We start from the raw sequence: 56144 nt of genomic DNA on the forward strand, positions 1-56144 counted from the left end.
TTCAACGGCAAGAGCCACTTCGGCATCAACAGCCCGTTCGGCGGGACCAAGCAGAGCGGGCTGGGCTACCGCAACGGCGAAGAGGGCTACAAGGAGTACCTGGACGCGAAAACGATCGGTATGCCCGATACGGCGGCGTCATGACTCAACCGGCAGTGATGGATGCGCAGCGCCTCAGCGATCAACTCGAAATCAGGGCGCTACTCAACAGGTACGCACGCGCCGTCGACACCAAAGATTGGAACCTGTACCGCTCAGTGTTCACCGACGATGCCGTCCTCGACTACTCCTCGGCGGGAATCCCGGTCGGCTCGCGCGACCAGATCGCCGAGATGTTCAATCAGGCCTTCACCGCAATCCCGTGGACCATGCACTACATCACCAACATCGAAATCGAATTCGACGAGGGGCCGGGTGACACTGCGCGGGCGCGAGCGATGTTCTACAACCCGATGCTGTTGCCGGGCATGGTCGAGCAGAGTTCCTGCGGCGGTTACTACTTGCATGATCTGGTGCGCACGGATGTGGGCTGGCGTAGCCGACATCTGCGCGAGGACAACGTGTGGTTTATCAACCGCCCCGACGTCAATCCGCCAACGTCAGGACGTTGATGCAGATCTGGACCGGCACCGCGTTCATGCAGACCGCCGAAGCCGTACCTATAGCACGCATGCTCGACGAGGCCGGCTTCGACGGGATAGTCGTTTCCGACCACATGATCTACCCGCGGAACCTGTACTCGCCGTATCCGTCCCCCACAGGAAAGCCGATATGGACACCCGAGACAGCCTGGCCCGACTCCTGGGTCCTCATCGGTGCAATGGCCGCGGTGACCACTGCGATCAAGTTCACCAATGCTGTCTACATCGCCCCGGCCCGTCCCCTACTGGAGGTCGCCAAGCAGGTAGCGACCGCGGCGGTCATCTCCGGCGACAGAGTGGCCCTCACCGTCGGAGCCGGATGGATGCGCGAAGAATTCGAGCTGATGGGGCAAGACTTCGCTACCCGTGGCAAACGACTCGACGAGATGATCGTGGCGCTACCCGAACTATGGCGCGGAGGCTGGGTGGCATGGAGCGGAAAGCACTACCAGATACCGGAATTGATGCTGGAGCCACATCCGGCGAAGCCGGTACCGATCATGTGCGGTGGCGAATCCGAAGCGGCGTTGCGTCGCGCAGCGCGGCTGTGCGACGGCTGGGTGGGCAACGCCTACACCTGGGAGGACGCCGAAGACAAGGTCACCACCCTCAACACACTTCGGCGCACCTACGGGCGCAGCGACGAGCCGTTCGAGATCATGCTCACTCTACGCGACGTGCCCTCGGCGGACATGTTCCGACGGGCCGAGGACATCGGAGTGACGGCGGTGATGTGTAGCCCGTGGGCAATGGCCGACGATGTCGCGTCCGGGTCTCACGACGGGTTCAAGTTGACCGCCGACCGCTATCGCGCACCCATCGAACGGTTCGCCGACACCATCCTCGCCAAGATGTCGCGATGACCGAATCGATTGCCAGAAAACAAGACCCGAAGCCTCCGGAGGGGGATTGGCTGGGCACGAAGTTCTTGCGGTTCGAGCGAGGGGGCACCTTCGGCGTGTGCACGCTCGACCGGCCCGAGGCGCGCAATGCGATGACGCCGGCGATGTACTTCGGCATCAAGTACGCGGTCAACCACGTGGCGTCCGATCCGGACCTCGCAGGCCTGATCATCACCGGCACCGCCGAAGTTTTCGCGACCGGTGGCGACATGGGAGGTGGCGGCGAAGACAACTGGTTGACGTTCGGTTCCGCACAGGGCATGGATGCACTCCCGTTCGACACGTTGCGCCAGTCGGCCAAACCCGTCGTGGCCGCGGTCAACGGCCTCTGTCAGGGCGGCGGCATGCAGATTGCCCTGTGCGCCGATATGGCCGTGGTCAGCGGCCGAGCGAAGTTCCGGGTGCCCGAGCTGTACCGCGGGATCGCTGACACCTATTACAGCCACATGCTGGCCAAACTCATCGGACCGGTCCGAACCCGGGACCTGATGTTCACCGGCCGCACCCTGTCGGCCCAGGAGGCGCTGGACTGGGGCCTGATTGCCCGTGTCGTCCCGCACGACGACCTGCCCGACGCGGCGCGGGCGGTGCTGGCCCGGTGCTGTCGGACCGCGCCGCACGCACGCGGGACCATCAAATCGAGCCTGGACAACTACATCGGCCTGTACGACCGCATTGGCATGCAGGCCAGCCTCGGCGCACCTGAGTCGATCGAAGGCTTGGCGGCCTTCAAGGAGCGGCGCTCGCCTAACTGGGTCCACCCAGCCTTGCGGCTCAACGAGCGCCTCTGATGTCGGCCCACCAACTCCCACCGGCAGAAACGGAAGCATCATCAATGCCAGAAGGCCTCGACGACCTGTTCGGCCTCTCCGGAAAGATCGCGATCGTCACCGGTGCGGCCGCCGGCATCGGCCTAGGGATTGCCCGAGTGCTCGCCTCAGCCGGCGCAACGGTAGTTCTTGCCGCCCGTGACCACAGCGAAGCCGGGCGCCAAGCTGCCGCCATCACCGCCGCAGGACACCGCGCCGTCGCGGTCGCTGTGGACCTCGCCGACGAGACGTCGATCGTTGAAGCGTGCGCGCATATCAACCGAACCTTCGGCCCGCCGTGGTTATTGGTGAACAACGCAGCGCTGCAGGACCGTGAACCTCTCTTGGAGGCATCCGCCTCAGAATGGGATCGCATCCATGCCGTCAACGCGCGCGGCGCTTTCCTGATGACACGCGAAACGGCGCGGGTGATGGTGGCGGCCGGATTGGGCGGCAGGATCGTGAACATTGCCTCAAACGCGCTGCGTGGGGGCCTGATCAAAGGCCTCACTTCCTACGCATCGTCCAAGGGAGCGCTGGTCGCGCTGAGCCTCGCATCCGCGTTCGAACTGGCCGAGCACGCAATCACGGTCAACACGATCCTTCCCGGTGCGGTCATCACCCCAGGCGCAATCAACGCCAAAGGCCCGGCCAGCGACGGCCCTGCGACGCGCAAGACACCCTTCGGCTTCCAATCCCCAGACGAAATTGGCGCTGCCGTATTGTTTTTCGCGTCACCTGCGGCGCGTCCCATCACGAACCAGGTGCTCGCAGTAGACGGCGGATTCTCCATCAGCCAGTGAAGAGAATCGCCGGAGTGCCAGCTGTGATCCGACTAGTCGGTACTCATCGCGCCGAGCCGGGCCGGAGGGGACAAGGTGGGCGGTGCCTGATAAGTCGGGTTTTCGTAGCGCGGGTTCGCGGCAGCGCTATCTGGCTGTGTAGGGACTGCCCCGGGTTCAGTTGACTCGCGGGGTGTGAATTTCAGGCCGCGGTTGCGACCGGTGTGTGGAGCAGTTCGAACTCTACCGGGGTGAGCCTGCCAAGGGCGCGTTGGCGCCGGCGTCGGTGGTAGGTCCGCTCGATCCACGACACGATTGCCAGGCGTAGTTCGGCTCGGGTGGACCTGCGCCTGCGGTCGAGTACGTTGCGTTGCAGAAGGGCGAAGAACGACCCCATGGCGGCATTGTCTCCGCATGCACCGACGCGGCCCATCGATCCGTGTAACTCGTTGCGCGACAGTGCGTGGACGAACTTTCGGGATCGAAATTGACTACCCCTGTCGGAGTGAACGATAGCCGCGACCGGTGAGCGCAGCGCCACGGCGTGATCCAGGGCAGCCACGGCCAATGGACTTCATTCGGGAGTCGATGGAGTAGCCCACGATCCTGTTGGAGTAGACGGCTTTGATGGCGCAGAGGTAGAGCTTGCCTTCGTCGGTGCGGTGCTCGGTGATGTCGGCCAGCCAGACTTGGTCGGCAGCCTGGGCGCTGAACTGACGTTGCACGAGGTCGTCATGCACCGGTGGGCCGGATCGACGGTTCAGTCCCCGCTTTTTGGCGAAGATCGACCAGATCCGCTCCCGGGAGCACAGCCGTGCGACACGGTTCTCGCCGGCGGTGATGCCGCGACCGGGAAGTTCATCAGCGATGAACCGGTAGCCGAAGGCGGGGTCATCGGCGTGGATGTCGCGGGCGGCGTTGATGAGGTGGGCATCGTCCCAATCACGCTGTGACAGGGGTGCTTTGCGCCATTTGTAGAACGCCTGGGTGGAGAATCCCAGGACCCGGCAAGTCACCGTGACGGGAATCCCGTCGTCGGCAAGGTCGAGGACCTGCGGGTACATCTGTAATAGTGGCGGCTGGCCCGAGGCCGGCTGGCAGTGTTGACGCTTGGCTCGGCTCGTGTGACTCCGGGTATATCCGACCCGCGAAGTGCGGTGTCTTCAAAATGACCTGTCCGCGAGAGGAGCCGGCGTCGACACTGTCCGCACAGATGGCTTAATCAGAAGCTTGTCCGCCGCCACCAGTGGTGGTGTGACTCATTACAGATGTGTCTCTGCGCGAACAACATTCATCGGCGCCATCCAGAAAGGTAATACCCAACAGAGTTGGAGAACTCTCAATGGCAATCATCGCGGACACCTACGACCACATTGTCGGAGTGGACACCCACGCGCGAACACACACCTATTGCGTGTTGCGCGCCAAGACGGGAGCAGTGATCGACACGGCGACCTTCCCTGCGTCAGCGGCAGGAATCAACCGGGCGTTGACTTGGGTCACGCGCCGCACTTCTGGCACCGTCTTCGCCGCCGTCGAAGGCACCTCCTCCTACGGCGCGACCCTTGCCGCGGCGCTGGCAGCCCGAGGCATACCCATCGGCGACGTGCGCCCACAACCGCGATCCGCACATGCCAACGCCGGGAAATCCGATCCCCTCGACGCCGAGGCCGCCGGCCGCTGGGTGCTGGGCAAGGAATGCTCGCGAGTGCCCCAACCACGCGACGCCGGCGACCGCGCGGCCCTGCGTGTGCTCTTGAGTGCACGCTCACTCATTGACCACCAACGCACCGCCAACCGCAACGAAGCTGACCGCGCTGCGCCGTACGGTCGACTTCGGCATCGATGCCCGCTCACCCTTAACTGACAAGCAGATCGTGGTCATAGCAGCATGGCGAAACATGAAATGCGCCAACGCAGTCCATCTCACCGCCCGCGCCGAAGCGAAACGGCTGGCAATCGCCGTCGTCGAGCAGCCCCGCCAACTCTGAGACAATCACACCCAGCTCGCCGAGCTCGCTGAGCGTCTGGCTCCCGGCCTCCAAAAGGCGCCAGGGGTTGGACCGGTCACCGCCGCAATTCTGATCTGCGTCTACTCCCACCACGGACGGGTCCGCTTAGAAGCCGCATTCGCCGCCCTCGGTGGCATCGCACCCCTGCCCGCATCATCAGGGAACATCACACGACACCGCCTCAATCGATCCGGCGACCGACAACTCAACCGCGCCATCGACATCATCGTCCGAACCCGCATGAGCTTCGACCCAGCGAGGCGGGACTACCTACGCCGAGGACTGGCCACCGGCAAAACGAACCGAGAGATCCGGCGCAACCTCAAGCGCTACGTCTGCCGCTCAATGTTCCGGCAACTCCAGGCCACCATGGCTTGACATCACCCATAGAAGCGTCATTTTGGGTTGGCGTCCCGCGAGAGATAGCCGACCGCACGCCGCATCACCTCAGCTTCCTGCTCGAGGAGTTTGATCCGCTTGTGTGCTTCGCGCAGCTGAGCGGCCATGTCGTCGGCGGCCGGTGAGGCGGGTTGGCCGCGACCATCCTCACGGTCAGCGATCTTGAGCCAGCGATGCAGGCATGCGTCCGAGATGCCGAAGTCTTTGCGCGATCTGGCGCAACGGCGCCTCGCCCTTGCGGGCCACAGCGATGACATCGGCTCGGAACTCGGCAGGAAACGGTGTCGGCACGAGATTGATCCTTCCAGCAAGGACGAATCCTCACAGGTCAGGAGTCAACCAAACTGGGGGCAGTCCCTTGATCCGGGTCGCGCCGGTCGACTGACGAGCGGCCACTGACACATGAGGGCGCCCGCGGTGCGGGCGCCCTCATGTCCAGACCGCCGGTCAGCTGCGCACGAATGTGTCGACCTGCGACACCTTCGCCGACGGGAAAAGGTGTCCCAGCCAGGGATTGTTGCGCTGATCTCTCGATCCGACATCGACATGGCCAAAGGCGCGCCCATGGCGTTGCACGGCTGCGATCCGGATGAGGCATTCGGCAGGCTCGTGAGTGAATCCCAGAGGCGCAACATGAAAGTGCGCGACGTGGTCCGGGAAATGCTGGACCGCTTGCAGCAGCGCTCCAAGTGCACCGGCACGTAGTCTCGTTGGAGGACATCTGCACGGGCTCAGGGATCACACTGGTCGGTATTCCATGTCTGTCCGCCTTCTAGGTGAGAGATCATCCGTCGAATTTGATCGGAGCCATAGCTGTGACCGCGCCTTGCTTCACTGTCGAGACCGATGCGTTTGTTGTTCGGCTGGCCAATGACCTGCGCCATGTATGCGTGGCCGGCTCAACGCTTGAGATCGACACGGACGGCGACATGACTGCCACCGATCCGGACGGTCTGGCATGGGAAGTAGCGCGCGAAGGCTGGCTCGACATCGCTTTCGTTGGTGACCGAGCGATCACCAATCGAAGGCGCGCCCAGCGCCGTATCCGGTGAGCGCCATCCGCCCAACAACACTTTTTGCTGCCGTAGGCGGTTGTGCCCCGGCGACACGTTGATGCCGCCCGCAGCACGGAGTAGAAAATTGCTCTTCCCCCAGCCGAGTGCCCCGCACCCGCTCTCGTAAGGCGGCGATGATCTTCTGCGCGGCGACTCGCAAGGGGGGTGTTGCCGTTCTTCGATAGTCCTTGAGCATCACGAAGGCAGTGTCGGAGTCAATCCTGCAGTGATTGATGAGGATCTCCTTGGTCTGCCCGATAACGTCTCTGTTGGAAGCGCAGTGCGGAACTGGTCGTCGCTCGCAGGTCATCAGCGCGACCGTCGCCATGGTTGCCAACAGGGCGCCCGTAGCCTCCGCTCGCGGGTCGACCGGCGCGGCTTACGCCCGAAGAGGTTCAGTGCTCCTGTTCCGTCGCGGCGAGGGATGAGCTGATAGGACAACACGCCATGCACTCCGGCTGCCACCGCAGCCGCAGCGAAGCGGGCCATCGAGGTTCTTGGCGTCTGTCGGTGCAGCGAATCATCCCTCCACGCATCGCCGCTTCCAGGCAGGTACCTGCTGCCGTGTGGATTCCGGGCGTCACCGCCGTCCCGCTGACGCCCGTCATCGCGGCGGTATCGGCAGTTGGTTCTGGTGGCCGCAGCGGCCGGCATCGTCACCGTCTATCAGGACCTCGCCCCCGATGACACGACGCTGGCCCGGTTGCTGTTCGCGGTGCCGTTGAGCACGCTCCTGGGGCCGACGTCCACCCCGCAACCGAGGGCACCGACCCCCCGACACATCCGGCCGCGACGACGCGGTCGGACACGGCGGTCACCAGCTGATTGAACCCGCCGACTCGGGGCAATACGTGCGCGACGGCGCCGTGTCGAACGGACTCGCCGGACGCCACAGGAAACAAGGGGGGATCCTGAACCAATCCGCCCGCAGCACGGTCACGAAGAACTGACATGCCGGCAGACACCGCCATCCAGTTCTTCCTCGCGCTGGTCGTCATCCTTGCGGCCTGCCGTGTGGTCGGGCTGCTGGCGCAGCGACTGGGGCAACCGCAGGTCGTCGGCGAGATGGTCGCCGGCGTCGTCCTGGGACCGTCCCTGCTCGGGCGGATCGCGCCCGGCGTTCAGGACTACCTGTTCCCTCCGGGGGTGTCGAATGTCGTGCTGTACACCACGGCGCAGATCGGCCTCGTGCTCTACATGTTCCTCGTCGGGCTGAGCTTCGACGTCGACCTCATCAAGCACCGGGCAGGGACCGCGGCCGCGGTATCGGCGGCCGGCATCTTCACGCCGCTCGTTCTCGGCGGGTTCGTCGCGCTACCGCTGCTGGGTGCCGGCGGCTACTTCGAGGACGGCGTCACACCGCTGATGGCGATGTTGTTCCTCGGCGCGTCGATCGCGATCACGGCGTTTCCGATGCTCGCCCGGATCATCTTCGAGACGGGCCTGTCCGGCACGACGTTGGGCACCCTCGCGCTGGCGTGCGGCGCGACCGACGATGCGATCTCGTGGTGCATTCTGGCCACGGTGCTGGCCATCCACCAGGGCAGCGCCGCCATCGCCCTCGTGGCGATCGTCGGCGGCGTGCTCTACACGCTGCTGGTGCTGACCGCCGGACGGAAAGCGCTCGGCGTGCTCGGCGCGATGGCGGAACGCCGCAACACCGTCACACCCTCGATGCTCAGCGTTGTCCTCATTCTGCTCATGGCGTGTGCGTGGTTCACCGATCTCATCGGCATCTACGCGATATTCGGTGCATTCATCCTCGGCGTGGCCATGCCTTCCGGCGTCTTCGCCCAACGCGTCACGGCCAGCCTGGAGCCGCTGACGACCACCTTGCTGTTGCCGCTGTTCTTCGTGTACTCGGGGGTGAACACAGAGATCGGCTTGGTGAACACCCCCACGCTGTGGGCGGTGACCCTGGGGATACTCGTGGTCGCGATCGCCGGGAAGGGCATCGCCTGCACACTGGCCGCGCGCCTTCGCAAGGTGCCTCTCCGCGAGGCGGTCGCCCTGGGTTCGTTGATGAATGCCCGCGGATTGATCGAACTCATCCTGCTGAACATCGGTCTCGAGGCCGGGATCATCACCCCGACGCTCTTCACCATCCTGGTGCTGGTGGCCATCATCACCACTCTGATGGCCACACCGGTATTCGAATTCGCCCACGGCCGGCACCGGCCGAAGCCCACAACCGCTGAGGAGGTGCGACGTGAAAACAGCCATCTCGCAGGGCGCTGACAACTTTCTGACGGCCGGGTCGCCGACGGCGTCGGCCCGATTTCGCTCTATAGCGTCGCCGGTACCGGGGTACCTCCCGGATCCCGCGGCCGAGGGAGGTAACGCGTGAACGTCCGGACACAGTTGTCGCAGCTGGACCCCGAAGCCCGGGAGGCTCTTGCCCGACGGATCCGAAGCCGGCTCGCGAACGACGATGCGCCGGTCGCGGATCACGACGTGGTCATCATCGGCGGCGGCGCCGCGGCGCTGACGCTCGCGCTGGAGGTGCGCACCGCCCGCCCCGCGACGCGAATCCTGGTCGTCGAACCGAACGCGCACCCGGTCCCCGAAGTCACCCACACGGTCGGTGAGTCGACCGTCGAGGTCTCCGCGCACTACCTGCGCGAGCGGCTCGGCCTGGGCGACCACCTGAGCAGCGCCCAGATCCGCAAGATGGGCCTGCGGATGTTCTTCACGAACGACGGGAACACCGATATCGCCCGGCGGATGGAGCTGGGGAGTTCCCGCTTCGTCCCGCAGGTGACCTACCAGATCGACCGGGGCAGGCTCGAGAACGAACTGTACCGGCGCTGCCTATCCGCAGGCGTGGAAATCGCCTGTGGCCGCGTCCGGTCCGTCGAATTCGGCGCAGATCGTCAAGCGCACACGGTGACCGTGCAGAGCGATGACGCGACCACACGGACGACCACGCGCTGGGTGGTCGACGCCTCGGGCCGCAACCGCGTGCTACCCCGGCAGCTGAATCTGCGGCGGGCCACCGAGCATCACTGCAACGCCGTCTGGTTGCGCGTGGCGACCGAACTCGACGTCGGTCAGTGGAGCGACGACGCGGATTGGCGCACCCGCCTGGTCGAGGGCGATCGCGCGTTGTCGACGAACCACCTGATGGGCCAGGGCTACTGGGTGTGGCTGATCCGGCTCGCCTCGGGGGCGACCAGCGTCGGCATCGTCGCCGATCCCGCCAGCCACGCGTTCGACGACTACAACACGTTGGACAAGGCGAAAGCGTGGCTGCGCGAGCACGAACCACAGTGTGCCGAGGAATTGGCGAAGCACGACGACCTGATCAGAGATTTCCGGGTCATGAAGCACTACAGCCACGCCGCGACGAAGGTGTTCGACAGCCGGGCGCGCTGGTGCCTCACCGGTGACGCGGGGGTGTTCCTGGACCCGCTGTATTCGTCGGGTCTGGACCTGGTCGCGATCGGCAACGGACTCATCACCGACATGGTGGTCCGCGACCTCGACGGCGAAGACGTCGTCGCGAGGGGCGCGATCAGCGACTCCCTCTTCCGCTCGCTGGCCGACATGTGGCTGGCGGTGTATCAGGACCAGTACACCGTGATGGGCACGCCGAAGGTCATGGCGGCCAAGATCATCTGGGACGTCGCCTTCTACTGGGGCTTCATCGGCCTGTTGTACCGCAACGGCCGGTTCGTCAGCGTCGCCGACGATCCCGCGGTCGTGCCCCACCTCAACGGCCTCATCGAACTCAGCAATCGCGTTCAGCGTTTCCTGCGGGAGTGGGCGGCGGTGGAGGACGCCGACTCGCCCGTGCCGTTCGTCGACCTGTACTCGCCGCTGAACTTCATGGTGACCCTGCACACGGCCATGATGGGCACCGCTCCCGACTTCGCCGAGCAGTTCGACGCCAACGCCCTGTTGCTCCGTCAGGTCGCCGGTCAGCTGGTCGACACCGTCGTGACGGACAAGTCCGCGATGTTCGACGACGACGACGTCGTGGCGCAGGTGCAGGCGTGGCAGCGGGACCCGCTGCTGCGAGAACTCCGGGCCGTGTACCGCCGCGAGCAGGCGGTCACGCCGATCAGCCGGGACTGGATCCTGACCGCCGTCCCTGAGCTCCGGCCGGGCTGAACGGCCCGGCACCCATCCCCGGCCGTAGCGGCTACGAAGTACCAGTGGCCGCGCACAACGCCGACGAAGGGATCGCGATGACCGCGTGTTTCACGACAGACCGCGACGGGCAAGCATGAGGATGCCTTCGGAACGACCCAGGCACCCGGCGTTGGCGATCGTCGGGATCGGGTGTCGCCTTCCCGGCGGCGTCAACTCCGCCGACGGCTTCTGGCACCTGCTGTGCAGTTCGACCGACGCCACCTCCGTCGTTCCCGAGACACGGTGGAACGCCGACAGATTCCACGACCCGAACCCGGCGAAGGTCGGCAAGATGGTCACCCGCCGAGGGGGGTTCCTCGCCGACATCGATCAGTTCGATCCCCAGTTCTTCGGCATCTCCCCGCGCGAGGCACACTCGATCGACCCACAGCAGCGGCTGATGTTGCAGGCCACCTGGGAGGCACTGGAGGACGGTGGCATTCCCGCGGACGGCTTGGCCGGCGAGGACGTCGGGGTGTTCATCGGCGGCTTCACCCTCGACTACCAGCTGCTGCAGAACCAGGGCCGCGCCAGCCGCTATCAGTTCAAGACCCATTCGGCCGCCGGGATGATGATGACGATGTTGGCGAACCGGATCTCGTTCGCCTTCGATTTCCGCGGACCCAGCATGACCGTCGACACGGCGTGCTCGAGCTCCCTGGTCGCGGTGCACCTGGCCGCCCAGAGTATCTGGAACGGCGAAAGCGCTCTCGCCCTCGCCGGCGGCGTGAACATCATGATCGGGCCGAACACGGCCATCGCCGAGTCGAAGAGCGGATTCCTCAGTCCTGACGGCCGCTCCAAGGCCTTCGACGAGTCCGCCGACGGCTACGCGCGCGGCGAAGGCGGCGCGGTCGTCGTCATCAAACCGCTCGAACAGGCAGTACGCGACGGCGACCGGGTCTACGCGCAGATCCTCGGAACAGCGGTGTCACAGGACGGCCGCACCGACGGCATCACCGTGCCCCGGGCGGAGGCGCAGGCTGCGGCGATCACCTCCGCGCTGCGAGGCGCCGGCGTCCACGCAGGCGACGTCGGGTACGTCGAAGCGCACGGCACCGGAACGCCGGTCGGCGACCCCGTCGAGATGCGCGCACTCGCCGCCGCCCTGACATCGGACCGGACGCCCGCCGAACCACTGGTGATCGGATCGGTCAAGACCAACATCGGCCACCTCGAGGCGGGCGCGGGGGTGGCCGGGCTGATCAAGACGGCGTTGGTGCTCCAGCGGGGCTACATCCCCGCCCACCTGCACCTCGAAAACCCGACCAGCCAAGTGAGTTTCGACGACCTCAAGATCGAGGTACCCCGAACCGGCCGCCCGTTCCCGAGCACCGACCGGCGCATCGCCGGGGTGAACTCGTTCGGCTTCGGCGGTACCAACGCCCACGTGGTGCTCGCCGAGCCGCCAATCGAGGTCGACGCCCCTGATCCGATTGCGGCCCAGTCCATGCCGCTGACTCTCCTGCCGATCTCAGCGCGCAGCGAGGAAGCGCTGGTGGCGACCGTCCGCCAGTTGGCCGAGCACCTGGAAGCGCATCCGGACGTCACGCTGCCCGATCTGGCGTACACGCTCTCGCGGCGCCGCGCCCACCTGAGCCACCGCCACACCCTGATCGTGGGCAGTATCGCCGAAGCGCGCGAACAACTTCAGGCGATCGCCGAGGTGGGGCAGATCTCATCGGTCCGCACCTCCGCGACCGCGCCGAAGTTGGCGTTCGTCTGCACGGGAATGGGCCCGCAGTGGTGGAAGATGTGTCGCGGGATGCTCGACGTCCTTCCCGCGTTCACCGAAAGCATCGCCCGCACCGACCGCGAGTTGTCCCGGTACGCGGACTGGTCCCTGCTCGACGAACTCCGCCGCGACGAGACCGATTCGCGCATGGGCGAAACCGAGGTGGCACAGCCCGCGAACTTCGCCATCCAGATCGCGCTGGCCGCGCAACTGGCCGAATTCGGAATCGAACCCGACGCCGTGATCGGGCACAGCGCCGGGGAAGTGGCCGCCCACCATCTCGCCGGCCTGCTCACCTTCGAGCAAGCGGTCGAGGTGATCTACCACCGCAGTCGACTGCAGCAGCGCACCAGCGGACAGGGACGCATGCTCGCCGTCGGCCTCGGCGCCGATTCGCTGCTGCGGGCCCTCGACGAGAAGACCCGCGCGGAGTTCGGGCGGCGACTGTCCGTCGCGGCGGTCAACAGCACATCGGCGGTGACCATCGCCGGCGACGGTGACGTGCTGGACGACGTCGCCGGCCGGTTGGACGAGGCGGAGATCTTCAACCGGTATCTGTCCGGGAAAGTGCCGTACCACACCCACTACATGGAGGCGATCAAAGACGACCTCCACACCGCGCTGGACGGGCTCACCTCCAAACCCGCTGCGATCCCGCTGTATTCGACGGTGACCGGTGAACAGCTGGACGAGTATGCCGCGGGCGCCGCCTACTGGTGGCAGAACACCCGCGCCACCGTGTTGTTCGAACCGGCGCTGCGTCGCATGCTCGACGACGGATACACCCACTTCGTCGAACTCGGTCCGCACCCCGTACTGGCTGCGTCGATCTTCGAGATCGCCGGGACCGAGAAGGCCGTCGTGCTGGCGACCCAGCGACGCCACGACGAGGATGTGCGGACGTTCCTGAACTGTGTCGGCGCGCTGCACACCAACGGCCACGACATCGCCTGGGACGCTGTGCATCCTCGCGGGGAATTGCTCAAGCTGCCCGCGTACCCGTGGCAGACCAAGCGCTTCTGGAACGAGACCCGGGAAGCCACGGAGGCGCTGCACTACAAGCCGGTGCACCCACTCCTCGGGCAGCCGGTCAGCGGCGTGCATCCGACCTGGGAAGTCGAGTTGAGCACCGGCCTGCTGCCGTTCCTGGCCGATCACCGGGTCCAGGGCAGCGTCGTCGTCCCCGGGGCGGTGTACGTCGAGATGGCACTGGCGGTCGCACAACAGACCTATGGCGTCGACCTCGGCGTCGACCATCTCGTTCTGCACCGCGCCCTCATCCTCGACGAGACATGCGATCCCATTCTCCGGACCACCCTCGACGAGAGCACGGGCACGCTCGAGTTCGCCGCCTTCACCGCGACAGCGGGCGGCGAACTGAAGTGGACGATCACGGCGACCGCCGAACTCAACACGCGCCCGAAAGCCCCTGCAAACCGGCATCGTTCACCGGCCGCGCCGGACGGCGCACCGATCAGCGGCGAGGACTTCTACGCCATCACCCGCGCCATCGGGTTCGACTACGGTGACGCGTTCCGGTCCATCACCGCAGTGACCGCCGGGGAGGGCTGGGTGTCGGCCGCGTTGGCTGTCCCGGCGCCGGTCGGCGATGATCTCGACGCGTACCGGTTCCATCCGGCGCTTGTCGACGGCGCGTTCCAAACCCTTTTCGGCGCACCGATACTCGGCCGCAATGCCGATGAGAGCCCCTACCTGCCCACGCGTATCCGGCACAGCGCGGTCTACGGCGCACCCGAAGTCGATATGACCGTGCACCTGCGCGTCGTGTCGGCCACCGCAGAGGAGATCGAGAGCGACATCACGATCACCGACCGTCATGGGAAGCAGCTGGCCCTTTTCGAGGGCTTCACGGTGCGATCGCTGGGTGCCTCGGCGCGCATGGCGCCGGAACGAATCGACAAGGGACTCTACGAACTTCAGTGGGAGCCGAAGCTCGAATCGGATCGGGAGCCGCAGGAGGCCGGCCCGTCGTCGTGGCTCGTCTTCGCCGACGACCGGGGCGTCGGTGCCGGCATCGCTGAGCGACTGCGGCGCGCCGGCCACCGTGTGTGGACGGTGACGCACCGGGACGTCGACGCGCTCAGCGAGGCCGACGGCGGATACGTCATCAACGCCCGGCGCCCCGAGCAAGTGAGCCGGCTGATCGACGACCACCTCGCGAGACAGGGCGACCTTGCAGGCGTCGTGGACTGCTGGCCGATGGACCTCGCCGCTGCCGACCCGGACCACCAGGTGGGTGTACTCACGATTCTGCGCCTGGCCAAGTCCCTCGCCCACCACGACACCGTCACACCGCGGCTTTTCCTGATCACCGACAACGCACAACCGGCACTCGGCACCGAGTCGCTGGCGCCTGATCAGGCGACCGTCTGGGGTCTCGGCCGGGTGATCGGCCACCAGGAGTTCGTAGACCGCTGGGGCGGGCTGATCGACATCGACAGCGCGGACGGCGTCCCCGAGACCGCGGCGCGCATCTGCGCGCACATCCTCGGCGACGGGTCCGAGGACCAGATCGCGATCCGCGGCCAACAGACGCTCGTCCCGCGGTTGCGCCCCAGCACGAGCCTCACCCGGGCCTTTCCCACCAAGCTCGTCGCCGACGCGACCTACGTCGTCACCGGCGGAACGGGCGCACTCGGCAAGACGGTGGCGACGTATCTCGCCGAGCGCGGGGCACGTCACATCACGCTGTTGAACCGAAGCCAGATCCCACGCAGGGAGCAGTGGCCGGCAATGACCGACGGCGACCCGCACTTCACGACCGTCCAGACGATCCGAGCGATCGAACGCCTCGGGGCCCGAGTCCGTACCGCCAGTGTCGACATCACCGACGTCGAGCAGGTCACTGCCTGGCTGAACGACCACGCCCGACACGGTGGCCGACCGGTGCGCGGGCTCATCCACGCGGCGGGATCGGTCCACGACCAACTCCTCGTCAACGTCAGCGAAGACGACTTCACCAAAGTGCTCGCCCCCAAGATCACCGGCACCCGCGTGTTGCACGACGCCTTCGCCGACCACGATCTGGACTTCTTCGTGATGTTCGGTTCTGCGGGGTCGGTGATCGCGTCGCCCGGGCAGGGCAACTACGCCGCCGCCAACGCCTTCCTCGACGCCTTCGCGCACCACCGCCGGGCGCAGGGGTTGCCGGCTCTGACCATCGGGTGGGGACCGTGGTCGGTGGGCATGGTCGAGGACCTGCACCTGGAGGACGTGTACGCGATGCGCGGAATCGACCTGATCACGCCTTCGGCGGGAGCCGCGATCCTCGACCGGCTGATCAACCAGCAGACCCCCAACGTCGTCGCGATCAGCGCAGACTGGGGCCGGGCCCGCCAACTCCTCGGCGGACGGCTGCCGGCCATGTTCGCCGCGCTCGACTCGCCCGAGGCGTCCGCGCTGAGCACGGAGCCGGGCCGCTCGATCGTCGAGGTACTGGCAGCGACACCCGTATCCGGGCGCCTCGAGGTGGTCGCCGACCACGTCCAGCACCTTGTGGCCGCCGTATTCGATTGCGCGGTGACCGATATCGACCCCGACGCCGTGCTCGACGACATCGGCTTGGACTCGATGATGGCCATGGACTTCCGGGTCAGGATCAACACGACGTTCTCGATCGATCTGCCGGTCCTCGAGATCCTCAAGGGAGTCAGCGTCAATGCGCTGGCCGTTCGGATACTCGCCGAACTCGAAGCCATCCACGGCGAGGTCCCCTCCGCCACGGGAGCCACCGCCGAGGCGTCGGAACCTGCCGAGGAGACCGGCGACGTCGACCAACTGCTCAACGAGTTGTCAGAGGCCGACCTGCGGCGACTCTTGGCCGAACTCGAGGGCGGTGCCGTCGAAAGCGAGGCAGGAGAGCCGCATTCGTGAACGCCTCACCGAGCGCCTCGACCGCTGTGCACGTTCGGGGCCTGTCCAAGGCCTACGGGCAACGGCCGGCCGTGCGAGAGCTGGATCTCGACGTCGGATACGGCGAGATCTTCGCCATCCTCGGTCCGAATGGTGCGGGCAAAACGACGACCATCGAGATCATGGAGGGCAACCGAACCCGCGACTCGGGTTTCGTCCGGGTGCTGGGCGAAGATCCCGGCACCGCGGGCCGGAACTGGCGGGCCAGGATCGGCATCGTGCTGCAGGAAGTCAGTGACGCCGGGATGCTGACAGTGTCCGAGACCGTCCGGATGTTCACGAGTTGTTATGCCGCAGCCCGGATCCCAGCCGAAGTGCTGGAACTGGTGGGTCTGGACGCCGTCGCCGGAACCCGGGTGAGGAACCTCTCCGGCGGCCAGCGTCGACGCCTCGACGTCGCTCTCGGCATCATCGGCATGCCGGAACTGTTGTTCCTGGACGAGCCGACGACGGGTTTCGACCCGGAGGCCAGGCGCCAGTTCTGGGACCTCATCAAACTCTTGGCGGCCGACGGCACCACCGTTCTGCTGACCACCCATTATCTCGAAGAGGCGGCGGCGCTGGCAGATCGCGTCGCGGTCATCGCGGGCGGCAGGGTGGTGGCCGTGGACTCACCGTCGAAGTTGACCGAGCACGTGAGTTCGGCGGCGACGGTCCGATGGGTGGAAGGCGACGAGGTGCACGTCGAGCAGACGGATCACCCCACCGCGTTGGTCAGGCGGCGTAGCGCGGACGGCGCCGAATTGGCTCAACTGACGATCAGTCGACCCACCCTGGAAGACGCCTACCTACAGTTGATCGGCGCGGCGTGATGGCCATCGAACACACCGAACGGGCCACCGTGGTACGCCGCCGCGTCCCGGATCAGGGGCCGCGGCTCCCATCGGCGGTGCGCATCGGATTCTCCCGGGTGATCCCCGAATTGAAGATGTTCTATCGCCGGCCGGAACAGGTGGCGCTGACGTTCTCGATGCCCGCGTTGATCTGCCTGCTGCTGGGGTCGATCTTCTCGGCGAAGCTGCCCAACAGCGAGACCAGCACCGGCGCGGTGATCGCAGCGAGCATGCTCGCCTACGGCATCTTGTCGGCGTCTTTCATCAACCTCGGCATCAGTATCGCCGCCGACCGCGACACCGGCGCGCTGCGGCGGCTTCACGGGACGCCCACGACCGCGTCGTCGTACTTCATCGGCAAGATCATGCTGGTGGCCGTCGTCAGCTTCGCCGAGGCCGTACTTCTCCTGATGGTCGGCGTCTTCTTCTTCGGCCTGCGCCTACCGACAGACGTCTTCGGATGGTTCACCCTCGTGTGGGTGGCGATGCTGGGCATCGTCAGCTGCTCCCTGCTGGGCATCTTCATCAGTAACCTTGCCAGCAACGCGGTTTCGGCGGCGGTCCTCACCAACGGTCCGTCTGTTGCCTTGCAGTTCGTTTCGGGGACCTACGTTCCACTCATGGTCTTGCCGACGTGGATGTTGGTCATCGGCTCCGTCTTCCCGGTCAAGTGGATGGCTCAGGGGTTCCGGTCGGTGCTGCTGCCGGCGGAGATGGTCGTTTTCGAGCCGGCCGGCAGCTGGGAGCTATGGCGGATCTTCCTGGTGCTGGCGGCGTGGAGCATCGGTGGCCTGATCGGCTGCCTCGCCGTCTTCCGGTGGTCGGAAAAGAACTGAGCATCGCCTCGGCGGTGCTCGATGTCGGTAACCCGCGGACGGTGGCGTCTGCCGGCGTTTGCGAACTCCCGGCCACGGGAACCCGAGCGGCACGGAGCAGACACAGGGCCGGCAACGTGGTTGTTGTGGGACTGCGCTCTGGCAGGAAGAGGTATCCCGATGAACCGTCTCTTCATCACCGTGTCGGCCGGTGCGGCGGGGGCGATCTCCGCAGCGATGGTCCTCGCCGGCGCGGCGTTCGCTCAGCCCAACGACAACGACCAGCTCTCGGAGAACGCCGCGGAGGCCGTGGCACAGCTGCAGGCCCAGGGCTACCAGGTCCAGGTGTTCGGCAACGACGACATTCCCCTGGGGTTCTGCAAGGTCTCCCAGGTCGCCAGGGCCGGTGAGCAACAGCCCAGCGGCGCGACCGTCTACGTCGACTGCAGCTATGACCAGGCCGAACAGTAAGGCCGGCAAGACAGGAGTGAACCCATGCATGTGAAGTCATCTGTGCACATGAAGGCGGTGGCCTACCCGGCGTTGGCGGCGACGTCGGCACTGGCTGCTGCGGTGCTGTGCGCCGGCGCCGCGTTCGCCCAGCCCGACGAGGACGAAGAGGCCCCGCAGCCGCAGAGTGCCACCGACACGATCGCCCAGCTGCAGTCCGAGGGCCACAGTGTGATCGTGCGCGGCAACGACCAGGGAACCCTCGAGGGGTGCGACGTCGCCAGCGTGACGAAGGCCGGGGACGCGTCGAACACGATGATCGTCGAGGTCAACTGCACCCCGGACTACCAGGGCTGATCATGACCGAACCCAGGACGCAGGCGTCGACGGGTGAGTTGATCACCGAGCTGTCGCAGCAGACCTCCCGTCTGGTGCGGGACGAGTTGCGGCTGGCCCAGAAGGAGTTGCAGGAGTCGGCCAAACATGCCGGCATCGGCGCAGGTCTGGCCGGTGCGGCGGGTGTGCTCGCACTGCTCGGCCTGGCGACGCTGATCGCGGCGGCAGTCGCCGCCCTGTCGCTGGTACTTCCGGTGTGGCTGTCGGCGGTGATCGTGGCCGTGGTGCTGTTCGTTGCCGCCGGGATCGCCGCGCTGGTCGGCAAGAAACAGGCCGAGCAGGTCCCGGTGCCCGCGGCGGAGACTGTGGACAGCGTCAAGACCGACATCGATGAGATCAAGGGGGCTCGCCATGGCAGCAGGACCTGACCAGCGACCCGAGCCCGGGCCGGACGCCGGCATCGACGAATTACAGGCCGACATCGAGAAGACCCGCGCGGAACTCGGCGAGACCGTCGGGGCCCTCTCGAACAAACTCGACGTCAAGGGGCGGGCTCAGCAGACCGTGACCGAGGCCAAGGAGTCGGTGAAAGCCCGTCCGGCGGTGCCGGTCGGGGTGCTGCTGTCCGTGGTCGCGGTCGGTCTGCTGATCTGGCTGCGGCGCCGCTGACCGTCAGCCCTCGCGGTCCGGCTCGGTGAGCACCGGCCGGATGTCCTCGCCGAAGGTCCATTAGTGAATGTGACTGCCGCCGTTGATATCAACAGTGGTCCCGGTGAGATAACTGGCGTCCTGGCTCGACAGGAACGTGATGACGGCGGCGACCTCCTCGGTGGTGGCGACGCGACCGATCGGAATGCCCGCGGCCAGAGCCGCTTCGGACTCGTCGGTCGCGCCGACACGGATGTTGGTGTCGACCGCGCCGGGTGTGACGGCGTTGACCGTGACACCGGTGTCGGCGATCTCGCGGGCAAGGGCTTTGGTGAATCCGAGGATGGCGGCCTTGGCCGACGAGTAGGGGACCTTGCCGAAGACGCCGCCGCCACGTTGGGCGGACACCGACGACATGTTCACGATGCGGCCGAAGCCGTGCTCGATCATGTCGGGCAGGAAGGCTTTGGTGACGAGGTAGGTGCCGGTGGCGTTGACGGCCATCACCTTGTTCCAGAGCTCCAGGGTGGTTTCGAGGAACGGCACGGGCGAGGTGATGCCCGCGATGTTCGCCAGCGCACCCACCGGGGGCAGATTGCCGGTGGCAACCTCGGCGGCGACTGCGTCGTGGGCCGCGGTGACGGATTCCTCGGAGGTGACGTCGACGGAGTGGCCGAACGCCGGGACGGCGAACTGGTTGCCGATGTCGGCGGCGACCTTCGCCGACTTCTCACCGTCGAGGTCGAGGATGACGACGGCCCACCCTTCACGCGCATAGCGCTGTGCGACGGTCATGCCGATGCCGCGATCGGAGGTGGCGCCGGTGATGACGGCGGTGCGGGTGGTGCTCATGGTTCTCCTTGGATAGGTCGGTGGGCGGTGAGGTGCGCTAGATCAGCGCGGAAATCAGTTGGGCTGCCGCAGCGGTCGCCGACGGCCGTTGATGGTTGGTGACGTCGCGGGTCTCGAGTTCGAGTGAGAAGTGGCCGGCGAAGCCGGCGTCGGCGAGTGCCTTCAGCCCGATCCTGAAGTCGACGGTGCCGCGGCCCACGGACAGGTTGATGTTGCCCGGCACCGCGTCGCGAATGTGGACGTGCTCGATGCGCGGACCGAAGCGGTCGACGAACTCGACCGGGTCACCGCCCGAGGCGACCACGTGGCTGAAGTCCATGACCACCCCGACCTGTTCGGCCAGGCGGTCGGTGAGCAGTTGGGCACGTTCGAGGTTCCAGCACAGCCGGTGCAGGTGTAGCGATTCCGTCCACAGACTCACGTCGCGGGACGCCGCGACGTCGGCCGCCCAGGCGAGTTCACCGGCGACCCGCGCGATGTCGGTCTCGAGGCCTTCCACCGGGGTGCGGTCGAGAGCGCCACACGGCAGCACGATCGCACGCGCGTCGGTGGCGACGGCGAGCGCGACCAGCATGTCGAGGTGGCCCTGCCGAGCGGCCCGGGCATCCTCGGTAAGCGGAACATTGAGATCGCCGATGTCGCCGTTGATCGAGCGCACCTGAAGACCGGACGCGATGACCGTGCGCGCCACGTCCTCGACTGCGGCCATGTCGAGGACGTAGGGGACGTGATCGCACACCCCGGGCAGAGCTCCCAGGTCGATCTCGGAAAACCCCAGGCCGGAGATGGTGGCCAGCGCTTCAGCCAGCGGCTGGTGCCGGAAGCTGATCGTGGAGCAGCCCAGTCGGCTGTCGTAGTTCGGCATCTGCTCATCTCCTGTGCGGTATGTGATGGCAACCACACTAACCAGTCAACTGTTAACAGTCAACGGGCGACTGCTGATTTGTGTTGACTGTTGACATTGGTTGCGGGCTCGGGTCACACTGAGTGACATAGCCCACTGTTGACCGTCAACAGTGACGGGGATTGCCCAGCTAGATCGGCATTGAAAGGATGGCCATCATGAGCGATGACGCTCTGGCGATGCGGGGTCCGGTGCACGGCACCAAGGACGCCAAACGCGTAGCAGTCGGCTCCGGTGTCGGGGCCGTCATCGAGACGTACGACTTCATCGGTTTCGGCACTGCCGCCGCGCTGTATTTCGGCACCGCCTTCTTCCCGAACTCCAGCCCTGTCGCCGGCACCCTGCTGTCGTTCGCGACGCTCGGCGTCGGGTTCGTCGCCCGCCCACTCGGCGGCATCATCGGCGGGCACCTCGGGGACAAGGTCGGGCGCAAGCCGGTCCTGGTGGCGTCGCTGATCCTCATGGGTCTGGCCACCTTCGCGATCGGCCTGTTGCCGACCTACGAGACGGTCGGTGTCCTCGCGCCGATCCTGCTGGTGTCGGTCCGCATCATCCAGGGCCTGGCGTTCGGCGCCGAATGGGGCGGCGCAATCCTGATGAGCTACGAGCACGCCCCGTGGAAGAAGAAGGGCCGCTACACCGGCATCGTCCAAGCGGGCTTCCCCGTCGGCCTGCTGATAGCCAATCTGGTGTTCTTCGTCAGCATCCACCTCGGCGGTGACTGGGCATGGCGCGTGCCGTTCCTCGCGAGCATCGTCCTCGTCATCGTCGGCCTGATCATCCGCGCGAAGGTCCCGGAGTCGCCCGTCTTCGACGAGGTCAAGGAACAGGGCAACATCGTCAAGTCGCCGATCGTCGAGGTGGTCAAGAACGACTGGCGAAACATCCTGCGCGGCATCGGCCTTCGCATCGCCGAGACCGCCGGATATGCCGTGTCCATCACCTACATGCTGTCCTACCTCAAGGGTGCCGACTTGGCGACCAGGTCCGAGACCATCGGTGCGTTGTGCATTGCCGCCGCCATCGGCATCTTCGCCACCTTCGGCTGGGCGAAACTCACCGACAGGATCGGGCGTCGCCCGCTGTACCTCTGGGTGTGCGCGCTGGGCATCCCGTTCGGCGTGCTGATGTTCGTCATGGTGAACACGGGGCTGTTCATCGTGATCCTTGCGACGTTCGTCATCGCCTACTGCGTGTTCCAGAACGCGCTCGCCGCCTGCCAGGGCGGGTGGTTCCCCGAACTGTTCAACGCGAACACCCGGTCCTCGGGCGCCTCGCTGGCCTACCAGATCTCGGCCATCGCTTCAGGATTCACCCCCTTCATCACCACCCTGTTGTTCGAGGCCTACGGGTGGTGGGGGCCGGCCCTGCTGTTCAGCGGATACATGGCCATCGGTCTGGTCGCCGCGATCCTCACCCGCGAAACCTGGGGTGCGCGCGAGCGCCGGCTGGCCGACAAGGCTGCCGCCGAGACCGCCGATCCGCGGGTGGTGTCCGTCTGATGCGTACGGACAAAGTGCGCGAAGCCGCCTATCGCATGCGCCATCACGCCTTGAACATGGGCGAGGCGCAGGGTCAGGGATACATCGGTCAGGCTCTGGGTGCCGCCGACATGCTGGCCGCCGTCTACGCCGACCAACTGCGCTACCGTGCCGACGACCCGCACTGGGCCGAACGCGATCGGTTCCTGCTGTCGACGGGCCATTACGCCATCGCTCTGTATGCCGCGCTGGCCGAAGCAGGCATCGTCGACGTGGCCGAACTCGACTCCTACGGCTCCGACGGATCACGATTGCCGATGTCGGTAATGGCAAGTTACACACCGGGAATGGAAATCTCCGGCGGATCGCTGGGCCATGGCCTGACCGTTGCGGTGGGGATGGCACTCGGACTGCGCCACCAGGGGTCGGACTCACGGGTCATCAACTTCCTGTCCGACGGCGAACTCGACGAGGGGTCGACGTGGGAGGCAGCGATGGGTGCTTCGCACCATCAGCTGGGGAATCTGATCGCGATGGTCGACATCAACGCGCTGCAGGCCGACGGTCCGACCGTCGGCGTGCTGCGCACCGAACCGGTCGCCGACAAGTGGACGGCATGTGGATGGCATGTCCAGCGCGTCGACGGCAACGACGTCGACGCACTGCTCGCCGCGTTCGACAACGTGCACTCGCAACCCGTCGGTGTCCCGTCGGTGATCCTGTGCGACACGCGGGTCGGTCGCGGCGTGCCCATGCTGGAGAACCGGGAAAAGGCGCACTTCATGCGCATCGACGCCGACGAATGGCAGATCTGTCGCGATCAGCTCACCGCCGGCCACGAAGGAGCACTCGTATGACATCCGTTGCCCCTCTGAAGACATCGGCGATGATCGCGTCTTTCGCCGACCCCGGGCAGAAGACCGCGCCCACACCCTTCGGGCACGCGTTGGTCAAGGCCGCCCAGGCCGACGACCGCATCGTCGGGCTGACCGCGGACCTGGGCAAGTACACCGACATGCACATCTTCGCGCGGGAGTTCCCCGACCGCTTCTTCCAGATGGGCATGGCCGAGCAGCTGCTGTTCGGCGCCGCGGCGGGCATGGCCGAAACCGGCCTGGTGCCTTTCGCCTCCACGTATTCGGTGTTCGCCGCACGACGGGCGTACGACTTCATCTGCCTCGACATCGCGGAGCCGAACCTCAACGTGAACGTCGTCGGTGGTCTTCCCGGGTTGACGACCGGCTATGGGCCTTCGCATCAAGCTACCGAGGACGTCGCCATCTTCCGCGGCATGCCGAATCTGACGATCGTCGACCCGTGTGATTCGGTGGACATCGAACAGGCGGTGCCCCAGCTGGCCGAGCACCCCGGACCGACCTATCTGCGGTTGCTGCGGGGCAACGTGCCGACCGTGCTCGACGAATACGACTACACCTTCGAACTCGGCAAGGCCAAGGTGCTGCGCGGAGGCAACGACGTGGTGCTGATTTCGTCGGGTCTGATGACCATGCGGGCGTTACAGGCCGCGGAGAAGCTGAGCGCGCACAACGTCGACGTCGCCGTCGTCCACACGCCCACCATCAAGCCATTCGACGCCGAAACCGTCCTGGCGCAGGTGGATACGGACCGTCTCGTGGTGACGCTGGAGAACCACACGGTGGTCGGCGGGCTGTTCGAGACCGTGGCCTCGGCGGCGGTGCGGCGCGGGCTCGCCAAGCAGATCACCCCGATCGGGCTGCCCGACGAATTCCTCGCCGCGGGCGCGCTACCCACGCTGCACGAACGCTATGGCCTGTCCACGCCGCGAATCGTCGCGACCGTGCTGGACCGACTGTAAGGTTGGCTGTTGACAAGCAAGTGTTGACACTCAAAAGGGAGCTCTCCATGTCGGTCGAACCGAGCTCGCTGTTGCGGCTGGAGAAAACCAGTCTGCGTGAGCAAGCGCTGACCGCGCTGCGAAAGGCGATCACCTCGGGGCAGATCAAGCCGAGCACCCACCTGGTGGAGACCGAGCTGTCGGACGCGTTGCAGATCAGCCGGGGCACCCTGCGGGAGGCGATGCGCCAACTGCAACAAGAGGGGCTGATCTCGGCAGGGCCGCGGGGCCGGCTTTCCGTCCGGCACCTCGACACCAAGGAGATCCGCGACATCTTCGACGTGCGCGCCGCACTCGAGTCATTGGCCGCCCGCGAGCTGGCGGCCCAGCCCGACCGCGCCGACGCGGTCAAGGCTCTGCGCAGCGCAGTCGACGACATGGACCGCTGGGCGGCATCCAACCTCGAAGACCGCATCGAAGCCGACCTTCGATTCCACCGCACGATGTGTCAACTCACGGGAAACGTCACTCTGCTCCACCAATGGACGTCGCTGGAAGGCAGCATCCGGATGTCGATCATGTTCGCCGGCGTCGACCGGGCCATCAAGAACATGAACGCCAAACGGCATCACGACATCATCGATGCCATCGAGTCCGGCGACAGCAACAAGGCCGCTGCGGCCGTAATCGAGCATATGGCCAGCGCCGCAGACACCTTGGTCACCGCGTAACGGCTCCCGGACCGCGGGTCGAGGAGTTGCCACGCGTGCGCCCGTCAACGTCGACGGACATCACGCAGATGTGCCGCCGTCCGGTTCGGTGAGTTCGGGCGCGATCTCCCGGGTGGCCATGCCGCCCTCGCGGCCGTGATCCTCGGGGCCGGGCCTGCCGCCGTTCGGTTCCTCGGTCTTCTTGTCCGCTTGATCGCTGTTGCCCTCCATACCGTTCCTTCCGTTCTGTGGTGCTGTACCCGGTCCGGACGTCGCCCAGACACCGCGGCGCCCATCCGAAACCACCCTTGCGGCCTGATTCCCGGCGGCGCGTACGCTGCTGCACGTGATCGATATCGCACTGAGCGAGATGCGTGACTGGTTCGGTTTCGGGGTCGCGGGCAACTTCGCCGGGCACCTCGAACAGGCAGGTGAGGCCGCTGATTTCGTGAACGTGACGAGCGAGGGAGCGGCGCCGAAGGGGATCTTCCCGTGGTACGCGCCGGGATCGGACACGTTCCTCGGCGAGTTCCCGCTGTCCAACGACGAGGTCGTGCTGCCTGCGGAGAGCCCGGAGTTCTCGGGGCCGCTGAATCTGCAGATCGAGCCGGAGGTCGGGCTGGCCTGCCGGGTGGTGTGGCAGGGCGACACCGTCGTGACGTTGGAGCCGTTCGCGCTCGGCGCGTTCAATGACTGCTCGATCCGGCGCCCGGGCGCACCCAAGATCAGTCACAAGAAGAACTGGGGGCCGGCGTCCAAGGGGGTGGCCGCACAGTTCTTCGACATCGGCGACCTGACCCCGGACGGTCCGACGGCCACGCTGCGCCTGGTCTGCCATCTGGGCAGTGACGGTGAGGAACACGCCTACGGCGTCGACAGCCCACTGATCGGCTACTCGTACTACGGCGAGGTCCTGCTCGACTGGATCGTCGAGCGGCTGGCCAACCAGAAAAGCTCGCCGGACACCCCGCTCGAAGACGTCGGCGCGCTGATGGCGGCCAGCGGGCACCCCGAGCACGTGCTGATCGGCATCGGCGCCACCCGGTACACCCCGCTGGGCGAGTCGACCTTCCTCAAGCCGGGGGACCAGGCCATCGTGCGGGTCTACGACACCGCGTCCGACGCGGCGTCCGAGCTGCGTCAGCGCGTCCGGTAACGCAAACCGTCGTTCTTACCGTTGCCGACGTGGTTATCTGTCGCAGTGACGAGCGATGACGACGTGAACGTGGCGGGGCAGCGGGCGCTGGTGATGGGGGCCAGCGGCAACGTGGGGGCGTGCGTGGTGCGCCACCTCGCCGCGGCAGGCGCCGATGTCCGGGTGCTGCTGCGGAAGTCCAGTTCCACCAAGGGAATCGACGGCCTCGACGTCGAACGGGTCTACGGTGACCCGTTCGATCCCGCGACGGCCGCCGCGGCGATGGCCGACCGTGACGTCGTCTACTACTGCATCGTCGACACCAGGGCCGAACTCAAGGACCCCGCGCCGCTGTTCGCGACCAACGTCGAGGGCCTGCGCACGGTGCTCGACGTCGCCACCGGCGCGGACCTGGACAAATTCGTCTTCCTGAGCACGATCGGCACGATCGCCGTCGGCCCGGACGGCCAGACCGTCGACGAGGACACGCCGTTCAACTGGGCCGACCGGGCGGGCAGCTACATCGAGTCCCGGCGCGCCGCCGAACAACTGGTGCTGACCTACGCCGCCGACGGCCGGGTGCCCGCGGTGGTCGTCAACGTGTCGAACCCGTACGGACCGCCGGACTGGCAGCCGCGCCAGGGCATGTTCGTCCAACTCGCGGCGCTGGGCAAGCTGCCGTTCTACGTGCGCGGGGTCGGTTCCGAGGTGGTCGGCATCGACGACGCGGCCGACGCGATGCTGCGGGCATCGCTGCGCGGACGCGTGCGTGAGCGCTACATCGTCTCGGAACGGTTCATGACGCACCGCGAACTGCTCACCACCGCCGCCGAAGCCGTCGGCGCCCGCCGGCCCAGGATCGGGGTCCCGATGGCCGTCGTCTACGGCTTCGCACACGTGGCCGACGTGGTGGGATCGCTGCTGCGGGTGCAGGTTCCGATCAGCAGGCAGAGCGCTTTCCTGTTGGCGTTCACCTCACCGGCCAGTCACGCCAAGGCGACCCGCGAACTGGGGTGGCACCCGAAGCCCACCGAGCAGTTCATCGCGCGCGCAGCGGAGAACTACGTGGAACGCCAACGCGTCGGGGCCTAGCGTCCGAACGGCGACTCGCGACAGCCGCATGACCGGATGGGGGATATCCCCCAATTAACCTGATCTCCGGGCCGGATGGAATTTCTGGAGCAGTCCAGGCCTTTCACACGTTGTCGCCGTAACGGGGCGGCCACGACCGAGGAGTTTCAGAAATGCCCGATCGCCGTCCCACCGCTCACGTCGTCTCCGGTACGTCCGTCCGCCGCGCGTTGGTGATGGCAGGCGCCGGGGGAGTGCTCGCCGCCGGCCTGATCGGTCCCGGCGCCGCGAGTGCGCAAGCTGCCGACTCCTGTCCCGATGTCCAGGTGGTGTTCGCCCGCGGCACAGCCGAACCCACGGGGGTCGGCCGCGTGGGTCAGGCCTTCGTCGACGCGCTGCGCGACGAACTGGGCGGCCGCACCGTCGACGTCTACGCGGTGAATTACCCGGCGTCCTACGACTTCCTGCAGTCCACCCCGGTCGGTGCCGACGACGCCAGCGCGCGCATCCAGGCCACCGCCGCGGCCTGCCCCAGCACCGCCATCGTGGTGGGCGGTTACTCGCAGGGTGCGGCGGCGGTCGACCTGATCACCGCAGACCCCAACGCCACGTTCGGATTCGGCCGCCCGATGCCGGCGCCGGTCGCCGACCATGTGGCCGCCGTCGCGGTGTTCGGCAACCCGTCGACCAAGATAGGCAACCCGCTGACCGCGATCAGCCCGCTCTACGGGGCGAAGACGATCGATCTGTGCAACGGCGCGGATCCGGTGTGCTCGGCCGGCGACGACCGCCCGGCGCACAGCCAGTACGTGCAGACCGGACTGGCACGCCAAGCCGCCGACTTCGTCGCCAAGAAGGTGACCGGCCACCAGTCGTCCGGTTCGGTGATCAACGCCTCGGCCGCGGTGAACTGAGCTACCGGTTGCCGGCCCGCCGCGCCCGCTTGCGGTCGTAGAGGTCGCGATCGGCGACGGCGAACAGCCCGTCGAGCGCGCGAGGGTCCGGCGCGCCGACCGCGACGCCGTGGGTGACGTCGACGGCGAGACCTTCGGTCAGCTCTGCCGCCAGCACCCCCGCCTGCGCCGCGTCGTCGACCGCGACGATCAGGACGAACTCGTCGCCCCCGATGCGGCCGAGGACGCTGCCCGCGGGGATCCGGGCGACCCATCCGCGGGTCAGGTCGCTGAGCAGTTGGTCGCCGACGGCGTGCCCACGCTCGTCGTTGACGCGTTTGAAGTCGTCGACGTCGAACACCACCACGGCGATCTGCCGGCCCCGGCGGTCGGCCTGCTTGAGCAGCCGTCCGGCTTGGCGGCCGAGGCCGGCCCGATTCCAGATCAGCGTCAACGGGTCCCGGAAAGCGGCGTCGAGCAGCACCGAGTTGCCCAGCCCGAACACCTCGGCCGCACCGAGCACGCTCAGTGCGTAGAACAGCACCCAGATCACCGCGATCGGGGCCGGCGCCACCAGCAGCGCGGCGGCCGCGGTGGCGGTCAGCGCCGCCACCGCGATCCGGGTGGTCGCGGCGCTGTGCCAGGTGCGGATGAAGATGGCCACGAACATCAGCGGCACCACCGACCAGATCTGGGCGACAAGCTGGTGGTGGAACAGCACGCCGACGATCGGAGCGGCGCTCATGCAGGTCAGCGCGCCGACATAGCGCAGGCCGGTCGCAGGGGTGGGCAGCGCGAGCAGCAGGCCCACCGCGGACAGCGCCACGGCGGCGACCTCGCCGCGCACGTCTGAAGAAACGGTGTCCACCACCAGCGCCTGGAAGACCGTCAGCGCGTAGAGCACCGCCATGATGGCGAGGTAGATGATCAGCATCTTGCGCCGCAGCAGCTCGTCCAGGGGCACCACGAGAAGAGCGTAGAAGACGCCTGGCCGGTGGCTAGCATCTCTTGTGTGACCGGCCAACTCGACACCGCGCAGCTGGCCGCGTTGTCGGCGGTCGTCGAGTTCGGCAGCTTCGACGCGGCCGCGACCCACCTGCACGTCACCCCGTCGGCGATCAGCCAGCGGATCAAGGCCCTGGAACAGCAGGTCGGCCAGGTGTTGGTGCTGAGGGAAAAGCCCTGTGTGGCAACACCTGCCGGGATCCCGCTGCTGCGGCTGGCGGCGCAGACCGCGCTGCTGCAGGCCGACGCGCTCGCCGAGATGCGCGGCGGCAGCACCGACCTGCCGCGAATCGCGATGGCGGTCAACGCCGATTCGATGGCGACCTGGTTCACCGAGGTGTTCGCCCGGCTGCCGCACGTGCTGTTCGACGTGCGCATCGAGGACCAGGACCACTCCGCCCGGCTGCTGCGCGAAGGCGTGGTGATGGGCGCGGTGACCACCGAGCGCACCCCGGTCGCCGGTTGCCGCGTCCAGCCGCTCGGGGTGATGCGCTACGTGCCGGTGGCCTCGAAGGCCTACATGCGAAGGTATCTACCGGACGGGTTCACCCGCGAGGCGGCCGCCCGGGCGCCGTCGCTGGCCTGGAACCGCTCCGACGCGCTCCAGGACCAGTTGGTGCGCAAGGTGTTTCGCCGATCCATCGTCCGTCCCACCCACTACGTGCCCACCGCCGCGGGCTTCGGCGCGGCCGTGCACGCCGGGCTGGGCTGGGGCATGTACCCCGTCCAGCTGGTGGACGCGTCGTTCGTCCCGGTCACCGATCAGCACCTGGATGTGCCGTTGTACTGGCAGTGCTGGAAGCTCGACAGTGCCACCGTCGGACAGGTCACCGCCGCGGTGGAGGCGGCCGCGGCGGGGCTGCTCCCCGGGCGGTGACGGCGGGCAGGGACAATCGCGGTATGCACGCCGCGGTCAGGGTCCGGATTCTCGGCGTCGGCATGGGCCCCCAGCACGTCACGCCGGAGGTCGCCGACGCGCTGCGCTCCGTGGACTACGTGCTCGCCGCCGAGAAGTCCGGCGACGACCGTCTGCTCGCGCTGCGCCGCGAGATCCTGGGCCGGTACGGCGGCGCCGAACTGGTCGCGCTGCCCGATCCGGCGCGCGACCGCTCCGCGGGCCTGGACACCCGGGGCTACGAAGCCGCGGTCGGCGACTGGCACGATGCCCGCGCCGCCGCGTATGCGCAGGTGCTCAGGGAGCGCGGCGGGACGGCCGCGTTCCTGGTCTGGGGCGACCCGTCGCTGTACGACTCGACGATCCGGGTGGTCGAGAAGATGCGTGACCTGCTGAGTCCGCAGGTCGTGCTGGATTTCGACGTGCTGCCCGGCATCAGCGCGCCGCAGTTGCTCGCGGCGCGGCACCGCATCGTGCTGCACGAGGTCGGCAGGCCGGTGCACATCACCACCGGCCGCCGGCTGCAGGAGGCGGTGGCCGCGGGGATGGACAACATCGTCGCGATGCTGAACCCGCCGCCGGAGCGGCTGGACTTCGACGGGCTTGCCGACTGGACGATCTGGTGGGCGGCCAATCTCGGCGCTGCCGGCGAACGTCTGGTCTCCGGCCGGCTCGGCGACGTGCTGCCCGCGATCACGCAGGCGCGCGCCGCCGCCGACGAGTGCGACGGCTGGGTGATGGACGTGTTCCTGGTCAGGCGGCCCCGGTGACCGGGCTGCTGATCGCGGGCACGACCAGCGACGCGGGCAAGACGGCGGTGACCACGGGGCTGTGCCGCGCGCTGGCACGCCGGGGACTCAAGGTCGCCCCGTACAAGGCGCAGAACATGTCGAACAACTCGATGGTGTGCCCGGGCGCAGACGGGACCGGGGCCGAGATCGGCCGGGCCCAGTGGGTGCAGGCGCTGGCCGCCCGCGCCGTCCCGGAGCCCGCGATGAACCCGGTGCTGCTCAAACCGGGAAGCGACCGCCGTAGCCACGTCGTGCTGATGGGCCTGCCGTGGGGGCAGGTGTCGTCGTCGGACTGGCTGGAGGGGCGCCGGGCGCTGGCCGAGGCCGCGCACGCCGCCTACGACGAGCTGGCCGCGCGCTACGACGTGGTGATCGCCGAAGGCGCCGGCAGTCCCACCGAGATCAACCTGCGCGCAGGCGATTACGTCAACCTCGGGCTGGCCCGGCATGCCGGTCTGCCGACCGTCGTGGTCGGCGACATCGATCGCGGCGGGGTGTTCGCGGCGTTCTTCGGGACGGTCGCGCTGCTCTCACCCGAAGACCAGGCGTTGGTCGCCGGGTTCGTGGTGAACAAGTTCCGCGGCGATCAGGCACTGCTCGACCCCGGTCTGCGCGACCTGGAACGGCTGACCGGACGCCGGGTGTTCGGCACCGTGCCGTGGCACCCCGACGTGTGGCTGGATTCCGAAGACGCACTGGAACTTCAGGGGCGCGGCTCCACCCGCCCGGGTGCTCCCCGGGTCGCGGTGGTGCGGTTCCCGCGGATCAGCAACTTCACCGACGTCGACGCGCTCGGCCTGGAACCCGGTCTCGACGTGGTGTTCGCCTCACAGCCCGGCGCTCTGGCCGATGCCGACCTGGTGGTGCTGCCCGGGACCCGCGCGACGATCGCCGACCTGGCCTGGCTGCGCAGCCGTGGTCTGGACCGGGCGGTGCTGGCCCACGCCGCGGCCGGTAAGCCGGTGCTGGGGATCTGCGGGGGCTTCCAGATGCTGGGCAGGCAGATCCGCGACCCGCACGGTGTGGAGGGCGGCGTCGCCGAGGCCGAGGGCCTGGGACTGCTCGACGTGGTGACCAACTTCGTCGCGGACAAGACGCTGCGGTTGCCCGAGGGTCACTGGGACGGTGTGGCCGCGGCGGGCTACGAGATCCACCATGGCCGGATCACCCGCGGGGCCGGGGTCGAGGAGTTCCCCGGCGGTGCTCGCCGCCGGCACGTGTTCGGCACGATGTGGCACGGCGCGTTCGAAGGCGACGCGCTGCGCGCCCGCTTCCTGACCGAGACTCTCGGCGTGCCGCCCTCGGGGGTGTCGTTCCCGCAGGCCCGGGAAGACCGCCTCGATCTGCTCGGTGACCTGATCGAAGAACACCTCGACGTCGACGCGCTGCTCGACCTCGCCGCCAGCGGCCCGCCGCAAGGTCTGCCGTTCCTGCCGCCCGGAGCGCCGTGATGCGAATCCTGTTGCTGGGCGGCACATCCGAGGCCCGCGCGTTGGCCGAACTGTTGACCGCCGACGGCGCCGACGTCACCACCTCGCTGGCCGGGCGGGTCGCACATCCCCGGCTCCCGGTCGGGGAGGTCCGCATCGGCGGTTTCGGCGGGATCGACGGACTGCGCGCCGTGCTCGACGGGTACGACGCCGTCGTCGACGCCACGCACCCGTTCGCGAAGAACATCTCGGCCAACGCAGCAGCGGCGTGCCGCGCCGACGGCGCCCCGCTGCTGCGGCTGGAACGACCGGGCTGGAGTGCGCGCAGCCGCGACACCTGGCACTGGGTCGACACCCACGAGGACGCCGCGGCCACCGCGGCCCGGCTGGGCGCCCGCCCGTTCCTGACGGTCGGCCGCCAGGAGATCGACCGCTTCGTCCCGGATCTGCGTGAGCACGCGGTGCTGGCCCGGGTGGTGCAGGCCCCCGACGCGCAACTGCCCGCCCGCTGGCAGCTGGTGACCAGCCGCGGCCCCTACGAACTGGCCGGTGAGCTGACGCTGATGCGGGAGCACCGCGCCGACGTGCTGATCACGAAAGACTCCGGCGGAGAACACACCTGGCCGAAGATGGCGGCCGCCGAACAGCTCGGCATGCCCGTGGTCGTGGTGCGCCGCCCACCCCGCGCCGCGGGGGTGCCAACCGTGCACGACCTCACCGAGGCCGTGGCCTGGGTGCGTGCGCTGGCAGCGGGTGCGACGTGAGGGTCCTGGTCACCGGCGGCGTGCGCTCCGGGAAGTCCCGTCACGCAGAACAACTGCTGAGCCGGGCGCCCCTGGTCACCTATCTGGCCCCAGGCCGTCCCGCCGACGGCAGCGACCCCGACTGGGACGCACGCGTCGCGCAGCACCGGGCTCGCAGGCCCGCGCACTGGCGGACCGTCGAGACCGCCGACGTCGCCGCCGCGGTGCGCGAGGCCGACGGCGCCGTCCTCGTCGACTGCCTCGGCACCTGGCTCACCGCCCTGCTCGACCGAGATCAGCTGTGGGAGGCCGACTCCCGTGAGATACACACCGCGGTCGAAGGCCGGGTCTCGGCGCTGTGCGACGCGCTGGCCGCGGCCCGGGACGTGGTGGTCGTGACCAACGAGGTCGGCCTGGGCGTCGTGCCGTCGCACCGGTCGGGGGTGCTGTTCCGCGATCTGCTCGGCACCGCCAACCAGCGGGTCTCGGCGGTGTGCGAGGAAGTGCACCTGGTGATCGCGGGCCGGGTGCTCACGCTCTGACCGCCGGCCCCGGTGTACGTCAGTCCAGGCAGAACTCGTTGCCCTCGGGATCGGCCATCACGATGTGGCCGCCCTGCAGCGGCGGGGCCGGCTCGTGCCGACCGAGGCGGGCGGCGCCCGCCGCGACCAACTCTGCGCACCGCTGTTCCAGTGCCGCCATCCGTTCGTCGCCCTCAAGGCCGTCGGCTGCGCGCACGTCGAGGTGGACGCGGTTCTTGGCCGCCTTGCCCTCCGGGACCCGCTGGAAGAACAGCCGAGGGCCCCGGCCGTCGGGGTCGATCACCGCCGACGCGTCGTTGTGCTGTTCGGGCGGCACGTTCATCGCGGTGAGCGCGGCCTCCCACGAGTCGAATCCGGGCGGCGGCGGTTGCACGGCGTAACCCAGGGCAGCTGCCCAGAACTCGGCCATCGCGGCCGGGTCGGCGCAGTCGAACGTCACTTGGATCTCACGGGCGGTCATCTGGCCCATCATGGCTCACAAACGAGCCGTGGACCGGTGATCCGTAGCGTTCCCCGTGCAGCACCGCCGACAGCGAGGTCCGCGCCCGCCAGCCGAAGCGTTCCAGGTCGGGGACGTCGGGCAGATCGGCGACGGGGCCGACGCACAGCCACGCGACCGGGCGCACGTGCCCGGGCATCCCCAGCAGGTCGCGCAGGAAGTCCTCGCGGTAGAACGACACCCAGCCGACGCCGAGCCCTTCGGCGGTCGCGGACAGCCACAGGTTCTGGATCGCGCAGACCACCGAGTACAGACCCGCGTCCGGAATGGCGTGCCGGCCCAGCACCTGTGGGCCCCCACGGGTCGGGTCGTAGCCGACGACGATGCCGAGCCCGGATTCGCAGATCCCCTCGACCTTGATGCGGTCGAACGTCTCGGCGCGCTCACCGGACAGCCCGGCGGCGAAGATCTCTCGCTCCGCGGCCACGTGGTCGCGGAATGCGCGCAGGGTCTGCGGCGACCGGACCAGGACGAAGTCCCAGGGCTGCGACATGCCGACCGACGGCGCGGCATGCGCGGCGAGCAGCACCCGGCGCAGCACGTCGTCGTCGACCGGTGCGCCGGTGAACTCGCGGCGGGTGTCCCGGCGGCGGTTGATGACGTCGTACAGGTCGTTCACCGGTGCCGCCCCGGCCGGTCCCGTGCGGGGTCGTACAGGTGGCTCTCGCCGGCCTCGGGGTCGGGCCGGCCGGCCAGCGCGCGTCCCACCAGGATCACCGCGGCCTGGCGCAGGCCGGCCGACTCCACCGCGTCGGCGATGTCGGCGACCGTGCCGCGCAGGACCAGCTCCTGCGGCTGCGACGCCCGGTACACCACCACCACAGGGCAGTCCGGCCCGTAGTCGGGGGCGATCTCGGCCATCAGCTCGCGGATCCGGGTGACGGCCAGGTGCAGCACGAGCGTCGCCCGGGTCGCGGCGAAGGCCTTGAGCGACTCGGTCTCGGGCATCGCGGTGGAGCGCTGTTGAGTGCGGGTCAGCACCACCGACTGCGCGACGAGCGGGACGGTCAGCTCGCGCCCGACCCGGGCCGCGGCGGCCGCGTACGCGGGCACCCCGGGTGTCACGTCCCAGGTCACCCCGGCCGCATCGAGCCTGCGGGTCTGTTCGGACACCGCCGAGTACACCGAAGGATCCCCGGAGACCAGCCGGACCACGCGCCTGCCGGCCCGGTGCGCGCCGACCAACCGGTCCACGATCTGGTCCAGGTCGAGGTGCTCGGTGTCGACCAACTCGGCGGCCGGTGAGCAGTGCGCCAGCACCTCCGGGTCGAGGTAGGTGCCCGGGTAGAGGACCACCTCGGCGTCGGCGAGCAGCCGGGTCGCGCGGACGGTCAGCAGGTCCGCGGCGCCGGGGCCGGCGCCGACGAAGTGCACCGCACGGTCAGTCATCGAACGGAAGTCTAGGGGGGCGCGCCCGACCTCCCCGACTGTGGGTGTTGTGCACGCATTTTGGCGTTCAGGCGTGCACAGCCCCCACAGTCGGCGGCTCAGGCGGAGGTCAGCGCGGGCGGCTCGGCGGCCCGCGGGTCCGGGTTGGCGATCGGCAGGCCCATGAAGCGACGGGCGTTGTCGCCCATGAAGTCGTAGGTGCGCCGCACGTCCATGCCCTCGGCGTACTTCCAGAACCCTGCGGGTTCGGCCAGACCCTCCGGGTGCGGATAGTCCGAGCCGAAGAGCACCTTGTCCCAGCCGACGGTGTTGACGACGTCGGAGACGCAGCCCTCCCAGAACGGGCTGACCCAGATGTTGCGGCGGAACACGTCCAGCGGGTGCTCGGGGAAGTTCTGCGGCATCTTCTTGGCGAGTTCTTCGAAGTCGTTGAACAGCGGGAAGATCCAGGAGCTGCCGTTCTCGACGCTGGCGATGCGCAGTTTCGGGAAGCGGGTCAGGGTGCCGTGGCAGATCAGGCTGGTGATCATGTCGGCGATCTCCCGGTGGCCCAGCACCATCCAGCGAAACGCGCTCTGCGCCATGAAGTTCTGGGTGTGCGGCGGTTCCCACCTGTTGACGTAGTCGTCGAGCGGCGGGTAGCTGGCGTGCAGCACGATGGGCAGCCCGGCGGCTTCGACGTCGCGCCAGAACGGGTCGAACTCGGGCAGCGCGGGGGAGCGCCACCCGCGCAGGCCGTGGACCGGTCCGGGTTTGATCAGCGCCACCTTGGCGCCGTGGGCCAGGATGTACTCGAGTTCGCGTCGGGCGCCGTCGACCTCGGAGAGGTTGATGATCGGAGTGGAGAACACCCGGCCCTGATAGTCGAAACTCCAGTGCTCGAGCATCCACTGGTTCAAGGCATGGATGACGGCCAGCGTGAGCTCGGGATCGTCGGCGGTGGCGTGTTCGATCAGGCTGGCCAGCGTCGGATAGTTGAGCGCCTCGCGCACGCCTTGGCGGTCCAGCTCGGCGACACGGTCGGCGGGGTTGCGGGTGGCGGCCGGGGCTTCGATCGCCGGGCCCTGCATCTCCCGCAGTGTCAGGCCCTCGGTGTTCTGCCCGGCGAAGAACTTCTCGTGCGCGCCGGGGGCGGCGACGCGCTCGAAGGTGGGGTTGGGGATGAAGTCGGACACCCGGTTGTTGATCACGATCCGGGTGTGGCGGCCGAAGTTCGCGTACTGCACCGCCCGGGAGAACCGGTCCGGGAGGTGTCTGGTCAGCGCCTCGGCCGTCTCGTACATGTGCTGGTCGGCGTCGAAGATCGGCGCGTCGCGGAACTGCTCGGCGGATCCTGGCATCGGTGACCTCCCCGGTCGCGCACGCCCGCGGCCTGCGGGTGCTCATACTGTAACGCATACAGTATGAGCCGGAACGTGCTCGGCCGGTCAGTCCGGCAGGCCCTTGTCCAGCACGTCGAGGGCGTCGAGGAAGGCCTGTCCCGACATCGGCCCGTCGTCGGACACGGCCATGAACACGCCCATGATCGCCCCGGCGGTGACCCGCATCTGCACGTCGTCCTCGGGCCGGTTCAGCCGCTGCGCGATCGCGGCCGTGAGCCGGTGGATCGCTTTGACGTGCTCGTTCCACAGCGCGCCCTTGGCCTCGGGCAGGGAGTACAGGAGGCGCTGACGGGCGATGATGTAGTCGAAATCCGGGCCGGCCATCCGCGCGAACACCTCGGCGGCGCCGTGCCGGTACGCGGCCACCGGTGAGAGCCCCGTGGGGGCGGCCAGGAACGCGTCGATGATCGGCGTGAACAGGTCGTCGGAGAACAGCACCGACTCCTTGGTGGGGAAGTACCGGAAGAACGTGCGCGGCGAGACGTCGGCGGCATCGGCGATCTGCTCGACGGTGGTCTGTGCGTAGCCGCGCTGCTCGAACAACCGGAACGCCTCCCGGCGCACGGTCTCGCGGGTGCGCGTCTTCTTGCGTTCCCGCAGACTGGGCCGTTCGCCGCCGCTCATCCCTTGATTGTCGCAGCAGCGATTGGCGGTCAAGCTCGTTCGTGACAAACCGGTGACGGGCGGGGGTACGGTGGCGCAGTCAGCGCGGGGGCTCCGCGGTGGTGCCGCGCACGATCAGCTGCGGCTCGAGGACCACGTCCGTGGCCCGAGACGGCCCCTCGACGAGCATCGAGACCGCCAACTCCACCGAGCGGCGGGCGATCTCGCCGGCGTCCTGATGGATGGTGGTCAGGTCGATGCGGGGGTTCTCCGACAGTCGGCTGTCGTCGAACCCCATCAGGGACACGCGGCCCGGCACGTCGACACCGGCGCGGGTGAAGACGTCGAGGATCCCGAGCGCGCAGCGGTCGTTACCTGCCAGCACGGCCGTCGGCAGCGTCGGTGCCGCCAGCATCGTGCGTGCCGCTTCGGCACCGGCTTCCTCGTTGTGGGCGCCGGGGATCACCACGGACTCGCCGGCCAGGCCGTGGGCGCGCATCGCGCGGCAATAGGCTTCCTGCCGGTCGTCCGAGCCGGGGTCCGTGCCGCCACTGACGTGGTGAATGTGGTGGTGTCCCAGGTCGACCAGGTAGTCGACGGCCTGCCGGATGCCCTTGGCGTCGTCGGTCCGGACGGTCGCCAGCGGAACCTCGTCGTTCAGTCCGGTCAGCCGCCTGCAGGCCACCACCACCGGCACCCGGGAGGCGAGCTCGTCGAAGAAGTCCTGGCCGGCCTTCGGTCCGAGCAGGATCAGCGCGCCGCACCGGTGGCTGAGTAGTGACTCGACGACGGTCGGTTCGGTCCGCCCGGGCAGGTTCGCCGACAGCAGAACCTCGTAACCGAGTTTCTCGGCGGCCGGATAGATGTGGGTGATCAGTTCGGCCTCGAAGAGCTGCCGGATGTCGCTCATGACGCCGAGGGTGCGGCTGCGGCCCTGGGCGAGCAGGCGGGCCGCGGAGTCCGGCCGGTAACCGATCTCGTCGGCGATCGCCAGGACGCGCTGCCGCGTCTCGTCGCTGGCGCCGGGCTTTCCGTCGAGGATGAACGACACCAGCGTCCGCGACACCCCGGCGCGTTCGGCGACGTCGGCCATGGTGGGGCGACGCCGGCGCGGGGTGGTCACAGCCTCGTTCCTCTCGGTGAGTGACGGTTGACACATATGTGAGTCGGGTTCATAGTAGTCCTTACGCGCGTTACTAACGCGCGTTAGTAGCCGAAGCGAGGTTCCCGGTGTCTATTCCATCTACGCCTGACAAACCCACGCCGTCCGATAAACCCATGACGTCCGACAACCCGGGCCGCTTCCTGACGAAGCTCACTGTCATCGCCACCCTCGGCGGCCTCCTGTTCGGCTACGACACCGGGGTCATCTCCGGTGCCCTGCTGTACATGAAGGACGACCTGGCACTCTCGGCGTTCGGCGAGGCGACCGTGGTCAGCTCGCTGCTGTTCCCCGGCGCGGCGTTCGGTGCGCTGTTCGGCGGTCGGGTCGCCGACCGCCTCGGGCGCAAGCGCACGCTGCTGATCTGTGCGGGCCTGTTCCTGATCGGGGCGCTCGGCTGTGCGCTGGCACCCAACGTGCAGATCATGGTCGCGGCGCGCATCGTGCTGGGGCTGGGCGTCGGCGCGGCCGCCGTGACGTGCCCGCTCTACCTGGCCGAGATGGCGCCGGCCGACCGGCGGGGGCGCATGGTCACCATCAACGAGCTGATGATCGTCACCGGCCAGATGCTCGCCTTCGCCACCAACGCGCTGCTCGATCACCTCATCCAGGACCCGCACGTGTGGCGGACCATGCTGGCCGTCGCGACGGTCCCCGCGATCGCGCTGCTGGTCGGCATGCTCGCGTTGCCCGACTCGCCGCGCTGGTACGCCCTGCAGGGCCGCCTGTCCGAAGCCCGAAACGTGTTGCGGCTCAGCCGCTCTCCTGGCGAGGCCGAGGCCGAGTACGCGATCGTGGTGGACCACACCAGCCACATGCTCAAGAGCACCAGCACCCCGTTCTCGGTGATCCGCGACGTGCCGTGGATCCGGCGGGTGGTGCTGGTCGGGTGCGGGCTGGCCATCGTGCAGCAGGCGACCGGCATCAACACCGTGAACTACTACGCCCCGACCATTCTGGAGCAGAGCGGTCTCGGGGTCAGCGCCGCGCTGGTCGCGACCATCGCGGTCGGTGTCACGTCGGTGGTCACCACGATCATCGGCATCATCCTGCTCGGCTACATCGGACGGCGCACGATGCTGCAGATCGGCTTCGCCGGGGTGGCGGCCTCGCAGGCCGCGTTGGCGGCGGCGTTCCTGTTGCCGGAGAACACCACCCGCAGCTACGTGATTCTCGGGTGCATGGTGCTTTTCGTCGGGTTCGTGCAGATGTTCATCGGAACCTGTGTGTGGCTGCTGCTCTCGGAGATCTTCCCGCTGTCGGTGCGCGGGTTCGCGATGGGCATCGCGGTGTTCGTGCTGTGGTGCACCAACGCGGTCATCTCGTTCCTGTTCCCGCTGTTGAACAACGCACTGGGGTCCACCGGCACGTTCGCATTGTTCGTCCTGGTGAACATCGGCTCCTGGATCTTCGTGCACCGCCTGGTGCCCGAGACCAAGGGCACCACCCTCGAAGAACTCGAGGAACGTCTGGAAACCGAGGGCATCTCGGCATCGACCATGGAAAGGACACCTGTATGAGCACCATCCGCGTCGGCTCCGCGCCGGATTCGTGGGGAGTCTGGTTTCCCGACGATCCGCAGCAGACGCCCTACACGCGGTTCCTCGACGAGGTCGCCGAGTCCGGCTACGAGTGGATCGAGCTCGGCCCGTACGGCTACCTGCCCACCGATCCGGGCAAGCTCTCCGACGAGCTCGCCGCGCGAGGACTGAAGCTCTCGGCGGGAACGGTTTTCGAGCATCTGCACCGGGACGGCGCTCCTGCGGACGAAAACTGGAACTCAGTCTGGAAGCAGATCGAGGACGTCGCGAAGCTGACCGCGGCGGTCGGCGGGAAGCACGTCGTGGTGATCCCGGAGATGTGGCGGGATCCGGCCACCGGAGAGGTCCTCGAAGACCGCAACCTCACCGAACAGCAGTGGGCGAAGAAGACCGGCGGGATGAACGAGCTCGGTAAGGCGATGTACGAAACCTACGGGGTGCGTGCGCAATACCATCCGCACGCCGACTCGCACGTCGACACCGAGGACAACGTCTACCGCTTCCTCGACGGCACCGACGGCCGGTATGTGAACCTGTGCCTGGACACCGGGCACATCTCCTACTGCGGCGGTGACAACATCGCGATCATCCGCCGCGCACCGGAACGCATCGGGTACCTGCATCTCAAGCAGGTCGACCCCGAGGTGCGCGCCAAGGTCGAAGCCGAGGACCTGCCGTTCGGCGAGGCCGTCAAGCTCGGCGCGATGACCGAGCCGCCGCTGGGAATCCCGGACATGCCACCGCTTCTCGCCGAGATCGACAAGCTCGGCATTGACGTGTTCGCGATCGTCGAGCAGGACATGTATCCCTGCGAGGTCGAGGCACCGCTGCCCATCGCCAAGCGCACCCGGAGCTACCTCGGGTCGTGTGGCATCCCATCCGTCACGTTCAAGTAGAGAGACCCATGTCTGACATTCGTGTAGCCGTCCTCGGGGTCGGCCTGATGGGCGCCGATCACGTCGCGCGTCTGACCTCCCGCATCTCCGGCGCCCGCGTCGCCGTGCTCAACGACTACGTCACCGAGAAAGCCGAAGAGCTCGCGGCCGGCATCCCCGGCTGCCGGGCTGTCGCCGACCCGCTGGACGCGATCGCCGATCCGGATGTCGACGCCGTGCTGCTCGCGACACCGGGCCCCACGCACGAGAAGCAGCTGCTGGCCTGCCTGGAGCAGCGCAAGCCCGTGCTGTGCGAGAAACCGCTGACCACCGACGTCGAGACCTCGCTGGAGGTGGTCCGCCGGGAGGCCGAGACCGGGATCCGGTTGATCCAGGTCGGTTTCATGCGCCGCTTCGACGACGAGTACGTGCAGCTGAAGTCGCTGATCGACGGCGGTGAGCTGGGTAATCCGCTCGTGCTGCACTGCGTGCACCGCAACCCGGTGGTGCCCGCGCACTTCGATTCGGCGATGACGGTGCGGGACTCGCTGGTCCACGAGGTCGACGTGACCCGCTTCCTGTTCGGCGAAGAGATCACCGACATTCAGATCGTCACGCCGACGCCGAATTCACTGGCCCCCGAGGGGCTCTCCGATCCGCAGATCGCGATCATGAAGACCGCGAGCGGCCGTCACGTCGACGTCGAGCTGTTCGTCACCACCGGCGTGGCCTACGAGGTGCGCACCGAGCTCGTCGCCGAAAAGGGCAGCGCGATGATCGGTCTCGACGTCGGGCTGGTGCGTAAGGCCGCCCCCGGTATCTGGGGCGGCACCAGCACCCCCAGCTTCAAGGAGCGGTTCGGCCGGGCCTACGACGCCGAGGTCCAGCGGTGGGTCGACGCGGTCCGCAGGGGTGCCGAAACCGGCGACTACACCGATGGGCCCGGTGCATGGGACGGCTACGCCGCCTCCGCGGTGTGCGAAGCCGGCGTCCAGGCGTTGCAGTCCGGTCAACCCGTCGCGGTCTCCCTGGTCGACCGCGCCTCGATCCCGGGAGCCTGAGCTGATGAAGATCGCGCTTGATCCGACACCGTTCCACCACGACCACCCGCTGCTCGAATTGCCGGCACTGGTAGCCGAATTGGGCTATGAGTATCTGCAGTTGACTCCGCATCGGGATTTCATCCCGTTCTACAACCATCCCCGCGCCGACGACGCGTTGGTGGCCCGGTTCCGCAAGGCGTGTGAGGACGCCGGGGTCGGGATCGCGTCGGTGCTGCCGGTGTTGCGCTGGTCGGGACCCGACGAGGACGCCCGCGAGGCCGCGGTGCGCAACTGGAGGCGGGTTGTGCAGATCACCGTGGATCTGGGGGTCAACGTGATCAACACCGAGTTCTCCGGCCGCCCGGAGCAGGCCGAGGAGTCGGAGCGGGCGTTCTTCCGATCGATGGAGGAGTTGGTCCCGCTCTTCGAGCGGGAGGGTATCGACGTGCGGATCGACCCGCACCCAGACGATTTCGTCGAGGACGGACTGGAGGCGCTGCGCATCATCCGCGGGGTGAACTCACCGAACATCGGGTTCGTCTACGTCGCGTGCCACACCTTCCATATGGGCTCGGACATGTCGGAGATCATGGCCGCCGCGGGGGACACCCTGCGGTTGGTGCATGTCGCCGATTCGATGGATCACCACCGCTCGCACGGGTTGCGCTACATCACGAACCCGCCGGGCAATCCGGTCCGGGTGCACCAGCATCTCAAGATCGGCGACGGGGACGTCGACTGGGACGGGTTCTTCGGCGGCTTGGGCAAACTCGGCTTCTACGACCGCGAGGACACCGTGATGGTGTCCAGCGTGTTCGGCGAGGACGAGCACGCCCACGAGGTGTCGCGCTTCCAACTCAAGACCATGACCGAGTACGTCGCCAAATACCGTTGACCAACAGCCCGCCGAAATCGCATTCCACGCGGCCGAAACGCCGAAAATGCCGCGTGGAATGCGGTTTCGGCACGGGGGTGACTCTCCGGCGCGGGAGTTTTGCTCGGCAAATCAGGCGTCCCCGTAAGATCGCCTATGTTGACACTCGCCGTAAGCACAACGCCGCCGAGCGTCGTCACCAACTCTGTGACGCCGCCATCGCGTTGTTGGCCGAGGAAGGCCCCCGCGGACTGAGTCACCTCAAGGTCGACCGGCGCGCCGGCGTGCCGGACGGCACCACGTCCTTCTATTACCGGACCCGCGCGGCGTTGCTGCAGGGCGTCGCCGACCAGCTGGTCCGGTATGACGCGCACGCGTTCTCCGAGGCGTTCAAGGACGCGCCCAACAGCGCCGGCGACGTGCTGTTGAAGGTGCTCGCCGAACAGGTCCTGCGGATCCGCCGGGAACCCCAGACGTCGCGCACCAGGGCGCGGTTGGAGCTGACCATGCTGGCGCGGGTCGACGCCGAGCTCGCCGCCGGCTTCCGGCAGGTCTCCGACAGCTACCGCGCGCTGGTGGAGCGCCTGGTCATCGCGATGCAGAACGACCGGGGCGCCATGCTGGACCGCGACCTGCTCGACGAGCAGGCCTCGGTGGTGCTGACCTATCTCGGCGGGCTGGTGTTCGCGTTCGCCAACGATTCGACCGAGGAACTCAGCCGGGACGACATCGCGCGGCAGATCCGCGCGGTCGTCCTCGGCGTGGCCGCCGAGCGGGCCGAGATCGGCTGAGCGACGTCAGTCGATCAGCGTCTCCACCGGCGTGCGCGCGAAGTACACGGCGAACCCGGCCGCCACCACCCACAGCAGCGGGCTGACCTCACGGATCTTGCCCGCGGCGGTGCGCATCACCACCCAGCTGATGAAGCCGACGCCGATGCCGTTGGCGATCGAGTAGCTGAACGGCATCACCGCGACGGTCAGCACCACCGGAAGCGCCACCGAGAACTCCGACAGATCGATGTGGCGCAGATGCGACACCATCATCGCGCCGACCACCACCAGTGCGGCGGCGGCAACCTCGGTCGGCACGATCGACGCGAGCGGCGAGATGAACATCGCGGCCAGGAACAGCGTGCCGGTCACCACGTTGGCCAGGCCGGTGCGCGCACCCTCCTCGATGCCTGCCCCGGACTCGATGAACACCGTGTTCGACGACGCCGACGTCGCACCGCCGACCACGGCACCGGCACCTTCGACGACCAGCGCCCCGCGCAACCGCGGGAACGTCCCCTTCTCGTCGGCCAGTCCGGCCTCGCGGGACAGGCCGGTCATGGTGCCCATGGCGTCGAAGAAGTTCGCGAAGACCAGCGTGAACACGAGCATCACCGCGGCGAGAATCCCGATGCGGCCGAAGCTGTCCATGCTGAACTCGCCGACCAGCGACAGATCCGGAAGGGAGAACGGCGAACCGGACAGCGCGGGCACCGACAAGCTCCAACCACCGGGATTGTCGACCGCCGATCCGAGATGCCAGATCGCCTCCACCACGACCGCGACCACGGTGCCGGTCACCAGCCCGATCAGGATGCCCCCGCGCACCCGCTTGGCCACCAGCACACCGGTGAGCAGCAGCGTCAACACGAAGATCAGCGTCGGGATCGTGCTGATCGATCCCTGACCGCCGCTGCCCAGCCCCACCGGCGGCGACGGCGCACCGGTCGACGCGATGAACCCGGCATCGACCACGCCGATGAACAGGATGAACAGGCCGATGCCCGCGGTGATGGCGAGCTTGAGCTGCATCGGCACCGCGTCGAACACCATCCGGCGCAGCCCCGTCACCGCCAACAGCACGATGATGAGCCCGTTGATGACCACCAAGCCCATCGCCTCGGGCCACGTCACCTCGCCGACGACGGTGGTGGCCAGGAATGAGTTGATGCCCAACCCGGCGGCCAGCGCGAAGGGCAGCCGGGCGATGAGCCCGAACAGGATCGTCATCACGCCGGCGGCCAGCGACGTCGTCGCAGACACCTGGGCGAAGTCCAGCTGGTTGCCGTCGACATCCGTCGAGCTCGACAGGATGATCGGGTTCAGCACGATGATGTAGGCCATCGCGATGAACGTGACGACGCCACCGCGAATTTCGGTGGCCACAGTCGACTGGCGGGCCGTGATTTCGAAGAATCGGTCCACTGCGTTCACGCCGCGCTCCTAGTACCGCGGTGTGGGGGAGGGAGGCGGCGGCGCGATCGGCATGCACAGCCCGGTCTGGGTGTCGAGGTACTTGCCCTCGACGCAGAACGGTGCGCACCCGTAGATCACCCCGGTCTGGCCGGGCGGGCACTGCGCCGTCGAGGTGACCGGAGCGCTCAGCGCGGACGCCGCCAGTGGCGCCACCGCGGCGGCGGCCACCACCGCGGCGCCCAGGTAGCGCGAAATCCGTTGTGTCACTCCGCTTCCTCTCAACTCGGCATGCCGGTGGCGACGCGTGGGGCGTCCTTCTCGGGCGCGACGTCGAGCACCAGTTCGGCCACCCGGGCACGGTGCTGTTCGGCGCTGCCCAGCAGGGCGGCGTCGGTGTAGGCCCGCTTGTAGTACAGGTGCGCCTGGTGTTCCCAGGTGAAACCGATACCACCGTGGACCTGGATGGTATCTGTCGCAACTCGAACCAGCGCGGCGGAGCAGGTTGCCTGCGCGATACTCGCCGCCAACGCCGGATCGTCGGGAACGTCGGCGAGGTGGGCCAGCGCCCACACCGCGTGGTAGGCGGTCGAGCGGGCATGCTCGAGTGCGACCAGGTCGTCGGCCAGTCGGTGCTTGACCGCCTGGAACGAGCCGATCGGCCTGCCGAACTGCAGGCGGTTCTTCGCGTAGTCGACGGTCAGGTCCAGCAGATGCTGCGCGGCGCCCACCTGCTCGACGGCCAGCATCGCCGCGCCGACGGTGAACGCGTGGTTGATCACCCGCTCGGCCTCGGCCGGGCCTGCGATCAGCCGGGCCGGTGCCCCGAACAGCCCGACGGTGGCCTGGGGCCGCGTCAGGTCCAGCGTCTTGAGTGGAATCCGTTGTACACCAAGGCTGTTGGCCTCAACCGCGTACAGCCCGGGCCCGTCGGGGCCGGTGGCGGCCACCAGCAGCACGTCGGCGGCGCCGGCGTCGACCACCCGTTCGACGGTGCCGGTCAGGGTCCAGTCCTCACCGGTGCCGGCCGCGTCGACGGTGACGGCGGCGGGATCGAACGCGGCGGTGTCGTCGGGGACGGCGAACGCCGCGGTGCGGGTGCCCTCGGCCAGGTCGGGCAGTAGCCCGGTCGGGTCGGCCGCCGCCACGAGCGCAGGGATCGCCAGGTAGACGGTGCCGAAGAGCGGACCGCACGCCAGCGCGGCGCCGAGCTGCTCGACCGCGACCGCCTGATCGATCAGCGTGCCGCCGACGCCGCCGGCCGATTCGGGCACCGACAACCCCAGCACTCCCAGCTCGGAACCCAGCCGGGCCCAGATCTTCGCGTCGTAGGGCGGGTCGGCGACCATCGAGGCGCGCACCGCGTCCTCGTCGATGTGGTCGGCGCAGAACTTACGCACCGCGGCACGCAACTGGCCCTGCTCCTCGGTGAACACGAACTCGCGCCCTTGTGCGTCAGCCACCCCGTTGGGCTGATCCGCAAGCTCCTCAGCTGTCTTGTTGGGCTGATCCGCAAGCTCCTCAACTGTCTTGTTGGGCTGATCCGCAAGCTCCTCAGCCACGCGGCACCTCCTTCCACGGCATCCCCGCGTCCGCCCGCAGATCCCCCGGCAGGCCCAGCACCCGCTCGGCCAGGATGTTGCGCATCACCTCGGAGGTACCGCCCTCGATCGTGTTGGCGCGGCTGCGCAGAAACCGCTGCTGGATCGGGCCGCGCCAGTCGTCGGGATCCCCGGCATCCAACCCGTATCCGTCGTACAGGATCCCCTCGGCACCGAGAAGATCCATGCAGAACTCGTAGATGTGCTGGTTGAGCTCGGCGCCGACGAGTTTGCCGACGGAGGCCTCCGGGCCGGGGCCCCCGACGCTCGCCGCCGCGCGCGAGCGCTCGGAGGTGAGTCGCTGCGCTTCCGAGCGCAGCCACAGGCTGGTGAGCCGGTCCCGCAGCACCGGGGTGTGCAGGTCGGGGCGGGACGCCCACAGTGCGACCGCATCGGAGATGGTGCCCGCCCCGCGGCGGTTACCGCTGCCGCCCAGCGCGCTGCGCTCGTTCATCAGCGTGGTCATCGCCACCCGCCAGCCGTCGCCGACCTCGCCGAGGCGGTACGCATCCGGGATGCGGGCGTCTGTCAGATAGACCTCGTTGAACTCCGCGTGCCCGGTGAGCTGGCGCAGTGGCCGGGTCTGGACGCCGGCGTCGTGCATGTCGACGACGAAATACGTCAGACCTTTGTGTTTGGGGACGTCAGGGTTGGTGCGGGCGAGCAGCAGACCCCACCTGGCGCGGTGCGCGAGGCTGGTCCACACCTTCTGACCGTTGACCACCCAGGTGTCGCCGTCGAGCACCGCGGAGGTGGCCAGCCCCGCGAGGTCCGAACCCGCACCGGGCTCGGAGAACAGCTGGCACCAGATCTCCTCGGTGGTGGCCAGCGGGCGCAGCAGCCGGCGGCGGACCTCGTCGGTCTGGGCGTGTTCGCGCACCGTCGGCGCGGCCATCCCGTACCCCATGGGGTTCAGGCCCAGCGGCACCGGACCGCCGGCGCCTTGCAGGATCCGGTCGGCGACGGCCTGCAGCCCACGGGAGAGGCCGAGGCCGCCGAAACCTTCGGGGAAGTGCACCCAGGACAGCCCGGCGTCGAAACAGGCGCCGAGGAACTCCTGGACAGGAACGGTCTTGGGATCGTGTTCGTCGACCACCCGGCGGGCGGTCTCGGCGACCCGGTCGGCATCAGTGCCCATAGCTGCACACTAAATCAGGGCGTGCAGCCACAGACGACCAACTCGTAGGTCGGGTTACGGGAGATCAGGCGTGGGGCAGCGCGAGCTGGCCGAAGTGCGACCTGTGACGACGCTGGAGCAGGTAGCGGAGCCACCGAACATCAAGTAACACAGTGATCCTTACGCAGTCTTGGTGAGCAGGGGGAGGAGTTGACGGCGCGCGACCGCAGCGTCGGCGAAGTCGTTGAGCGCCTCGGGGACCGAGCCCGCCGCCGGGAAGTCGATGCCGGCCTCGCGCAGCGTCTGCTCGACCGCGCGGCTGGCGATCATCGACCATTCCACGCCGGCGGCCGTGCACACGTCGTCGACCGCAAACAGCAGCGAAACCGCTTCGCGGGTAAAGGATTCAACCCCGCCGAGGTCGAGCACGAAAGGCTTCTCGGCGAGGATGAAACGGTCGGTGTACTCGCTGGCGGGCCCCACGTTGCCCTCGTCGAGACGACCGGAGATCGTCACGACGGTGGCCAACTGGCGGCAGTGTGCCCGAATACCTGCGCCATCGCAGTGAAACGTCGGATTGCCGTACATCGCAGCCTCCCTCGATCCAGTGGTGACACAGGCGCCGGTTGTGGCGCTATGTAGATCAAGGTAATGAGCCAATCTAAGGCCGCTGGGTGTATCTACTAATACTTCGGTAAGAACTCTGGGCGGCGCTCATAGCAAACTCGCCGGTAACATTCACCGCCGCAACTGCTGGGATCCGGTGTAGTTGACCCACGGGTCGTAGTCGGCCAGCAGCCCCTCCTGCGCGGGCCGTGCGTCCTCGGCGACATGCTGGAGGTTGATCCGGATCCGGTACCAGATCGAGCTCGGCCCGCGCATGCCGTCGACGAGAACATCTGTGGGCTCCAGCTTTTCGGCCGCGGCGGGATACTTCTCCCGCCACTGCTGCAGGGCGGCCATCGCCTCGTCCCGGGTCTTGGTCCGGGCGATCTCGATGAGCGGCATCGCCGAGACCCGACGGCCGTCGGCGGATTTGCGGGCACCTTTGGGTGCCTTCTCGGCAGGTCCCAGCCGGTCGGCGAGGTCGAGCAGCGCCTGCAGGCTGCCTGCGGCGTCGTCCATGCCCTCCCACGGGTCCCCGCGTTCGGCGAACCGCCGCGGCACCGTGCGCACGGTGAACTCCTCGGGCCGGCAGCCGCCGACCTCGTCCCAGGACAACGGCGTGGACACCCGCGCGTCCGGGGTGGCGCGCACCGAGTACGCCGACGCGACGGTGCGGTCCTTGGCGTTCTGGTTGAAGTCGACGAACACGCCGTGGCGTTCCTCCTTCCACCACCGGGCGGTCGCCGATTCCGGTGCCCGCCGCTCCACCTCGCGGGCCACCGCCTCGGCGGCGAGCCGGACCAGCTTGAACGGCCAGTCGCGGTGGATGCGCGCGTAGATGTGGAAGCCGCGCGAACCCGAGGTCTTGGGCCACGCCGCCAGCCCGTGGTCCTCCAGCACCTCGCGGGCGACGAACGCGACGTCGAGGATCTGGCGCCACCCGACCCCGGGCATCGGGTCGAGGTCGACGCGCAACTCGTCGGGATGTTCGAGGTCGTCCGCACGCACCGGGTGCGGGTTCAGATCGACACAGCCGAGGTTGACCGCCCAGATCAGGCCGGCCGGATCGCGCAGCACCGCCTCCTTGGCCGAGGTGCCCGAGGCGTACTTCAGCTCGGCGACGTCGACGAAGGCCGGCCGTTTCTCGGGGGCGCGCTTCTGGAAGACGGCCTCCTGCTCGATGCCCTTGACGAACCGCTTCAGGATCATCGGCCGGTCCCGCACGCCGCGCAGCGCACCGTCGGCCACCGCGGCGTAGTAGTGCATCAGGTCGAGCTTGGTCAGCCCGAGGTCGGCGTACACCACTTTGTCGGGATGGGTGATCGGCACCTGCTCGCCCGCGATCTCGAACGACTCGCGGGCGGCCATTTCTCCATCGTAAGGTTCCAAACCGCGATGCGACGCCCGTCACATATGGTTGACGCATGTCCAGATTCAGCGAACTTCCGTTGCAGGTCGCCGCCAAGGCCCAACAGACCGTCGGCAAGTATCTCGACCGCGGATCGGCCGAGCTGCACTATGCGCGCAAGATGTTCGAGGCAGGTGCGCTGAAGCTGGAGCCGCCGCAGGACGTCGCCGCGTTCGTGGCCGACATGAGGCGCTGGGGTGAGTTCGGAATGATCCCTGCGCTCAACGCACGTCGTTACCCGAACCGCACCGCGATCATCGACGACTTCGGCGAGATGACGTTCAAGGAACTCGACGACGCGGCCAACGCGGTGGCCAACGGGCTGTTGGCCAAGGGCGTCAAGGGCGGCGACGGCGTGGCGATCCTGGCCCGCAACCACCGCTGGTTTCTCGTCTCGGTGTATGCCACAGCGAAGACGGGCGGCCGCATCATCCTGCTCAACAGTGAGTTCTCCGGGCCGCAGATCAAGGAGGTGTCCGAACGCGAGGGCGCCAAGCTGATCATTTTCGACGACGAGTACACCGCCGCCGTCGCCGCGGCGGAACCCGAACTCGGCAAGCTGCGCTCGCTCGGGGTGAATCCCGACAAACAGGAGCCCTCGGGCAGCACCGACGAGACGCTCGAGGAGCTGATCGCGCGCACCAGCTCGAACCCGCCGCCGAAGGTCACCAAGCATTCGTCGATCATCATCCTGACCAGCGGCACCACCGGGACGCCGAAGGGCGCCAACCGCAGCGCCCCGCCGTCGCTGGCCCCGATCGGCGGCGTGCTGTCGGCGGTGCCGTTCAAGTCCCAGGAGATCACCTCGCTGCCGGCGCCGATGTTCCACGCGCTCGGATTCCTGCACTCGACGATCGCGATGATGCTCGGCTCGACGCTGGTGCTGCGCCGCCGGTTCAAGCCGGCCACCGTGCTCGCCGACATCGAAAAGCACAGGGCCACCGCGATCGTCGTGGTGCCGGTGATGCTGTCGCGGATGCTCGACGAGTTGGACAAGTCCTCCCCGAAGCCCGACCTGTCGTCGCTGCGGATCGTGTTCGTCTCGGGTTCTCAGCTGGGTGCCGAGCTGGCCACCCGCGCGCTCAAGGAGCTCGGCCCGGTCATCTACAACCTCTACGGTTCCACCGAGGTCGCGTTCGCGACGATCGCCGGGCCGCAACATCTTTCGATCAACCCGGCGACGGTCGGGCCGGTGGTCAAGGGGATGAAGGTCCGGATCCTCGACGACAACGGCAACGACGTGCCGCGCGGGGAGGTGGGCCGGATCTTCGTCGGCAACTTTTTCCCGTTCGAGGGTTACACCGGCGGTGGCGGCAAGCAGATCATCGACGGGCTGCTGTCCTCGGGCGACGTCGGCTATTTCGACGACAACGACCTGCTCTACGTCAGCGGCCGCGACGACGAGATGATCGTCTCCGGCGGCGAGAACGTGTTCCCCGCCGAGATCGAGGATCTGGTCGGCGGCCATCCCGAGGTGGTGGAGGCGACCGCGATCGGCGTCGAGGACAAGGAGTGGGGTCACCGGCTGCGTTGCTTCGTGGTCAAGGCCGAGGGCGCGACGGTCGACGAGGACGCGATCAAGGCCTACGTCCGCGACAACCTGGCCCGCTACAAGGTCCCGCGCGAGGTGATCTTCCTCGACGAGCTGCCCCGCAACCCCACGGGCAAGATCCTCAAGCGCGCGCTGCGCGAGCTCGCTATCGACTAGCCCGGCTCGTGAACTGTTCGCATCGCGAGTCTGAAGAAGATGCCGACGATCGGCCGGCTTCTCGACAACAACCTCAGATTCGCGGGGCGGGCGAGGGAATAGTCCTTCGACCGCAGCCGTCTACCCGTGGATGAACATCGATCTGACCGGTAAGACCGCACTCGTCACCGGCTCGACCCAGGGCATCGGTCTGGCCATCGCCGGGTCGCTGGCCGCCGCCGGGGCCCGCGTCGCGGTGAACGGGCGCAGCCGCGACCGGGTCGACGAGGCCGTCGCGACGCTCGAGGGCGACGTCTTCGGCGTCGCGGCCGATGTGGCCGACGCCGACGGCGCGCAGACACTGGTGGACGCGCTGCCGCAGGTCGACATCCTGGTGAACAACCTCGGAATCTTCGGCGCGGTACCGGCCGGTGAGATCACCGACGAGCTGTGGCGCACCTTCTTCGAGGTCAACGTCCTGGCCGCGGCCCGGCTGATCCGGCACTATCTGCCGGGGATGGTGAGCCGCGGCTGGGGCCGGGTGCTGCAGATCGCCAGCGACTCGGCGATCGTCACGCCCCACGAGATGATCCACTACGGGGTGTCCAAGACCGCGCTGCTGGCGTTGTCGCGCGGGTACGCCAAGGAGGCGTCCGGCACCGGGGTCACGGTGAACTCGGTGATCGCCGGGCCCACACACACCGCCGGGGTCGAGGACTTCGTCTATCAGCTGGTGGACCGCTCGGTGCCGTGGGAGCAGGCCCAGCGCGAGTTCATCCGGCTGCACCGGCCGCAGTCGCTGATCGGCCGGCTGATCGAGCCGCAGGAGATCGCGAACATGGTCACCTATCTCGCCTCGCCGCTGGCGTCGGCGACGACCGGCGGTGCACTGCGGGTGGACGGCGGCTACGTCGACGCGATCCTGCCCTGACGCCTCACGAGGAGAACGCCGCCGCGGCCGGCACGGCCAGGGTGAGCAGCATCAGCAGCAGCAGGAACCAGGCTGCGCCCTGCCACGCGGTCCAGCCGTTGCCCGCTTTCCACTGGCGGTAGGTGCGCAGCAGTGCGCCGACACCGCCGGCGAACAGGAACACCGGCACCAGCGACGCGCTGAACACCGAGCTGCGGTCACCGAACGCGTAGACGGCGAACGCGATCGCCGCCAGTACGACGACCACGAGGGCGTAGGTCACCGCGGCCCGGTACTCCCCGGGCTGGTTGAACCGCTTCTCGACGAAATCACGATCATTCGACATCGCGGGTGGGGTTCCCGTGCGCGCGCCGGGCAAACCGGTCAGCTGCTGATCGACCGCAGCCCGAAGGTGCGGACCGGGCCCGCGGTCGCCGCGCGGCACTGCGAGAACAGTGGTGCGGACATCGCCTGGTCCAGAAGCACGGTGATAGTGCCGGTCTCGGCGGCCAACACCACCTCGATCGCGTCGTCGACGGGTTCGACGGCGACCGGGGGCAGCGCGTCGATGCGGTCCTCGCCGAGGGCCTCGCGCGCGAAATGCTGTGCGGCCTGGACGGCGTGCGGGAGTGAGGTCCGGCCGCGCAGAAAGCGGTCGTCGAGTCTTCCGTCCAGATAGAGCCGGACCAGCCCGGCGGCGTCGGTGTGGTCGACGCGTCCGTAGCAGAGACCCTCGGGCAGGATCAGCATCGTCGCGGCGAACCGGTCACCGCCCAGATGCGAACACTCCCAAGTGCTTTCGGGAAACTCCGTGGCGATGGCGGCCGCCGCGGCGCGCCCACGCACCGCGCAGCACTGGTCGTGCCTGCCGTGGGCGCAGACGGCCACCAGTGGGCCTTCGGTCTCGGCGCCGTCGGCGCCGTCGAGGTCGATGTCGAGGTAGTCGCGTGCACTGTCGACCTCGCCGTGGCGCAGCGCGTGCCCGCCCACCTCCGCCCTGGCCACGAACCATCGCCAGCGCGGCGTCTCCTGGCGACGGCCGGGCCGTCGGATCGCCGCGATCCGCATCCCGGCGGACTCGGCGCGACGCACGATCGCGCGGCCGAGGCCGGCGTCGATGCACGTCGGCGACTCGAGGAAGGCCGACGGGCCCCAGCCTCCCTCCAGTTCCAGCAGCAGCCACCTCGAACCCGCCGACGCAGTGCCGTACATCGGTTCGCCACGGGTCAGCGACTGGTCGCTGCACGGCGGGCGTGTCCCGGACGTCACGCCGGCACCACCACGCCTTCGCGCAGGAGTCGGCGCACCAGCACGGTGCCGTCGGCGTGGTCCACACCCGGCAGTGAACCCGCGTCGGTGACCCCGCCGCCGAGGATCTCGCCGAGCGCAGGCGCACACAGGGCGGGGAAGGTGATCGTCTTGTCCGCCAACCGGATCGACACCCGCCCGTCGGCGCCGTGCTGCACGGTCGCGCACAGACCGCGGCGGCACCGCACCCGCACCGTGTCGGCGCGGTCGGCCGCCCTAAGCGTCTGGAGCGGCCGGACGGACTCGGGCCGGGTCCTCGACCCGTGCCGGTCGATCAGCCGATCGGCCGCGGCGGCGCTGAGCGTCGCGGCGTCGTCGCGCAGGTGCGTGACGATCTCCGCGATCACCTTGGCCGCGGTCGCGGCCATCGCGTTGCCGTCGACCGGGTCGATGCCCAGCGGCAGCGGGGCGCGGAACTCGTCGGAGCGGCTCAGTTCGTCGAGGACCGCCCGCGCGACGTCCACCCCTGTCGTCGCGGACACGCCGATCGTCAGGTGGATCGAGGTCGTGTCGAGTGCCTGCGCCGCATGCACCCACCCACGCGGCAGATAGAGCGCGTCGCCGGCGGCCAGCTCGGCGTCGATCACCGGATCGGCGGTGACCCGCTCCTCGATGCGCGCGCGATGGTCGGTCCACGGCTGGTTCGGCAGCGGGTGCAGGTGAACCGGTTCGTGCACGATCCAGCGCTTGCGGCCCGACACCTGCAGGACGAACACGTCGTGGACGTCGTAGTGGAAGTCGAAGCCGCGATTGCCCGGCGGGGTGATGTAGGCGTTGGCCTGCACCGGATGCCCGATGTCGGCCACGGCCTGCCCGACGAACTCGATCAACGGCGGCCACAGCCGGTGCAGGCCCTGCAGCACGACCGTCGCGCCGGAGCCGAGTTCGGTCAGCACCTTGGCCGGGTCCACCTGGTCGGTGATCTCCGCGCCGAATCCGGCCGGGCCGAGGTAGGAGTCCTTGGCCAGGACCTGCCCCTCCTTGGCGAGCCGGATGAACGGCGCGCGCACCCCGCGCTCCGCGATCAGCTCGTCCACCGTCTCCGGGGAGAGCAGGTCGACGAAGTCGCGGGGCAGCGTCTTCGCCGGGCTCAGCAGCGGCTTGCGCCCCCAGTATTCGGCGGCGAAGGCATCGGGGGCGATGCCGATGCAACGGCTGAGCACAGCAGCGGCTCAGGCGGTGCCGTCGGCGCCGCCGTCGTGTCCTTCGGGGTTGCTGCCGCCGTCGGCGGTGCCCTCACCGTCGGCGGTGCCGTCGGCGCCGCCGTCGTGTCCCTCGGGATTGCTGCCGCCGTCGGCCGTGCCTTCGCCGCCGCCGCCGGGCGTGGTGGTCATGTCATCGTCGTCGAGTGCCATGGGAGTCTCTTTCCGCTGTGATCCCGTGCGGGATCTCCGCTGCGCGGGCTGCGCGCGATGGGATTGCCCTGCCCAAGTTCACTCGAAACACCGGGCCCGCTACGGATCGCGCGGCAGGCCCAACAGCCGTTCGGCGATGATGTTCAGCTGCACCTCCGAGGTGCCGCCGTAGATCGTGGTCGCGCGGCTGGCCAGCAGGTACTCCGCCCACCGCCCGGTGATCTGGCCGGGATCGCCGACGACGGCGTCCGTGCCGAACGAGGACACCGCGAACTCGGCGTAGCCCTGCCCGGTCTTCATCGACAGCAGCTTGGAGATCGCCGCGGCGGGCATCGGATCGCCGCCGGCCAGCGTCAGCAGCGTCGAGCGCATGTTCAGGATCTTGGCGGCATGGCCCTCGGCGATCAGGATCCCCGCGTGGTTCTGCGCGATCTGGTCGAACTGGCCCTCGGCGACGAACTCGACGAACTTGTCCAGGCTCGGCAGGAACGGCGGCTCGCTGCTGCCGATGGACACCCGCTCATTGGTCAGCGTGTTGCGGCTGACCTCCCAGCCGCGGTTGACCTCGCCCAGCACCATGTCGTCGGGGACGAAGACGTCGTCGATGAACACCGTGTTGAACATCGCGTTGCCCGTCAGCTCGCGCAGCGGTTTGACCTCCACCCCCTCGCTCTTCATGTCGAGCAGGAAGTAGGTGATCCCCGCGTGTTTCGGCGCGCTCGGGTCGGTGCGGGCCAGCAGCGCGCCCCATTCGGAGAACTGCGCGCCGGTGGTCCAGATCTTCTGGCCGGTGATGCGCCAGCCGCCGTCGACCTTGGTGGCCTTGGTGGTCAGGCTGGCCAGGTC

The 56144-nt window shown here is 68.1% G+C and carries 56 protein-coding genes and 3 pseudogenes (1 of these 59 running past the window's edge); 36 read left to right on the forward strand and 23 right to left on the reverse strand.

Annotation, left to right across the window (positions count from 1 at the left end):
- The 5 genes from MVA01S_RS30740 to MVA01S_RS01790 all read left to right on the forward strand — a co-directional run.
- The coding region (locus MVA01S_RS30740; RefSeq protein WP_159426297.1) for an aldehyde dehydrogenase family protein at nt 1-144 on the forward strand (144 nt) is incomplete at its 5' end.
- A 14-nt stretch (nt 145-158) separates the two neighbouring features.
- Nucleotides 159-611 carry a nuclear transport factor 2 family protein gene (locus tag MVA01S_RS01775; protein WP_003933710.1) on the forward strand — a complete coding sequence of 151 codons (453 nt, stop codon included), beginning with the start codon at nt 159-161 and terminating at the stop codon, nt 609-611.
- Nucleotides 611-1504, forward strand: coding sequence for a TIGR03619 family F420-dependent LLM class oxidoreductase (locus tag MVA01S_RS01780; protein ID WP_003933709.1), 894 nt, complete (start codon nt 611-613; stop codon nt 1502-1504). The genes MVA01S_RS01775 and MVA01S_RS01780 overlap by 1 nt, the downstream gene beginning before the upstream one ends.
- Complete coding sequence (locus MVA01S_RS01785; protein ID WP_003933708.1) at nt 1501-2334, forward strand: enoyl-CoA hydratase/isomerase family protein; 834 nt, start codon at nt 1501-1503, stop codon at nt 2332-2334. Before MVA01S_RS01780 ends, MVA01S_RS01785 begins: the two co-directional genes overlap by 4 nt.
- Nucleotides 2335-2378: 44 nt before the next feature.
- Nucleotides 2379-3155 carry an SDR family NAD(P)-dependent oxidoreductase gene (locus tag MVA01S_RS01790; RefSeq protein ID WP_003933707.1) on the forward strand — a complete coding sequence of 259 codons (777 nt, stop codon included), beginning with the start codon at nt 2379-2381 and terminating at the stop codon, nt 3153-3155.
- A gap of 181 nt (nt 3156-3336) precedes the next feature.
- Here MVA01S_RS01790 and MVA01S_RS01795 read toward each other — a convergent pair.
- Nucleotides 3337-4198 (reverse strand): annotated as a pseudogene (locus MVA01S_RS01795) (IS3 family transposase); the annotation flags it as partial.
- 278 nt (nt 4199-4476) lie between these two features.
- Between MVA01S_RS01795 and MVA01S_RS30165 the strand changes: the two are divergent.
- Nucleotides 4477-5524, forward strand: a pseudogene (locus MVA01S_RS30165) (IS110 family RNA-guided transposase).
- A gap of 20 nt (nt 5525-5544) precedes the next feature.
- Here the strand turns inward: MVA01S_RS30165 and MVA01S_RS01805 are convergent.
- A pseudogene (locus tag MVA01S_RS01805) lies at nt 5545-5836 on the reverse strand (transposase); the annotation flags it as partial.
- Between the two features lie 111 nt (nt 5837-5947).
- Here MVA01S_RS01805 and MVA01S_RS01810 point away from each other — a divergent pair.
- The 11 genes from MVA01S_RS01810 to MVA01S_RS01860 all read left to right on the forward strand — a co-directional run bounded on the left by MVA01S_RS01810 (nt 5948) and on the right by MVA01S_RS01860 (nt 19505).
- Nucleotides 5948-6250 carry an ANTAR domain-containing protein gene (locus MVA01S_RS01810; protein WP_081529194.1) on the forward strand — a complete coding sequence of 101 codons (303 nt, stop codon included), beginning with the start codon at nt 5948-5950 and terminating at the stop codon, nt 6248-6250.
- 110 nt (nt 6251-6360) lie between these two features.
- Nucleotides 6361-6597, forward strand: a complete 237-nt coding sequence (locus MVA01S_RS01815; protein WP_040543161.1) for a hypothetical protein — start codon at nt 6361-6363, stop codon at nt 6595-6597.
- A gap of 954 nt (nt 6598-7551) precedes the next feature.
- Nucleotides 7552-8838, forward strand: coding sequence for a cation:proton antiporter (locus MVA01S_RS01820; protein WP_003933700.1), 1287 nt, complete (start codon nt 7552-7554; stop codon nt 8836-8838).
- A 105-nt stretch (nt 8839-8943) separates the two neighbouring features.
- Nucleotides 8944-10713 (forward strand): NAD(P)/FAD-dependent oxidoreductase, encoded by a 1770-nt coding sequence (locus MVA01S_RS01825; protein ID WP_003933699.1) that lies wholly within the window; start codon nt 8944-8946, stop codon nt 10711-10713.
- Nucleotides 10714-10834: 121 nt separating this feature from the next.
- Nucleotides 10835-16363: a type I polyketide synthase gene (locus MVA01S_RS01830; protein ID WP_040543175.1), complete on the forward strand. Its 5529-nt coding sequence runs from the start codon at nt 10835-10837 to the stop codon at nt 16361-16363.
- Nucleotides 16360-17214, forward strand: coding sequence for an ABC transporter ATP-binding protein (locus tag MVA01S_RS01835; protein ID WP_003933697.1), 855 nt, complete (start codon nt 16360-16362; stop codon nt 17212-17214). The genes MVA01S_RS01830 and MVA01S_RS01835 overlap by 4 nt, the downstream gene beginning before the upstream one ends.
- Nucleotides 17214-18071 (forward strand): ABC transporter permease, encoded by an 858-nt coding sequence (locus MVA01S_RS01840; protein WP_040543159.1) that lies wholly within the window; start codon nt 17214-17216, stop codon nt 18069-18071. Before MVA01S_RS01835 ends, MVA01S_RS01840 begins: the two co-directional genes overlap by 1 nt.
- 159 nt (nt 18072-18230) lie before the next feature.
- Nucleotides 18231-18521 carry a PepSY domain-containing protein gene (locus MVA01S_RS01845; protein ID WP_003933695.1) on the forward strand — a complete coding sequence of 97 codons (291 nt, stop codon included), beginning with the start codon at nt 18231-18233 and terminating at the stop codon, nt 18519-18521.
- 24 nt (nt 18522-18545) lie between these two features.
- Nucleotides 18546-18857 carry a hypothetical protein gene (locus MVA01S_RS01850; RefSeq protein ID WP_144033084.1) on the forward strand — a complete coding sequence of 104 codons (312 nt, stop codon included), beginning with the start codon at nt 18546-18548 and terminating at the stop codon, nt 18855-18857.
- A 2-nt stretch (nt 18858-18859) separates the two neighbouring features.
- A complete protein-coding gene (locus MVA01S_RS01855; protein ID WP_003933693.1) occupies nt 18860-19264 on the forward strand; it encodes a phage holin family protein in 405 nt (134 codons plus the stop codon).
- The gene (locus MVA01S_RS01860; RefSeq protein WP_003933692.1) at nt 19248-19505 is read left to right on the forward strand and encodes a DUF3618 domain-containing protein; all 258 of its coding nucleotides are present in this window, start codon (nt 19248-19250) and stop codon (nt 19503-19505) included. The genes MVA01S_RS01855 and MVA01S_RS01860 overlap by 17 nt, the downstream gene beginning before the upstream one ends.
- A gap of 60 nt (nt 19506-19565) precedes the next feature.
- Here MVA01S_RS01860 and MVA01S_RS01865 read toward each other — a convergent pair whose 3' ends face one another.
- Both MVA01S_RS01865 and MVA01S_RS01870 read right to left on the reverse strand, forming a co-directional pair.
- Nucleotides 19566-20336 carry an SDR family NAD(P)-dependent oxidoreductase gene (locus MVA01S_RS01865; protein WP_003933691.1) on the reverse strand — a complete coding sequence of 257 codons (771 nt, stop codon included), beginning with the start codon at nt 20334-20336 and terminating at the stop codon, nt 19566-19568.
- A 37-nt stretch (nt 20337-20373) separates the two neighbouring features.
- Complete coding sequence (locus MVA01S_RS01870) at nt 20374-21201, reverse strand: sugar phosphate isomerase/epimerase family protein (protein ID WP_003933690.1); 828 nt, start codon at nt 21199-21201, stop codon at nt 20374-20376.
- A 197-nt stretch (nt 21202-21398) separates the two neighbouring features.
- On the opposite strand from MVA01S_RS01870, the gene MVA01S_RS01875 reads away from it, so the two are divergent.
- From MVA01S_RS01875 to MVA01S_RS01890, 4 genes are read left to right on the forward strand one after another with little or no spacing between them, the layout of a single operon-like run.
- Nucleotides 21399-22742, forward strand: coding sequence for an MFS transporter (locus MVA01S_RS01875; protein ID WP_040543173.1), 1344 nt, complete (start codon nt 21399-21401; stop codon nt 22740-22742).
- The gene (locus MVA01S_RS01880) at nt 22742-23578 is read left to right on the forward strand and encodes a transketolase (protein WP_060941534.1); all 837 of its coding nucleotides are present in this window, start codon (nt 22742-22744) and stop codon (nt 23576-23578) included. Before MVA01S_RS01875 ends, MVA01S_RS01880 begins: the two co-directional genes overlap by 1 nt.
- Nucleotides 23575-24558 (forward strand): transketolase family protein, encoded by a 984-nt coding sequence (locus MVA01S_RS01885; RefSeq protein ID WP_040543158.1) that lies wholly within the window; start codon nt 23575-23577, stop codon nt 24556-24558. Before MVA01S_RS01880 ends, MVA01S_RS01885 begins: the two co-directional genes overlap by 4 nt.
- A gap of 47 nt (nt 24559-24605) precedes the next feature.
- Nucleotides 24606-25268: a GntR family transcriptional regulator gene (locus MVA01S_RS01890; RefSeq protein ID WP_003933686.1), complete on the forward strand. Its 663-nt coding sequence runs from the start codon at nt 24606-24608 to the stop codon at nt 25266-25268.
- A gap of 60 nt (nt 25269-25328) precedes the next feature.
- On the opposite strand, the gene MVA01S_RS31440 is transcribed toward MVA01S_RS01890, so the two are convergent.
- Complete coding sequence (locus tag MVA01S_RS31440; protein WP_003933685.1) at nt 25329-25478, reverse strand: hypothetical protein; 150 nt, start codon at nt 25476-25478, stop codon at nt 25329-25331.
- A gap of 115 nt (nt 25479-25593) precedes the next feature.
- Here MVA01S_RS31440 and MVA01S_RS01895 point away from each other — a divergent pair, with 115 nt between their 5' ends.
- From MVA01S_RS01895 to MVA01S_RS01905, 3 genes are all read left to right on the forward strand, one after another.
- Nucleotides 25594-26403 (forward strand): DUF5718 family protein, encoded by an 810-nt coding sequence (locus tag MVA01S_RS01895; RefSeq protein ID WP_003933684.1) that lies wholly within the window; start codon nt 25594-25596, stop codon nt 26401-26403.
- A gap of 93 nt (nt 26404-26496) precedes the next feature.
- Nucleotides 26497-27474, forward strand: coding sequence for an NAD-dependent epimerase/dehydratase family protein (locus tag MVA01S_RS01900; RefSeq protein ID WP_051015399.1), 978 nt, complete (start codon nt 26497-26499; stop codon nt 27472-27474).
- Nucleotides 27475-27626: 152 nt separating this feature from the next.
- On the forward strand, nt 27627-28367 hold the full coding sequence (locus MVA01S_RS01905; RefSeq protein ID WP_003933682.1) for a cutinase family protein: 741 nt from the start codon (nt 27627-27629) through the stop codon (nt 28365-28367).
- A gap of 1 nt (nt 28368) precedes the next feature.
- On the opposite strand, the gene MVA01S_RS01910 is transcribed toward MVA01S_RS01905, so the two are convergent.
- Nucleotides 28369-29313: a GGDEF domain-containing protein gene (locus tag MVA01S_RS01910; RefSeq protein WP_003933681.1), complete on the reverse strand. Its 945-nt coding sequence runs from the start codon at nt 29311-29313 to the stop codon at nt 28369-28371.
- Between the two features lie 45 nt (nt 29314-29358).
- On the opposite strand from MVA01S_RS01910, the gene MVA01S_RS01915 reads away from it, so the two are divergent.
- Genes MVA01S_RS01915 through MVA01S_RS01935 form a run of 5 tightly spaced genes read left to right on the forward strand, consistent with a single transcriptional unit; the run spans nt 29359 to nt 33752 of the window.
- Entirely contained in the window at nt 29359-30228 is an 870-nt protein-coding gene (locus tag MVA01S_RS01915) for a LysR family transcriptional regulator ArgP (protein WP_003933680.1), read from the forward strand.
- A 23-nt stretch (nt 30229-30251) separates the two neighbouring features.
- Nucleotides 30252-31016, forward strand: coding sequence for a precorrin-6A synthase (deacetylating) (cobF, locus tag MVA01S_RS01920; protein WP_003933679.1), 765 nt, complete (start codon nt 30252-30254; stop codon nt 31014-31016).
- Nucleotides 31013-32488: a cobyric acid synthase gene (locus MVA01S_RS01925; protein ID WP_003933678.1), complete on the forward strand. Its 1476-nt coding sequence runs from the start codon at nt 31013-31015 to the stop codon at nt 32486-32488. Before cobF ends, MVA01S_RS01925 begins: the two co-directional genes overlap by 4 nt.
- Nucleotides 32488-33231: a cobalt-precorrin-6A reductase gene (locus tag MVA01S_RS01930; protein WP_040543156.1), complete on the forward strand. Its 744-nt coding sequence runs from the start codon at nt 32488-32490 to the stop codon at nt 33229-33231. The genes MVA01S_RS01925 and MVA01S_RS01930 overlap by 1 nt, the downstream gene beginning before the upstream one ends.
- The gene (locus MVA01S_RS01935) at nt 33228-33752 is read left to right on the forward strand and encodes a bifunctional adenosylcobinamide kinase/adenosylcobinamide-phosphate guanylyltransferase (RefSeq protein ID WP_003933676.1); all 525 of its coding nucleotides are present in this window, start codon (nt 33228-33230) and stop codon (nt 33750-33752) included. Before MVA01S_RS01930 ends, MVA01S_RS01935 begins: the two co-directional genes overlap by 4 nt.
- A 19-nt stretch (nt 33753-33771) precedes the next feature.
- On the opposite strand, the gene MVA01S_RS01940 is transcribed toward MVA01S_RS01935, so the two are convergent.
- From MVA01S_RS01940 to MVA01S_RS01965, 6 genes are all read right to left on the reverse strand, one after another.
- A complete protein-coding gene (locus tag MVA01S_RS01940) occupies nt 33772-34221 on the reverse strand; it encodes a VOC family protein (RefSeq protein ID WP_157895646.1) in 450 nt (149 codons plus the stop codon).
- Nucleotides 34199-34870: a 5,6-dimethylbenzimidazole synthase gene (bluB, locus tag MVA01S_RS01945; RefSeq protein ID WP_003933769.1), complete on the reverse strand. Its 672-nt coding sequence runs from the start codon at nt 34868-34870 to the stop codon at nt 34199-34201. The genes MVA01S_RS01940 and bluB overlap by 23 nt, the downstream gene beginning before the upstream one ends.
- Complete coding sequence (gene cobM / locus MVA01S_RS01950; RefSeq protein WP_040543152.1) at nt 34867-35640, reverse strand: precorrin-4 C(11)-methyltransferase; 774 nt, start codon at nt 35638-35640, stop codon at nt 34867-34869. Before cobM ends, bluB begins: the two co-directional genes overlap by 4 nt.
- A 98-nt stretch (nt 35641-35738) precedes the next feature.
- Nucleotides 35739-36980: an amidohydrolase family protein gene (locus tag MVA01S_RS01955; protein ID WP_003933767.1), complete on the reverse strand. Its 1242-nt coding sequence runs from the start codon at nt 36978-36980 to the stop codon at nt 35739-35741.
- Nucleotides 36981-37067: 87 nt separating this feature from the next.
- A complete protein-coding gene (locus MVA01S_RS01960; RefSeq protein WP_003933766.1) occupies nt 37068-37646 on the reverse strand; it encodes a TetR/AcrR family transcriptional regulator in 579 nt (192 codons plus the stop codon).
- 79 nt (nt 37647-37725) lie between these two features.
- On the reverse strand, nt 37726-38748 hold the full coding sequence (locus MVA01S_RS01965; protein WP_003933765.1) for a LacI family DNA-binding transcriptional regulator: 1023 nt from the start codon (nt 38746-38748) through the stop codon (nt 37726-37728).
- A 155-nt stretch (nt 38749-38903) separates the two neighbouring features.
- Between MVA01S_RS01965 and MVA01S_RS01970 the strand changes: the two genes are divergently transcribed.
- From MVA01S_RS01970 to MVA01S_RS01990, 5 genes are all read left to right on the forward strand, one after another.
- Nucleotides 38904-40307: a sugar porter family MFS transporter gene (locus MVA01S_RS01970; protein WP_003933764.1), complete on the forward strand. Its 1404-nt coding sequence runs from the start codon at nt 38904-38906 to the stop codon at nt 40305-40307.
- The gene (locus MVA01S_RS01975; protein WP_003933763.1) at nt 40304-41224 is read left to right on the forward strand and encodes a sugar phosphate isomerase/epimerase family protein; all 921 of its coding nucleotides are present in this window, start codon (nt 40304-40306) and stop codon (nt 41222-41224) included. The genes MVA01S_RS01970 and MVA01S_RS01975 overlap by 4 nt, the downstream gene beginning before the upstream one ends.
- 8 nt (nt 41225-41232) lie before the next feature.
- The gene (locus tag MVA01S_RS01980) at nt 41233-42264 is read left to right on the forward strand and encodes a Gfo/Idh/MocA family protein (protein WP_040543151.1); all 1032 of its coding nucleotides are present in this window, start codon (nt 41233-41235) and stop codon (nt 42262-42264) included.
- 4 nt (nt 42265-42268) lie between these two features.
- Nucleotides 42269-43141, forward strand: a complete 873-nt coding sequence (locus MVA01S_RS01985; RefSeq protein WP_003933761.1) for a sugar phosphate isomerase/epimerase family protein — start codon at nt 42269-42271, stop codon at nt 43139-43141.
- A 206-nt stretch (nt 43142-43347) separates the two neighbouring features.
- Nucleotides 43348-43911, forward strand: coding sequence for a TetR/AcrR family transcriptional regulator (locus tag MVA01S_RS01990; RefSeq protein WP_237024317.1), 564 nt, complete (start codon nt 43348-43350; stop codon nt 43909-43911).
- 6 nt (nt 43912-43917) lie between these two features.
- Here MVA01S_RS01990 and MVA01S_RS01995 read toward each other — a convergent pair whose 3' ends face one another.
- The 6 genes from MVA01S_RS01995 to MVA01S_RS02020 all read right to left on the reverse strand — a co-directional run bounded on the left by MVA01S_RS01995 (nt 43918) and on the right by MVA01S_RS02020 (nt 49998).
- Nucleotides 43918-45327, reverse strand: coding sequence for an NCS2 family permease (locus tag MVA01S_RS01995; RefSeq protein WP_003933759.1), 1410 nt, complete (start codon nt 45325-45327; stop codon nt 43918-43920).
- A gap of 9 nt (nt 45328-45336) precedes the next feature.
- The gene (locus tag MVA01S_RS02000) at nt 45337-45576 is read right to left on the reverse strand and encodes a hypothetical protein (protein WP_003933758.1); all 240 of its coding nucleotides are present in this window, start codon (nt 45574-45576) and stop codon (nt 45337-45339) included.
- 11 nt (nt 45577-45587) lie between these two features.
- On the reverse strand, nt 45588-46769 hold the full coding sequence (locus MVA01S_RS02005; RefSeq protein ID WP_003933757.1) for an acyl-CoA dehydrogenase family protein: 1182 nt from the start codon (nt 46767-46769) through the stop codon (nt 45588-45590).
- A 91-nt stretch (nt 46770-46860) separates the two neighbouring features.
- Complete coding sequence (locus MVA01S_RS02010; protein ID WP_003933756.1) at nt 46861-48045, reverse strand: acyl-CoA dehydrogenase family protein; 1185 nt, start codon at nt 48043-48045, stop codon at nt 46861-46863.
- Between the two features lie 159 nt (nt 48046-48204).
- A complete protein-coding gene (locus MVA01S_RS02015; protein ID WP_003933755.1) occupies nt 48205-48612 on the reverse strand; it encodes an STAS domain-containing protein in 408 nt (135 codons plus the stop codon).
- Between the two features lie 150 nt (nt 48613-48762).
- Nucleotides 48763-49998, reverse strand: coding sequence for a DNA polymerase domain-containing protein (locus MVA01S_RS02020; protein ID WP_003933754.1), 1236 nt, complete (start codon nt 49996-49998; stop codon nt 48763-48765).
- 56 nt (nt 49999-50054) lie between these two features.
- Between MVA01S_RS02020 and fadD2 the strand changes: the two genes are divergently transcribed.
- Together fadD2 and MVA01S_RS02030 are read left to right on the forward strand one after the other, a co-directional pair.
- On the forward strand, nt 50055-51746 hold the full coding sequence (gene fadD2, locus MVA01S_RS02025) for a long-chain-fatty-acid--CoA ligase FadD2 (protein WP_003933753.1): 1692 nt from the start codon (nt 50055-50057) through the stop codon (nt 51744-51746).
- 130 nt (nt 51747-51876) lie between these two features.
- Entirely contained in the window at nt 51877-52656 is a 780-nt protein-coding gene (locus tag MVA01S_RS02030) for an SDR family NAD(P)-dependent oxidoreductase (RefSeq protein WP_003933752.1), read from the forward strand.
- Between the two features lie 4 nt (nt 52657-52660).
- On the opposite strand, the gene MVA01S_RS02035 is transcribed toward MVA01S_RS02030, so the two are convergent.
- From MVA01S_RS02035 to MVA01S_RS02055, 5 genes are all read right to left on the reverse strand, one after another.
- Nucleotides 52661-52981, reverse strand: a complete 321-nt coding sequence (locus MVA01S_RS02035; protein WP_040543172.1) for a hypothetical protein — start codon at nt 52979-52981, stop codon at nt 52661-52663.
- Between the two features lie 38 nt (nt 52982-53019).
- Nucleotides 53020-53904, reverse strand: a complete 885-nt coding sequence (locus MVA01S_RS02040) for a ferredoxin family protein (protein ID WP_003933750.1) — start codon at nt 53902-53904, stop codon at nt 53020-53022.
- A complete protein-coding gene (locus tag MVA01S_RS02045) occupies nt 53901-55106 on the reverse strand; it encodes a cupin domain-containing protein (protein WP_003933749.1) in 1206 nt (401 codons plus the stop codon). Before MVA01S_RS02045 ends, MVA01S_RS02040 begins: the two co-directional genes overlap by 4 nt.
- 9 nt (nt 55107-55115) lie before the next feature.
- Nucleotides 55116-55298 carry a hypothetical protein gene (locus MVA01S_RS02050; protein WP_003933748.1) on the reverse strand — a complete coding sequence of 61 codons (183 nt, stop codon included), beginning with the start codon at nt 55296-55298 and terminating at the stop codon, nt 55116-55118.
- A 99-nt stretch (nt 55299-55397) separates the two neighbouring features.
- A protein-coding gene (locus tag MVA01S_RS02055; protein ID WP_003933747.1) for an acyl-CoA dehydrogenase family protein crosses the window boundary here: on the reverse strand, nt 55398-56144 show its 3' end. 1440 nt of this gene lie beyond the right edge of the window; the window shows 747 of its 2187 coding nt (coding positions 1441-2187); the start codon falls outside the window, past its right edge — the gene reads right to left on this strand; its stop codon occupies nt 55398-55400.

This window comes from Mycolicibacterium vaccae NBRC 14118 = CIP 105934 (assembly GCF_001552715.1).
GTDB lineage: Bacteria > Actinomycetota > Actinomycetes > Mycobacteriales > Mycobacteriaceae > Mycobacterium > Mycobacterium vaccae.

Bases quoted from the DNA above. Each gene is read 5' to 3' on its own strand.
- MVA01S_RS02050 (WP_003933748.1), bottom strand. From the start codon at position 55,298: ATGGCACTCGACGACGATGACATGACCACCACGCCCGGCGGCGGCGGC.
- MVA01S_RS01900 (WP_051015399.1), top strand. From the start codon at position 26,497: ATGGGGGCCAGCGGCAACGTGGGGGCGTGCGTGGTGCGCCACCTCGCC.
- MVA01S_RS02010 (WP_003933756.1), bottom strand. From the start codon at position 48,045: ATGGGCACTGATGCCGACCGGGTCGCCGAGACCGCCCGCCGGGTGGTC.
- MVA01S_RS01785 (WP_003933708.1), top strand. From the start codon at position 1,501: ATGACCGAATCGATTGCCAGAAAACAAGACCCGAAGCCTCCGGAGGGG.
- MVA01S_RS01855 (WP_003933693.1), top strand. From the start codon at position 18,860: ATGACCGAACCCAGGACGCAGGCGTCGACGGGTGAGTTGATCACCGAG.
- MVA01S_RS01845 (WP_003933695.1), top strand. From the start codon at position 18,231: ATGAACCGTCTCTTCATCACCGTGTCGGCCGGTGCGGCGGGGGCGATC.
- MVA01S_RS01840 (WP_040543159.1), top strand. From the start codon at position 17,214: ATGGCCATCGAACACACCGAACGGGCCACCGTGGTACGCCGCCGCGTC.
- MVA01S_RS01940 (WP_157895646.1), bottom strand. From the start codon at position 34,221: ATGGGCCAGATGACCGCCCGTGAGATCCAAGTGACGTTCGACTGCGCC.
- MVA01S_RS31440 (WP_003933685.1), bottom strand. From the start codon at position 25,478: ATGGAGGGCAACAGCGATCAAGCGGACAAGAAGACCGAGGAACCGAAC.
- MVA01S_RS02020 (WP_003933754.1), bottom strand. From the start codon at position 49,998: ATGGCCGCCCGCGAGTCGTTCGAGATCGCGGGCGAGCAGGTGCCGATC.
- MVA01S_RS01930 (WP_040543156.1), top strand. From the start codon at position 32,488: ATGCGAATCCTGTTGCTGGGCGGCACATCCGAGGCCCGCGCGTTGGCC.
- MVA01S_RS01885 (WP_040543158.1), top strand. From the start codon at position 23,575: ATGACATCCGTTGCCCCTCTGAAGACATCGGCGATGATCGCGTCTTTC.
- MVA01S_RS01905 (WP_003933682.1), top strand. From the start codon at position 27,627: ATGCCCGATCGCCGTCCCACCGCTCACGTCGTCTCCGGTACGTCCGTC.
- MVA01S_RS01830 (WP_040543175.1), top strand. From the start codon at position 10,835: ATGCCTTCGGAACGACCCAGGCACCCGGCGTTGGCGATCGTCGGGATC.
- MVA01S_RS01865 (WP_003933691.1), bottom strand. From the start codon at position 20,336: ATGAGCACCACCCGCACCGCCGTCATCACCGGCGCCACCTCCGATCGC.
- MVA01S_RS01850 (WP_144033084.1), top strand. From the start codon at position 18,546: ATGCATGTGAAGTCATCTGTGCACATGAAGGCGGTGGCCTACCCGGCG.
- MVA01S_RS01985 (WP_003933761.1), top strand. From the start codon at position 42,269: ATGAAGATCGCGCTTGATCCGACACCGTTCCACCACGACCACCCGCTG.
- MVA01S_RS01875 (WP_040543173.1), top strand. From the start codon at position 21,399: ATGAGCGATGACGCTCTGGCGATGCGGGGTCCGGTGCACGGCACCAAG.
- MVA01S_RS01890 (WP_003933686.1), top strand. From the start codon at position 24,606: ATGTCGGTCGAACCGAGCTCGCTGTTGCGGCTGGAGAAAACCAGTCTG.
- MVA01S_RS01790 (WP_003933707.1), top strand. From the start codon at position 2,379: ATGCCAGAAGGCCTCGACGACCTGTTCGGCCTCTCCGGAAAGATCGCG.
- cobF (WP_003933679.1), top strand. From the start codon at position 30,252: ATGCACGCCGCGGTCAGGGTCCGGATTCTCGGCGTCGGCATGGGCCCC.
- MVA01S_RS01970 (WP_003933764.1), top strand. From the start codon at position 38,904: ATGACGTCCGACAACCCGGGCCGCTTCCTGACGAAGCTCACTGTCATC.
- MVA01S_RS01860 (WP_003933692.1), top strand. From the start codon at position 19,248: ATGGCAGCAGGACCTGACCAGCGACCCGAGCCCGGGCCGGACGCCGGC.
- MVA01S_RS01780 (WP_003933709.1), top strand. From the start codon at position 611: ATGCAGATCTGGACCGGCACCGCGTTCATGCAGACCGCCGAAGCCGTA.
- MVA01S_RS01775 (WP_003933710.1), top strand. From the start codon at position 159: ATGGATGCGCAGCGCCTCAGCGATCAACTCGAAATCAGGGCGCTACTC.
- MVA01S_RS02030 (WP_003933752.1), top strand. From the start codon at position 51,877: ATGAACATCGATCTGACCGGTAAGACCGCACTCGTCACCGGCTCGACC.
- MVA01S_RS01980 (WP_040543151.1), top strand. From the start codon at position 41,233: ATGTCTGACATTCGTGTAGCCGTCCTCGGGGTCGGCCTGATGGGCGCC.
- MVA01S_RS01955 (WP_003933767.1), bottom strand. From the start codon at position 36,980: ATGCCAGGATCCGCCGAGCAGTTCCGCGACGCGCCGATCTTCGACGCC.
- MVA01S_RS02015 (WP_003933755.1), bottom strand. From the start codon at position 48,612: ATGTACGGCAATCCGACGTTTCACTGCGATGGCGCAGGTATTCGGGCA.
- MVA01S_RS02035 (WP_040543172.1), bottom strand. From the start codon at position 52,981: ATGTCGAATGATCGTGATTTCGTCGAGAAGCGGTTCAACCAGCCCGGG.
- MVA01S_RS01870 (WP_003933690.1), bottom strand. From the start codon at position 21,201: ATGCCGAACTACGACAGCCGACTGGGCTGCTCCACGATCAGCTTCCGG.
- MVA01S_RS01810 (WP_081529194.1), top strand. From the start codon at position 5,948: ATGAGGGCGCCCGCGGTGCGGGCGCCCTCATGTCCAGACCGCCGGTCA.
- fadD2 (WP_003933753.1), top strand. From the start codon at position 50,055: ATGTCCAGATTCAGCGAACTTCCGTTGCAGGTCGCCGCCAAGGCCCAA.
- MVA01S_RS01880 (WP_060941534.1), top strand. From the start codon at position 22,742: ATGCGTACGGACAAAGTGCGCGAAGCCGCCTATCGCATGCGCCATCAC.
- cobM (WP_040543152.1), bottom strand. From the start codon at position 35,640: ATGACTGACCGTGCGGTGCACTTCGTCGGCGCCGGCCCCGGCGCCGCG.
- MVA01S_RS01975 (WP_003933763.1), top strand. From the start codon at position 40,304: ATGAGCACCATCCGCGTCGGCTCCGCGCCGGATTCGTGGGGAGTCTGG.
- MVA01S_RS01820 (WP_003933700.1), top strand. From the start codon at position 7,552: ATGCCGGCAGACACCGCCATCCAGTTCTTCCTCGCGCTGGTCGTCATC.
- MVA01S_RS01960 (WP_003933766.1), bottom strand. From the start codon at position 37,646: ATGAGCGGCGGCGAACGGCCCAGTCTGCGGGAACGCAAGAAGACGCGC.